Below are 55,387 nucleotides of genomic sequence, written 5' to 3'. Positions count from 1 at the left end.
GGCGATCTTCAGCGGGTCGAACAGCTGACCGCCCTCGGGGATCCACGGGCGGGCGTGCGCGGCCTTGGCGACCGGCTCGAAGGCGGCCACGACGGGCTGGGCCTTCACGTCGGCGTTCTCGTACGCGGTCTTGCGCGTCGGCAGGAGCCCCAGCTCCTTCGCGACCCGCACCTGGGCGTCGGTGGCGCTCATGCACTGGATGAACTTGATCGACGACGCCTTCGCCTTGGTGCCCTGGCGGATGACGTAGTCGTGGCCGCCGACGGGCGCGCTGCCCCCGCCCGCGGTGTCGCCGGGGACCGGGGCGATGCCGAGGTTCGCGGCGTCGGTGAACGCCGTGCCCTTGAGGTAGTCGGCGACCGACCACGGGCCGTTGACGACCATGGCGACCTCACCGGAGGAGAAGCCGGCCTGCATGTTGTTGTAGGAGTTGCTCGGGTCCAGCGCGGTGGACGCCGCCTTCGCGTCGAGCAGGCCCTTCGCGGTCTCCAGCGCCTTCACGTTCTCCGGCGAGTTGACCACGATCTTCTTCGCGTCGGCGTCGACCAGGTCGCCGCCCGCGCCGTAGATGAAGGGCAGCGCGTAGTAGGCGTCGTTGTTGAGGAAGAACGACTTCTCGCCGCCGAGCTTGGCCGCCGCGTCCTTCAGCTCAGCCCACGTCTTCGGCGGCGTGACGCCCGCCGCGGCGAGCAGCTTCTTGTTGTAGAACAGCGCGAGCGAGTCGGTGACCTGGGGGACGCCGTAGGACTTGCCCTCGAACTTCGTGGACCCGAGCGGGGTTTCCAGGAAGTCGCCGGTGTCCTTGGCCAGCTCGGTGTCGCTGAGGTCGAGGACCAGGGAGTTCTTCGCGAGCTGCGGCACCCAGGCGACCTCGGCGCGGAACACGTCCGGCCCCTGCCCGCCCTGGGCGGCGGTCTTGTAGTTGTTGAGCGCGGCGTCGAAGGCGACCGTCTCGGTCTTGACCTTGTAACCGCCCTTGGTCGCGCACTCCTCCGCGATCTTGGTGAACACCGGGCTCTCGTTGGGACCGCTGGTGTCCCAGAACGTGACCTCACCGGAGTCCGATCCCGCGTCCGTCGAGCCTCCACCGCCGCACGCGGTGAGGACGAGAGCGCCGGTCAGACAGGCCGCCGTGGCTGTCACGAGGGTTGTACGTCGCATCGTTGCTGTCGTTCCCTCCTGCTTGCCTCACCGACGTGTCGACGACGAGGATCTTGCAAGGATTTGCATCAAGGTTGACGCGGATTTCATACCCGTGAACCCCCACTGGTCAAGGGTTTCCCCGTAGTTGTGCCTTAACGGATGAGACCATGTGTGTTAATCCGAGGCTGTTCGGGTGTTTCGGTTGCAAGAACTTGCTGCCGCGAGCACTCTTGGCCCAACAGGAGGAGGCGCGGTGTCGGGTCTGTCGGAGATCGCCAGGGCGGCGGGGGTGAGCATCTCGACGGTCAGCCGGGTGCTGAACCGCAGGGCGGGCGTCAACGAGGAGACCCGCCAGCGGGTGCTGGCCGTGCTGACCGACATGCCGTACACCCCGCGCGGGCTCGGCGCCCTCCAGCGGACCGGCGTGATCGGCCTGCTCGTGCCGGAGCTGTCGAACCCGGTGTTCCCGGCCTTCGCCGAGGCCCTGGAGACGAGGGCGGCCCGCCTGGGCTACTCGTCGCTGCTGTGCAACACCCGCGGCACCGGGACGGCCGCGATGGGCGAGGAGGAGTACGTCCGGATGCTCCTCGCCAGGGGCGTCGAGGGCATGGTGTTCGTGTCGCCGGAGATCACCAACGTCGAGGTGCCGCTCGGCAGGGCGCCGCAGCCGAGCTACTACGCCAAGCTGCTGGCCGACGGGGTGCACATGGTGTTCCTCAACGGGGCCACGCCCTCGCTGGACGTGCCGGACGTCACGGTCGACGAGCAGCTGGCCGGGTACGCCGCGACCAAGCACCTGATCCAGCTCGGCCACCGGCGGATCGGCTTCGTGTCCGGCCCGTCGCGGTCGCTGCCGTCGCGGCTCAAGCGCGCGGGCTGGGCCGCCGCGCTGGAGGAGCGGTCGCTGCCCGCGGAGTCGGCGTTCGTCGCGCACGGCCCGTTCGGGCCGCACGGCGGGGCGTCCGCCGTGGCCGCGCTGCTGGACACCGTCCGGCCGACCGCGGTGATCTGCTCGTCGGACCACATGGCGCTCGGCGCGCTGCGGGAGGCCCACCAGCGTGGGCTCTCGGTGCCGGAGGACCTGTCGATCGTGGGGTTCGACGACATCCCGCTGGCGTCGTACTGCTCGCCCTCGCTGACGACGCTGGCGCAGCCGATCGAGGAGATGGCGGGCGCCGCCGTGGACGAACTCGTGAACCGGCTCGATCCGGACAGGAGGAGGCGCGGATCGGGCAACTACACGAGGGTGTTCCGCCCCAAGCTGGTGGTGAGGGAGTCGACGGCCCCTCCCCGACGGCCCTAAATTGGTCTGGACCAAATTCTGCGAACGCAAGACGGTCCGACCTGCGCATACGCAGTAACCTCGTGACGCGCGTCCCGACTTGCTTCAGTAATTGGTTCTGAACCGTTACGGTCACTCCATGGCGCGGTCGATGCATGTGCGACGTCCTGCGACGCTGGCCTCCTTGGCCGCTGAGCTGGGCGTTTCCCGGACAACGGTGTCCAACGCGTACAACCGGCCCGACCAGCTCTCGCCAGAGCTGCGTCGACGGGTGTTGGAGACAGCAAGGCGGCTCGGATATCCGGGCCCGGACCCCGTGGCCCGGTCACTCCGGACCCGAAAAGCGGGCGCGGTCGGGCTGCTGCTCACCGAGAACCTGTCCTACGCGTTCCGCGACCCGGCGGCGCTCGGTTTCCTGGAGGGCCTCGCGCTGGCGTGCGAGGACGCGGGGACCGGGCTGATGCTGATCCCGGCGAGCCCGGAGCGCGAGGACGTGGCGGCGGTGCACCGCGCGGGCGTGGACGGCTTCGTCGTCTACTCCGTGCCGGACGACGACCCCCACCTGGCGGCCGTCCTCGAACGGCCGGTGCCGACCGTCGTCTGCGACCAGCCGGACATCGGCAACGTCGACCGGGTCGGCATCGACGACCGGTCCGCGATGAACGAGCTGGCGCAGCACCTGATCGCGATGGGCCACCGGCGCGTCGGCGTCGTCTGCATGCGCCTGGCGCGCGACCGCAACGACGGCTACGTGTCCGTCGACCGGCAGCACGCGGCCCACTTCCACGTCCAGCGCGCCCGCCTCGCGGGCCTCGCGATGGCGTTCAGCGAAGCGGGCGTCGACTGGTCGCAGGTGCCGGTCGTCGAGCGGTTCGACCACAACACGGCGTCCGGCGAGGCCGCCGCGGCCCAGGTGCTCGACCGCGACCCGACCATCACGGCGCTGATCTGCACCTCGGACATCCTGGCGCTGGGCGCGATGAACGAGGCCAAGCGCCGCGGGCTGCGCGTGCCGGAGGACCTGACGATCACCGGGTTCGACGGCATCCAGGAGGCCGAGCGCGCGGGCCTCACCACGGTGCGCCAGCCGGTGCTGGAGAAGGGGCGCGCCGCGGGCAAGCTCCTGCTCGACGTCGGTGAGCGCACCCGGCCCCGGTCGGTGAACCTCAGCACCGAACTCATCGTCGGCACGACCGCCGCGGCTCCCCGGACGATCACCGAGGAGCGCTGGTTCGGTCCGTGATCAGCTCAGCCTGAACACCACGGGGTTGCCCGCCTTGCCCGCGACCTTCGCGGTCAGCAGGTAGTCGCCCGGCCCGACCCGGCTGTGGGTGCGGCAGCCCTCGTCCGAGGTGCTGCCCGCCCAGGTCAGGCCGTAGGTGAACTGCTCGTTCGGCTGCATCACCCGCACCTCGCTGCCCTCGGTCGCGAAGCAGTGGTTGCTCGACCACAGCTGCGTCGAACCGTCCGCGCTGGTCACGACCAGTTCGCGGAGGGAACGGCCGATGTCCTTCGTGCACGGCAGCTGGCCGACGTTCACGATCTGGATCTTGAACTCGGGCTGCTGGCCGACCTCGTAGCTCGGCTTGCCGACCTCCGCGACGACGTTGATCGCCGCGTCGTCGCACGGGGCGGGTGGGCCGGGCGGCGGGGTCGGCGACGCCACCACGGGCGGTGGCGGCGGAGGGGTCGTGCTGGAACTGCTGGACGCCGCCGTCGACGGCGGCGTTGACGGTGGCGTCGACGTCACGGCCTGGAGCTCCGGCTGCGGGTCGGAACGCCCCACGAGGCTCGCGACCAGCCAGATCGTGAGGAGCAGGGCGACGAGGGCCGCGCCGAGCGCTATCGCTCGACGACGCCGGTACACCGTGGCAGGCCGTGGCCCTGTGGGCTCGATCACGGAACAGACGGTAACCGGGCGGGCGTGCCGCGAGCGGGACGCTGGAGTAACCCGATGCGGTGAAAGGTGACGTTCACCGAAAGCTCTTGGCACCCGGAGCAGGAACGGTTGCAATGGACAGGAACAGTCCAGGACAGGGAGGTGTGCCGTGACCGCGATCGACGAGTTGCTGCGCCGCAACGACGAGTTGGGCAACGTCGTGCCAGGCGACCGCTCCACACCCAAACCCTCGATGCAGGTGGCGATCCTGACCTGCATGGACTCGCGCATCCGGGTCTTCGAGATCTTCGGCCTGAAGCAGGGCGAGGCGCACGTGCTGCGCAACGCGGGCGGCGTGGTCACCGACGACATGATCCGGTCGCTGGCGCTGTCGCAGCGGAAGTTGGGGACCAGGGAGGTGCTGTTGGTGCACCACACCAACTGCGGGTTGGAACTGGTCACCGAGGACGGGTTCAAGGACGAACTGGAATCGGATTCCGGAATGCGGCCGACGTGGGCGGTAGAGGCTTTCCGGGAGGTGAAGGACAGTGTGCGGGGGTCTATGAACCGGCTTCGGCACAGTGCGTTCTTGCCGTTCAAGGATGGTGTGCGGGGGTTTGTCTACGACGTGCGGACCGGAGCTTTGACCGAGGTGATCTAGGGGTCTGGTTGCGGCGAGGTCCTGAGTAGCTGCTGGTCCCGGTGCGTCCGGTAACCGCCGGTTCCAGTGCATGGGGTAACCGCTGGCCCCGGCGCATTGGATAGCCGCCGGTTCCGTCGGATCGGGTAGGTGCCGGTTGCAGCGCATTGGGTAGCTGCCCCGGTCCCAGCGGTGGTGGCCGATTTGACTCGGGGACCCCTCGATTCGCCCCTTGATCGGGCTTGCGGGCAGGGGCGGTGGCCTGCCCGATCCACCAGGGCAAGGGGCAAATCCCCCGAGTAAAATCGGCCACTGCTCTAGGGAAGGCGTGGCTCCCTGTTCGTTGGGTCTGGTATCGAGACCAGGCTGATGATGTGGCGGGTTCTTGCAACCTTTTGTTCGGACGTTTGTTTTGTTACTGTTTTTTCGATTTCTTCGATCATTTTTTTGAATTCTTCTTCTGTTAGCCACACTGCTGCTTGGCGGTAGACGACTCCGTCCGCGGTCGAGACCGCGCCCTCGTTCTTCAGGTAGCGGTCGAAGTCGCCCAGCAGTGATGCCGTGAAGGCCGTGAACGCGCGGCGGTGGTCTTCACTGGTCATGGTCGCCCTTGCCGCCGGGTCCACCAGTGCTTCTTCCTTGCGCACGCGGTAGCTGCGTTCGATCGTGCCGCGCACCCGCTTCTCGTCCACGACCTCCAGCACTCCGCCTTCCGCCAGCGTGGCGACGTGGCGGTACATGGTGGCCGGCGCGATGTCGGGCAGGCGCTCCCGCAGTTGTGCGGTGGTGAGCGGGTCGGCGTCGTAGAGGGCTTGCAGGATGCGCATGCGCACCGGGTGCAGGAGGAGGTCCGCTGTGGCCATGGACCAATGTTCTCATGTGCGATAACGTTCTCATAGTTGAGAATATTTGTGCTGGGAGTGATGGGAGATGGGTGTGCGGGACGTCGAGGTGTCTCTCGCCGCTGATGACGGTGTGGTGCTGGCCGGGACGTTGACCCTGCCCGCCGGTGAGGGGCCGCACCCCGCCGTTCTGCTGTTGCACGGGTCCGGGCGGCTCGATCGCGAGGGCAACGCGGGCAGGGTGCGCCTCGGGCTCGGGTCGTCGTTGGCCGCCGCGCTGGCGCGGGTCGGGGTCGCCACGCTGCGGTACGACCGGCGCGGGGTCGGTGGTACGCCCGGTGACTGGCGGTCGGTGGGGTTCGACGACAACCGGCGTGACGCCGAGGCCGCGTTGCGGGCCCTGGCCGCGCGGAGTGATGTCCGGACCGGTGCCGTGGGCGTGGTGGGGCACAGCGAGGGTGCCGTGCACGCCATGTCGCTCGGCGGGTTGCCCGGGGTCGCGGCGGTGGTGTTGTTGGCGGGCTTCGCGCGTCGGGGTGAGGACGCTCTGCGGTGGCAGGCGGAGAAGGTCGCCGGTGGGCTTCCCGCGCCGTTGCGGCCTGTGGCGCGGGCGCTGGTCGGGCGGCAGGTGGCGCGGGTCGAGGCGAGCGGTGCGGACGTGGTGCGGGTGTTCGGGATGCGGCTGAACGCGCGGTGGATGCGGGAGATGCTGGTCCACGACCCGCGTTCCGCACTGGCGGCCGTTCGGGTTCCCGTGCTGGCGGTCACGGGTGAGAAGGACGTGCAGGTGGACGCGGCCGATCTGGACGTGATCCGCGACCTGGTGCCCGGCGACGTCGAGGTCCACCGGGTTCCGGACCTCACGCACCTGCTGCGCCTCGACCACGGGGTGCCGTCGGTGCGCTCCTACCCCCGGTTGCTGCGCGGTCCCGTGGACGCCGACCTGCTCGCGCGGGTGGCGGGGTGGCTCGCGCACCGATTGGACGAGGCGTCCCCCCATCGCTGACGCTGGGGCCGTGAACTCCGGTCGGTCGTGGTGGGTCGGGCTGGTCGCGCTGGTGACCGGCGTGCAGTACCCCGTGCTCGAAGCGGTCGCGGCGTCCGCGTGGACCGGTCCCCCGTACCGCTACCCCGTCGACTACATCAGCGACCTCGGCGCCTCCGGTTCGCCGCTCGCGGTGGTGATGAACGCGGCGTTCGTGCTCCAGGGCCTCGGGTTCCTGGTCGTGGGGCTCGTGGTCGCGAGGCGGGCCGGTGGAGCGCGGCGTCACCTGCTGGTCGTCTTCACCGCCTGCCACGCCGTCGGCAACGTCCTGGTCGCGGGATTCCCCAGTTCCTCTGGCTCGGTGCTCCACGTGGTCGGCGCGGTGTTGGCGATCGTGGGCGGCAACCTGGCCGCGATCACCGCGTCGCACGTCCGCTGGTTGGCCCTTCCGCCGGCGCTGGGGCTGGTGAGCGCGCTGTTCATCAGCCGGAGCGAGTTCCACGGGCTGTGGGAGCGCGGCAGCGTCTACTCGATCACGCTGTGGGAGATCGCCTTCGGCGTCGTCCTGCTCCTGGCCCACCGGCGGGAGCGGGCCGGGCGCCGCCTGGGAGAATCGGCGGCGTTATGAGCCTGGATACGGAGTTGGTCCTCGACTGGTTCGCCGACACCGCCCGCGACCTGCCCTGGCGGCGGCCGGAGTGCACGGCGTGGGGCGTGCTGGTCAGCGAGATCATGTTGCAGCAGACGCCCGTGGCGCGGGTGGAGCCGATCTGGCGCGAGTGGTTGGAGCGGTGGCCGCTGCCGTCCACGATGGCCGCCGCGTCGCAGGGCGAGGTCGTGCGGGCGTGGGGGAAGCTCGGCTACCCCCGGCGGGCGCTGCGGTTGCACGCCGCCGCGGCGGTGATCGCGGCCGAGCACGACGACGTCGTTCCGTCCGATGTGGACACCCTGTTGGGGCTGCCGGGCATCGGCGCCTACACGGCGCGGGCGGTGGCGGCCTTCGCCTACGGGCAGAAGGTTCCGGTGGTGGACACGAACGTGCGGCGGGTCGTCGCGCGGGCGGTGCACGGGGCCGCGGACGCCGGTCCGCCGTCGACGACGCGGGACCTCGCGGACGTCGACGCGCTGCTGCCCGACGAGCGGGCTGCCGTCTACTCGGCCGCGCTGATGGAACTCGGGGCGTTGATCTGCACGGCGCGCGCGCCGAAGTGCGCCGACTGCCCGGTGTTCGGCGAGTGCGCGTGGCAGATCGCGGGCCGCCCGGCGTACGCGGGACCGGTGAAGGTGGCGCAGAAGTTCGCGGGCACGGACCGGCAGGTGCGCGGGCTGCTGCTGGACGTGCTGCGCGGCACCAGCGAAGCCGTGCCGAAGGCGAAGCTCGACGTCGTGTGGTCGGACGCGGGGCAGCGGGACAAGTGCCTGCACTCGCTGCTGGTCGACGGGCTGGTCGAGCAGACCGCGAGCGGCCTGTTCGCGCTCCCCGGCGAGCACCGCTGATGGCGCAGGCGGTCGTCGTCCTCTTCGACGACGAGGCCGACGCGGCCGTGCGGGCGCTGTGGCGGCGGCTGCGGGAGGTCGGCGTGCCGACCGACGAGAAGTTCCCCCCGCACCTCACCTACGCGCTGGCGGGGTCGATCCCGACCAGGGCGCGGGCCGCCCTGCGGGAGGAGCTGGGCAGGCTCTGGCTGCCCGGCATGGCGCTGGAGAACCTGTCGTCGTTCGCCACCAGCGAGAACGTGCTGATGCTGGCCGCCGTCGTGGACGCCGAACTGCTGGCGGTGCACTCGGCGGTCCACGACGTGCTGGCGCGCAAGGTGAAGCACCCGTCGGCGTACCACCTGCCGGGCCACTGGGTGCCGCACTGCACGCTCGCGGTGGGCCTGACCGACGAGCAGATGGTGGCCGGTTTCGCGGCGCTGCACCCGGTGCGGCCGATCAGGGCGAAGGTCGGGCGGGTGTGCGTGGTCGACTCGGCGACCGGCGAGGTCGACGACCTGGGTTAGCTCAGGAACGCCTCCACGGCGCCGCGGAACACCTCCGGGGCCTCGTCGTGGACGACGTGCCCCGACTCGGGCACGAGCAGGTGCCTGCCACCGGTCCGGCGGGCCATCTCGGCCATCTGGCCGGGCCGCATCCCGCCCCTGCCCGCCTCGATCGCCAGCAGGGGGCAGCGGACCGCGTCGACGTAGTGCCAGTAGTCGCGGACGCCCCACTCCGCGGCGATCTCGTACAGGTCCTCGATGCGCGCCAGCAGGTGGTAGCCGTCGTCGCGCTCCTCGAAGAACTCCTCCACCCTCGGCACGTCGATCACCGACCGCACGTGCGCCAGCGAGCGGAACGGGACGGGCCAGGCGTCGAAGTACCACTTCCAGTCGTCGACGGACTTGCCGGTGTTGTCCGGCACGACGTCCTCCACGACGATCGAGCTCACCAGGTCCGGGTGGGTGGCGGCCAGCCCGAGCGCGTGCAGGCCGCCCATCGAGTGGCCGATCACGACGGCGGGTCCGAGCCCCAGTCCGACCACGGCTTCCGCCGCGTCGGCGACGAAGTCCTCGGTGCGCCAAGGGCCGCCGCGCGCGTCGCGCCCGTGCCCGCGGGCGTCGACCGCGACCACCCGGCCGTAGCGGGTGAGCCACCGCGCGACCGTCCACCACGTGGTGGCGCGGCTCATCAGACCGTGCAGGAGGAGGATCCCTCGACCGGATCCGCCGAACTCGATGGTGCCCATGCGTGCATCATTGCGGCATGGCTATCAGCTCCAAGGCGCGCCCGTACCTGCTGATCGTCGCGCTCGTACTGGTGGTCGTCGGTGTGGTGGTCGCCAGGATCCCGGAGGGGACCGACCGGTCCACGGGGACGTCCTCGACGTCGGCGCCCCCGCCCGGTCCTCCCGGCGCGGGCGGTGACGGCGCCGGTGACCCGTACTACGCGACGGACGGCAACACGGGCTACGACGTGGACCGGTACGACATCGCCATCAGCTACGACCCGGCGACGAAGCGGCTGGACGGCGAGGCCACGATCACCGCGAAGGCCACCGCCGACCTCGACCGGTTCAACCTGGACCTGCACGAGTTGACGGTCAGCGACGTGCGGGTGGGGGACCAGGCCGCGAAGTTCGCGCAGGAGGGCGAGCACGAGCTGGTGATCACGCCCGCCTCGCCGCTGCCCGCGAACCAGCCGTTCACCGTGGTCGTGACCTACGGCGGTGAGCCGCGGACGTTCGACGACAAGGCGCTCGGCACCAGCGGGTGGCAGATCTCGTCCTCCGGCGGGGCGTTCGCCGCGGGCGAGCCGCACTCCGCGACGTCGTGGTTCCCGGCGAACGACACCCCCAGGGACAAGGCGAGGTTCACGCTCGCGGCACGGGTGCCCAACGGCTGGTCGGTCATCGCCAACGGCCGCGAGGACGCCTCGTCGACCGCGGACGGCTGGACGACGTTCCGGTGGACCGAGGACACGCCGCTGGCGACGTACCTCGCGACCGTGGCGATCGACCGGTGGCAGGTCGACCGGTCGCAACTGCCCGACGGCACGGAGGTCGTGAACGCCTACGCGCCCGGCGCGGAGGGCAAGCGGGCGCAGCAGAACCGGCTGCCGGAGATCCTCGCGTTCCTGTCGGAGAAGTTCGGGCCGTACCCGTTCGACGAGGCGGGCGGCATCTACCTGGCCGACAACATCGGGTTCTCGCTGGAGACGCAGACGCGGCCGATCTACGCGCAGTGGGCCGACCTGGAGACCGTGGTGCACGAGAACGCGCACCAGTGGTTCGGCGACTCGGTGTCGTTGGAGAACTGGGCGGACATCTGCCTGAACGAGTGCTTCGCCAGCTACTCGCAGTGGATGTGGGCCGAGGCCAAGGAGGGCGCGAACCTCGACGACCGCTTCCGCGCCGAGGTCGAGAAGCGCCGGGACAGCACCACGTACTGGTCCCGCAAGCTCTACGACATGGGGCGGGGCAACGAGTTCCGCGGCGTGTACGACAAGGGCGTCCTGGCGCTGCACGCGCTGCGCAGGCAGATCGGCGACCCGGCGTTCGACCAGGTCCTCAAGGGCTGGACGTCCCAGCACAAGGACGGGAACGCGTCGTGGCCGGAGTTCGAGGAGCACGTGGAGAAGATCGCCGGGCAGGACCTCGCCGGGTTCTTCGAGGCCTGGTTCCGGGGTGACCAGCGTCCCTCCGACGAGTACCTGATGCCGGGCGCGTTGCGCCGATAGGCTGGGAACCATGGCAGTCGTGAAGATCAACGCGATCAAGGTTCCCGAGGGCGCGGGCCCCGAGCTGGAGAAGCGGTTCGCCGCCCGGCTGGGCTCGGTGGACTCCTCCCCCGGCTTCCTCGGGTTCGAGCTCCTCCGGCCCGTCGCGGGTGACGACCGGTACTTCGTCTACACCAAGTGGGAGACGGACGAGGACTTCGAGAACTGGAAGAACGGCGGCGCCCGCGAGGCCCACGCGGGCGAGCGCGCGAAGCCGGTGGCCAGCGGCGCCGACCTGCTCGAGTTCGAGGTCGTCCTCGGCTCCACGCCGACGAAGGATGCTTGACCGAGCCGCCGAGCTGCTCGCCCGTGCCGACGCGGTCCTCGTCTGCGCCGGCGCGGGCATGGGCGTCGACTCCGGTCTGCCGGACTTCCGGGGCGACCGGGGGTTCTGGCAGGCCTACCCGCCGTACGAGCGGCTCGGCCTGAGCTTCGTCGGACTGGCCGACCCCGCGCACTTCGTCGACGACCCGGCCCTGGCCTGGGGCTTCTACGGGCACCGGATGCACCTCTACCGCGACACCGTGCCGCACACCGGGTTCGAGCTGCTGCGCCGGTGGGGTGCCGAGCAGCGGGTGTTCACCTCCAACGTGGACGGGCAGTTCCAGCGGGCCGGGTACGCCCACGTCGCCGAGGTGCACGGGTCGATCCACCACCTCCAGTGCGTGGAGCCGTGCACGGACGACGTCTGGTCCGCCGCCGACCTGTCCGTGGCGGTCGACCCGGAGACCATGCGCGCCCTCGACCCGTTGCCGACCTGCCGCAACTGCGGCGGGCTGGCCCGGCCGAACATCCTGATGTTCGGCGACCACGACTGGATCGGCGACCGGAGCCAGGCGGCGCTGGACGAGCTGACGACGTGGCGCCGGGGGCTGACCGGGAAGTCGCTGGTGGTCGTGGAGATCGGTGCGGGGAGCGCCGTCCCGACCGTGCGGCGGCAGGCCGAGCTGGCGAGCGCGGCCACCGGGGCGCTCATCCGGATCAACCCGCGCGAACCCGAGGTGCGGCACGGGCGCGGGGTGTCGCTGCCGATGGGTGCCGTGGAGGCGCTCACGGAGTTGGCACGACGAACTTCGTGACCACCGCTCGGTGGTCGGTGCCGGAGATGGTCAGCACGCCGTAGGTGTCGACCGGGCAGCGGCTGTCGACCAGCACGTGGTCGATGGTCACCGGCGGCGGCCAGAACGCGCCCGAGGGCCACGTCGGCTCCAACCCCGCGCCGACCTCGTCGGCCGCGTCCACGTAGCCGTTGGCGAGGAGCCTGCGCAGGCCGACGTGGTCGAGGGTCGCGTTGAAGTCGCCCGCGAGGACGCGCGGCGGGCCGTTGACGTTCCGGTTCGGCAGCCCGGCCAGCTCCCGCTGCCAGGCTTCCGGCCCGTCGGTCACGACCGGCGGCGTCGCGTGCACGGAGACGACCTCGATGTCCTGCCTGCCCGGCAGGTCGACGAGCGCGCCGGGCTGCCGCATGGTGCCGGGCGGCGTCAACGCCTTGGCGGTCAGCGGGTAGCGCGAGGCGATCCCGGACCCGAACGCGCTCGGCGCGTCCTCGAACACCCGGTGCGGCAGGACCGTGCGGAGCCCGGCCCGGTCCAGCGCGCCGACCGACTCCGTCGTCAGCTCCTGGAGGGTCAGCACGTCGACGCGGTTGTCCCGCACGGCCGCCACGACGTCGACCGCGTCGGCCCGGCCGAACAGCATGTTGATCGACATCACCCGGACCTCGGTGCCGATCCCGTTCGGCCGGGAGTCGGGGAACGCCCTCGGCGCCACGGCCGCGACCATCACGATGGCCACCAGCAGCACGACTGTGCCCGCCGCCCACCGCCGCAGCAGCAGCGCGAAGCAGCCCAGCAGCACCCCTGCGGCCGTCGTGTACGGCGTCAGGGCGGTCGTCGCGACCGTGTAGCGGGTGCCGTCGATCCCCAGCAGCCGCAGTCCGGCCGCGCCGAGGAAGGCGATGGTCAGCAGGACGACGAGGGCCGACAGCGCACCGCCGCCCACCCGCCGTCGCCTGGGCACTTCGGTGTCGACCACCGGACCAGTCTGCCCGAGCGGCCGTCCTCACCGGCCGGGATTGGGCGGATGCGCAGGTCAGCGGGTGTGTGTGCCTGCGCAGGCAGCTAAAATCCGGCGGATGGACACCCCGCGCGCCCTCACCCCGCCCGAAGAGGACCTGTGGCGCGCGTTCGCCAGGGTCCTGAACGTCCTGCCGCGCGTGATCGACGTCGAGCTCCAGACCAAGGCCAACATCACCGCGCCCGAGTACGTGGCGCTGTCGAACCTGGGCGACGCCCGCCCGGACGGCCTGCGGATCAGCGAGCTGGCGGCCCGCGTCGGCCTGTCGGCCAGCCGGGTCAGCAGGCTGGCCGACAGCCTCGTGCGGCGCGGTGAGGTCGACCGCCACCAGGACCCCGACGACGCCCGCGGCCACCGGCTCACGATCACCGACGCGGGCCTCACCAGGATCGAGGCGGCCTGGCCGCACCAGGTCGACAGCGTTCGCCGCAACGTGCTCGACCACGTCGACGAGGCCGACTACGAGGTCCTGACGCGGACGCTGCGGGCCATCGTCGAGTAGGCGGGGGTCACGACCGGAACAGCCGCGGCTGCCCGTCCGACGCCGTCAGCCCGCCGTCGACCGGCAGGTTGACCCCGGTGACGAACCGGGCGTCCTCGCTCGCCAGGAACACGATCACGTCCCCGACCTCCTCGGCCTCGGCCGCGCGCCCCATCGGGATGGCCGCGGCGAACGCCTCGGACACCCCGGCCGTGGCGCGGAACGCGTCCGTCATCGCGGTCACGGTCAGGCTGGGGCACACCGCGTTGACCCGCACCCCGTCCCGGCCGTGGTCCAGCGCCATCGCACGGGTCAGGTTCGACACCCCGCCCTTGGCCGCGTTGTAGGCGACGGCGGAGTAGTCCCCGCCGATCCCGGCCACCGACGAGACGTTGACGATGTTCCCGCGCGTCTCCCTGAGGTGCTTCACGGCGGCCCGCGAGGCGAAGAACACCGAGTCCAGGTTGGTGCCGACGATGTGCCGCCACATCTCCGTCGTGGTCTCCTCCGCGCTGGCCAGTCCCGCCGCGCCCGCGTTGTTGACCAGCACGTCGAGCCGTCCGTAGGTGCGGGCCACCTCCTCCACGAACTCGGTCACGGCCACCTCGTCGGACACGTCGACGACCCTGGTGTCGATCTCCCCGGCCCGCGCCGCCACGGCGTCGAGCGTCGCCCTGGTCCGCCCGGCCACGACCACCCGCGCCCCCTCCGCCGCGAACCGCAGCGCCGCGGCGGCACCGATCCCCGACCCACCGCCCGTGACGATGACGACCTTGCCCTCGAACCTGCTGCCCATCGCTGCTCCCTTGGTCGGACCTCTGACCAGAAAACATATGCGTGCGCACGCATATTCCCGGCCGGTGAAGTCCCCGGCCGTGATCCCCCCTGGACGCACCCCCCTGGACGTGCGAAGCGCCCCCGGCCGTGACCGGGGGCGCTTCGCGGTGGTGCTGTGCTGGTGGCGACTACTCGCCGACCGCCTCGTCACCGGCGGACTCACTGCCCGCGGACGCGGACAGCTCGACCGGCGGGGAGTCGGGGACGCGGTTGGGCTTGGGCTCGCCGCGGAAGACGAAGTGCGCCTTGTCGTCCGGGGTGCCTTCGCCGTCCCAGCCCTCGACGTCGGTGAGGACGATCTGACCGGCCGTGAGCTCGCCGAACAGGATCTTCTCCGACAGGGCGTCCTCGATCTCGCGCTGGATCGTGCGACGCAGCGGGCGAGCGCCGAGCACGGGGTCGAAGCCACGGGTGGCCAGGAGCTTCTTGGCCCTGTCCGTGAGCTCGATCGCCATGTCCTTGTTCTTCAACTGCGCCTCGACGCGGTTGATCATCAAGTCCACCATCTCGATGATCTGGTCCTGCGTGAGCTGGTGGAAGACGATGATGTCGTCGATGCGGTTGAGGAACTCCGGCCTGAAGTGCTTCTTCAGCTCGTCGTTGACCTTGTTCTTCATGCGCTCGTAGTTCGACGCGCCGTCCTGGCCGGTGGTGAAGCCGAGCCCCACGGCCTTGGAGATGTCCGACGTGCCCAGGTTGGACGTGAAGATGATGACGGTGTTCTTGAAGTCCACCGTCCGGCCCTGACCGTCGGTCAGACGCCCGTCCTCAAGCACCTGGAGCAGCGTGTTGTAGATCTCCTGGTGCGCCTTCTCGATCTCGTCGAAGAGCACGACGGAGAACGGCTTGCGGCGCACCTTCTCGGTGAGCTGGCCGCCCTCTTCGTACCCGACGTAGCCGGGAGGGGCACCGAACAGCCGCGACGCGGTGTACCGGTCGTGGAACTCACCCATGTCGATCTGGATGAGCGCGTCCTCTTCGCCGAACAGGAACTGCGCGAGCGCCTTGGACAGCTCGGTCTTACCCACACCGGACGGGCCGGCGAAGATGAACGAGCCGGACGGGCGCTTCGGGTCCTTCAGACCCGCACGCGTGCGGCGGATCGCCTTGGAGACGGCCTTGACGGCGTCGACCTGACCGATGATCCGCTTGTGGAGCTCTTCCTCCATGCGGAGCAGACGGGTGGTCTCCTCCTCGGTGAGCTTGAAGACGGGGATGCCGGTCCAGTTCGCCAGCACTTCGGCGATCTGCTCGTCATCGACCTCGGCGACGACGTCGAGGTCACCGTCCTTCCACTGCTTCTCGCGCTCGGCCTTCTGACCCAGCAGGGTCTTCTCGGCGTCCCGCAGCTTCGCGGCGCGCTCGAAGTCCTGCGCGTCGATGGCCGACTCCTTGTCCCTGCGGACGTCGGCGATCTTCTCGTCGAACTCGCGCAGGTCCGGCGGAGCGGTCATCCGGCGGATGCGCATCCGCGCGCCCGCCTCGTCGATGAGGTCGATCGCCTTGTCCGGCAGGAACCGGTCGTTGATGTACCGGTCGGCCAGCGTGGCGGCCGCGACCAGCGCGGAGTCGGTGATCGAGACGCGGTGGTGCGCCTCGTACCGGTCGCGGAGACCCTTGAGGATCTCGATCGTGTGCTCCAGCGACGGCTCGCCGACCTGGATCGGCTGGAACCGGCGCTCCAGGGCCGGGTCCTTCTCGACGTACTTGCGGTACTCGTCGAGCGTGGTCGCGCCGATGGTCTGGAGCTCACCGCGGGCCAGCATCGGCTTGAGGATGCTGGCGGCGTCGATCGCGCCCTCGGCGGCACCCGCACCCACGAGGGTGTGGATCTCGTCGATGAACAGGATGATGTCGCCGCGGGTGCGGATCTCCTTGAGCACCTTCTTCAGGCGCTCCTCGAAGTCACCGCGGTAGCGGGAACCGGCGACCAGCGAGCCGAGGTCAAGCGTGTAGAGCTGCTTGTCCTTGAGCGTCTCGGGCACCTCGCCCTTGACGACCATCTGCGCCAGGCCCTCGACGACGGCGGTCTTGCCGACGCCGGGCTCGCCGATGAGCACCGGGTTGTTCTTGGTGCGGCGGGACAGCACCTGCATGACCCGCTCGATCTCCTTGGAGCGACCGATGACCGGGTCGAGCTTGCCCTCGCGCGCGCTGGCGGTGAGGTTGCGCCCGAACTGGTCGAGCACCAGGGACGACGAGGGAGTGCCCTCACCGCGACCGCTGGACTCGGTCGGCTCCTTGCCACCGGAGTAGCCGGACAGGAGCTGGAGCACCTGCTGGCGGACCCGGTTGAGGTCGGCGCCGAGCTTCACCAGGACCTGCGCCGCGACGCCTTCGCCCTCGCGGATCAGGCCGAGCAGGATGTGCTCGGTGCCGATGTAGTTGTGGCCGAGCTGAAGCGCTTCGCGCAGGGACAGCTCGAGGACTTTTTTCGCTCGTGGGGTGAAGGGGATGTGACCGCTCGGGGCCTGCTGGCCCTGGCCGATGATTTCCTCGACCTGCTGGCGGACACCTTCGAGGGCGATCCCCAACGACTCCAGCGCCTTGGCGGCGACACCTTCACCCTCGTGGATCAACCCCAGGAGGATGTGCTCGGTGCCGATGTAGTTGTGGTTGAGCATCCGGGCCTCTTCTTGGGCCAGGACAACCACCCGCCTCGCGCGGTCGGTGAACCTTTCGAACATTCGCACTCCCTGACTGCTGCGCCGGCGGTCCTCGGGCTCACCACTGGCAGACCGTGGAGAGCGCGGCACCGTGCCGACCACTGTAGTCGGCGGGGCCATCGCTCTCAGTTCCCGTGCGCAGCTCGCCGCCCTCGGGGATCTATGACACCAGCTACAACGCACGTTGTGCCAGGCAGATTCCGCTTGGGACCCGGTGTCCGCTTACCGCGAACAGCCACCCGTTCGGAGGAGCCTCCCGTGACCGGCGTCACTCGTGAGGCCCAACTGCGGATCATCTAGGTAAGGTTAGGCAAACCTCAGCCGATAGCCGAACTGCGAGGGCCTTGCCGATGACGATACCGGCGAACGTGCGGACGCGACCAGCGTCCACGCCCGTTGCCGAGTCGATCACGCGGGTCTCAACCCGAAGTGACGACGTCGAGATCCGCTTCGGCCTGCCGGAGGACCGGGGCGACTGGCTGCTCTGCTCCGACCTGCTGGAAGACCCGCAGCTCTTCACCAGGTGGCGCAAGACCCTGGGCGCGTGGCTGGTGGACGAGTACGGCGAGTCGTCGGACCGCGCCACGGCCGGCTACGTGATGGGCTGGTACCTCGGCGTGGCGGGCGGCCTCGCGGGCCTCCTCTTCCACAGCGCCAGGCGAGTCCCCTCGCTCAAGCCCACCGACCTGGCCTTCCGCATCGCGAACGACGACCGCCCGCACGTGGCGGGCATCGCACTGCTGTCGGACGACTTCGCGTGCCTGCCGGACGACCCGTCGGGCAACCACCCGGCGGCGACGGTGGTGGCCGACGAACAGGCCTTGGCCGCGGTGCTCCGAGCCAGGTACACCGCCCACGCCGCGGCCTTCGTCGGTGCCTACGCCCCCACCGTGCGCCTGGGCCGCCGAATGCTCTGGGCAGCGGCCACGGACGCACTGGACAAGGGCGCCTGGCTGGCGGGCCGGATGTGCGGCGACGAGGCGACGGGCGTGGCCGACGCGGCCATGCTGCTCCCGGAGCGGCTGGAACCGCTGACCAGCGCCTCCACCCTGAGGATGGTGGACGGCGAGTGGACGAGGAAGCGCGAGAGCTGCTGCTTCACCTACGTCCTGCCGGGCGCGGAAGCCTGCGACACCTGCCCCCGAATCTGCCACTAGAGGCAGCCCTCAGGCCGCACACCTCCAGCCCCCGCCAGACGGAACCGACCCCAAGGCTTCAGACCTACGGACCCGGACCCTGAACAGGGAGTTCGGAGCCTCAGGACTTCGGGACTTCGGGACTTCGACACCGGGCCAGCAAACCCACCCACCTACGGATCCGGCACCCAACGGGGTCGACAGACCCCACCCTGCCCCCCGATCCGAAGCGCCCTCATCGTTGATCTTGGTTTGTCAAGGCATCTTTCCCGCCTTGACAAACCAAGATCAACGATCGAGACAATCACGCGAGCGGGGGGTAGACCCCCACCAGACGACCAACACCCTCACCGCACCCACCGCACCCACCGCACCCACCGCACCCGGCACCCGGCACCCGGCACCCGGCCCACGACACAGCACCCAGCACCCAGCACCCAGCACCCAGCACCCAGCCCACGACACAGCACCCAGCCCAAGCCCCAACAACCAAGCCCAACCTCACACCCGATGCCGATGCCCGATGGGCACGACCAGAGGCGTCCCGGACACCGGATCAGCGACAACCCGAGCGTCCAACCCGAACACCTCCAACAGCACCTCCTCGGTCAGCACCTCAGCAGGCGTCCCCTGCACCACGATCCGCCCAGCCTTCATGGCCACCAGGTGCTCCGCGTAGCGGGCGGCCAGGTTCAGGTCGTGCAGCACCATCACCACCGTCCGCCCCATCTCGGAGTGGAGCTTCTGCACCAGGTCCAGCACGTCGATCTGGTGGGCGAGGTCCAGGTAGGTGGTGGGCTCGTCCAGCAGCAGCAGATCGGTCCCCTGGGCCAGCGCCATCGAGATCCACGCCCGCTGCCGCTGCCCGCCGGACAGCTCGTCCACGGTCCGGTCGGCCAGCGCGTCCATGTTCGTCAGCTCCAGCGCCTCGGCCACGGCGGCCTCGTCGTCGGAGGACCACTGCCGGTACCAGGCCTGGTGGGGCTGCCGTCCGCGAGCCACGAGGTCGGCCACGGTGAGCCCCTCGGGAGCCTGCGGGGCCTGGGGCAGCATCCCCAGCACCTTCGCCACCTCGCGGGTGGGCACCTGGTCGATCCGCTTCCCGTCCAGCAGCACGGCGCCGCCGCGAGCGGGCAGCAGCCGCCCGAGGGCCCGGAGCAGGGTCGACTTGCCGCACCCGTTGGGCCCGATGACGCAGGTGACGGTGCCGCCGACGACGTCGAGGTCCAACCCGTCGACGATCATCCGCTCGCCGTACCCGACCCGGAGGTCGGCGGCCTGGAGTCGAACAGTCATACCCGTGCCTCCCGGCGGCCGCGGATGAGCAGGTACATGAGGTAGGGAGCGCCGAGGACCGCCGTGACGACCCCGACGGGCATCTCGAACCCGCCGAACGCCGTCCTGGCGACCAGGTCGGACCCGACGACCAGCAGGCCGCCGACCACGGCCGACCCCAGCAGCGGCGGTGTGGCGGTGGCGGCCAGCCGAACGGCCACCTGGGGCGCCGCGAGCGCCACGAACGCGATCGGCCCCGCCGCGGCCGTGGCCACGGAGGCCAGGGCGATCCCGATCAGCAGCAGCGCGCTCCTGGCGCCGTTCAACCGGACCCCGAGGCCGCGGACCGTGTCGTCGCCGAACTGGAGCGCGCCCAGCAGGTGGGCGCAGACGAACGCGACGGGCATCAGCACGACCAGTGCGATCCCGACGGGCACCACGTGCTCCCACCCGCGCCCGTTGAGCGAGCCGGTGATCCACACCATCGCCCGGGCGGCGTCGTTGACGTCCCCGACGGTCAGCAGGTAGGTGGTCAGGTTCCCGGCGATGGCCGCGATCCCCACCCCCACCAGCACCATCCGGAACCCCTCGATCCCCTTGCGCCACGCCAGCGCGTACACGAGGAGACCGAAGAACAGCCCGCCGCCGAGCGCGGCGACCGGGATCCCGATCTCGGCGACGGGCCCGGTCAGGGCACCCGCGAAGGTGATGACCGAGACGGCGCCGACGCTCGCGCCCCAGGTCACGCCGAGGATGTCCGGGCTCGCCAGCGGGTTGCGCGCGACGGCCTGGAAGATCGCCCCGGCCAGCGCGAGGGCCGCGCCCACGAACACCGCCGTCAACGACCGCGGCAGCCGGAGGTCCAGCACGATGAACCGGTGGCTGGTCTGCCCGCCGCCGAGCAGGACGTCGAACACCTGCCCCAGCGTGATCGGGAAGTCGCCCCGCCCGATGTTCACCGCCACCGCCAGCACGAGCAGGGCGGACCCGGCCACGACCAGCACCAGCGACCGCCACCGGACCGGCCACGAGAACGGCCCCACCCGTACGCCCCGACGGGCTCCCACGACGCTCACAGCTTCACCAGCTTCTTGCGCCGGACGAGCGCGATGAAGAACGGCGCGCCGAACACGGCCATCATGATCCCGACCTCCAGTTCGGCGGGCCGGGCGACGACCCGTCCGAGCACGTCGGCCACCAGCAGCAGTGCGGCGCCCAGCAGGCCGGAGTACGGGATCAGCCACCGGTGGTCCGGCCCGGTGACGGCACGGGCGGCGTGCGGCACGACCAGACCGAGGAACCCGATCGGCCCGCAGGCGGCGACCGCGCCGCCGATCAGCAGCGTGATCGCGGTGATCCCGGTGATCCGGGTCTGGACGATCCGCTGCCCGAGCGACCTGGCCACGTCCTCGCCGAGGGCCAGCGCGTTCACACCGGGGGCGTTGACCAGCGCGAGGACGAGGCCGACGAGCAGGAACGGCAGGACCTGGAAGAGCACGTCCAGCCCTCGACCGGAGACCGCGCCGACCTGCCAGAACCGGAACGCGTCCAGGCTCTGCCGGTCGAGCAGCACGAGCGCGGACACCAGCCCGTGCATCAGGGCGCTCACGGCGGCCCCGGCCAGCGCCAGCGTCACCGGGGTGGGCCCCGCCCGGCCCGACGAGCCGAGCAGGAACACGACCCCGCTGGCCACGAACGCCCCGAGGAACGCGAACCACACGTAGGCGTTCAGGCTCGTGATCCCGAGCGTGAAGATCGCCAGGACCACGGCGAACGCGGCCCCGTGGGTGACGCCGAGGATGCCGGGGTCGGCGAGCGGGTTGCGGGTGTGGCCCTGCATGAGCGCCCCGCCGACGCCGAGCGCGATCCCCACCGCGATCCCGAGCAGCGTCCGGGGGACGCGGAGTTCGCGGATGACGACGTCGTCCTCCAGCCCGGTGGGCGAGGTCAGCGCGTGCCACACGCCGTCGAACGCGATCTCCTTGGAGCCGATCGCGATGCTCGCGATGGTGGCGGCGGCCAGTCCGAGCACCAGCAGTGCCAGCCCGACGAGCCGCCGACGGCGCTGCCCTGGTGCCAAGTGCCGCTCCTCACCGCGCGTTCCGCTGGTGAGGGAAGCCTAACCGAAGTAGTGCGCGCTCCCGCACCCCCGCTCCCGAGGCGTCGCGCGGGGGACCCACTGGACCGTTCGGCCGCCATTTCGCGACGTTTTTCACAATGTTGATCAATGTTGTCGACTACTTACCGAAGTCGAGCAATCACTTTATATGCGCGAAGAGGCGTCGGGTCCCGAAACCGACGCCTCTTCGTTGCTCTACGTAATTGGGGCGGCTCAAGCCCCTTAAACCGCCGGTCAGCCCTGCTGGTGGTAAGCGTCCAGGACCTCGGCCGGGATACGGCCGCGATCGGACACCTTCATGCCCTGCTTGCGGGCCCACTCGCGAATGGCCTGGTTCTGCTCCCTATCCGCCGACGCCGGACGAGCAGCCGTCTTTACCCCCGCCGGACGGCCCGGCCCCCTCTTGCGACCACCGGCGCGGCGAGCGCTGGTGACGAAGTCGGCGAGCACGTCGCGGAGCTTGCCCGCATTGTCCGAAGAAAGGTCGATCTCATAGGCGACGCCGTCCAGGCCGAAGCCGACGGTCTCCTCTGCCCTGGAACCGTCCAGGTCATCGACCAGGGTCACGGTGACCTTCTGCGCCATGCGTATCCTCCTGGACTCGAATGCGCGGTACTGCTACCCCGACCGCGACCGAAAACAATGTCGTTGTGCAGGTTAGCGCATAACCGCAGATATGCACCTGCCGGCGTCCGAGACGTTACTTCATTCAGAGCACGCCAGACGTGAAACGCCTTCCGTGCGTGAGGGACGCCGAAGAGTAGTCGGCCGATACCATTCCCAACACCCACGCTGGGTGTCATTCCGCACAGCCGTGAACGGGGAAAGTCCCGACCGCCATCGCGGCCCTGGCCTGCACGTCCGGCGTTCCCACCAGGTCAGGACCACCCGTTCCCCGCGGTTCTCAAGGCGGCACAACGGGTACGCCTGCTGATGCAACGCATGTGCAAGAACTCCGCTGGAGTACCGCGGTTGATCTCCCCGTCGTCAGCTTCGGACAACGAAGCCGGACATCGGGGGAGTAGTCCACTCACCACCCCGGACTTGTCCGTACCACCGAACGTGCGAACGCCAAGACCTGGCCGTCCCGTTTGCGGGCAATCCGGTCACCGGAGAACCCGGCCAAGACACACGCGCGCAACGGCTTCCAGGTTGCAAGGAGCGCGACTTCCCCACCCACTTCGGGTGAATCCACGGTTGCGGATGGGGCTGGTGTGGCGAACGCCGCTCGCGCGGTCGCGATAACGGGAGGTCCAGCGCGCCGCTCAACATCGACGAATTCCGGTTTCCCGGCGGTCCGACCTCGCCGGATCCGTAAGCGGAGTGACGACCGCCACGACTCGCGGCGCCGAGCGAAGGCGCGAAAACACCATCGAGGACTCGACATCCGTGCCGGGAAACGGAAAGCGCTTGCAGTTCGGGAAGGCGGGCGCGCCGTTTCGCGAGAACGGCGGCAGTCGCGAACTGCCCGGTCTGCGGTGGGGCGCCGCCGCGCGGGCGCCCCGAGTTCCCGGCACCCCACCGGATACCGATACCCGGATTTCCCCCGTGGCCCCCGTCCGGGCCGGTGGGGAGGGACGCCGAACGGGTCGATGTGCGGGCTCCATTGAGACACGGGTGAATTCGAGCGGGGCTGTCGGGGACTCTCGGTAGGTTGAGCGGGTGACGAGCGCCGAAGATCGACCTCACCACGACATCACCCACCACGCCCGCCGCGCGAACTCCTTCGGCGTGCGGGCTTCCGACTACGCCGCGCACCGCCCGGACTACCCCGTGGCCGCGGTGCGCTGGGCTCTGGAACCGGTGTCCACCGGCGGGCCGCTGCGCGTGCTGGACCTCGCGGCGGGCACCGGGAAGCTGACCGGGGTCCTGTGCGCGGAGGGCCACGAGGTCACCGCGGTGGAGCCCGACGAGGCGATGCTGTCCGAGCTCGTGCGGCTGCACCACGGCGTCCGGGCCCTGCCCGGCACGGCGGAGCGCATCCCGCTGCCCGACGGCACGATGGACGCCGTCGTCGTGGGCCAGGCGTTCCACTGGTTCGACCCGGAACCCGCCCTGGTCGAGATCGCCCGCGTCCTGCGGCCCGGCGGCGTGGTCGCCGGGCTGTGGAACGGCGACGACCTCGACGTGGAGTGGGTGGCCGCATTCGGGGAGGTGAACGGGTCGAGGGTCAGTTCGAAGGACTTCGTGACCGAGCACCACCTCGCGCCGCACCGGCTGTTCACCGACGACACCGAGTCGACGTTCCCGCACTCGCAGCGGCGCACGGCGGAATCGCTGGTGGCCACCGTCAGCACCCACTCGCACGTCCTCGTCTCGTCGGACGAGGAGCGCGAGGAGCTGCTGGGGAAGATGCTGGCGTTCCTGAAGTCCCGCCCGGAAACCGCGGAGGGGGAGTTCGACCTGCCCATGCGCACCCTGGTGCGCCGCAAGGTCCGGATCTGACCGCCGGGGGGTCGCTCCCGGCCGGGAGCGACCCCGCGCGGGTCAGCGCATGTTGCGCTCGAAGACCAGCCGCAGGCCGAGCAGCGTCAGGTCCGGCACGTGGTGCTTGATCGTCGCGGACTCCGACACCACGAGCGGCGCCAGGCCGCCGGTGGCGATCACCGTGACCTCACCCGCCTCCGTCGCGCCGAGTTCCTCGATGATCCGCGTGACCAGCCCGTCGACCTGGCCGACGAACCCGTAGACGATGCCGGACTGGAGGCACTCCACGGTGTTCTTGCCGATGACCGCGCGCGGCCGGACCAGCTCGACCTTGCTGAGCTGGGCGGCGCGGGCGGCCAGCGCGTCCAGCGAGATCTCGATGCCCGGCGCCAGCGCGCCGCCGAGGAACTCGCCCTTCGCGGAGATCACGTCCAGGTTCGTGGACGTGCCGAAGTCCACCACCACGCAGGCGGTGCTGTGCAGGTGGTGCGCGGCCAGGGTGTTGATCACCCGGTCCGAGCCCACCTCCTTCGGGTTGTCCACCAGCAGCGGCACGCCGGTGCGGATGCCGGGCTCCACCACGACCTTCGGCACGGACGCGTAGTACCGGCCGAGCATCACCCGCAGCTCGCGCAGCACCGCGGGCACGGTGGACAGCGCGGAGATGCCGGTGATCCGGTCGGCGTACTCGCCGAGCAGGCCGCGCATGGTGAGCGCCAGCTCGTCGGCCGTCATCCGGGCGTCGGTGCGCATCCGCCAGTCGCGGACCAGCTCGGCCTGGTCACCCAGCCCGTCGTACAGGCCGAGCACGATGTTGGTGTTGCCGACGTCGATCGCGAGCAGCACGGGAGTCCCTCAGTTCTCGGCTTGGATCAGGGCGTCGAGCGCGGCGGCGTCCGCCGTCTCGGCGGCGGTGATCGCACCGCTGCTCAGACCGGAGCCCTCGGGGGCGTGCGCCAGGTCGGCGCCCAGCTCGACGACCTTGTTGTCCGCGTCCACGAAGACGACCTTCGGCTCGTACCTGCGGGCCTCGGCGTCGTCCATCGCGCCGTACGCGATGAGGATCACCAGGTCACCGGGCTGCACGAGGTGCGCGGCCGCGCCGTTGATGCCGATCACGCCGCTGCCGCGCTCGCCCGCGATGACGTAGGTCTCCAGGCGGGCGCCGTTGGTGACGTCGACGATCGCGACCTGCTCGCCCGCCAGCAGGTCGGCGGCCTCCATCAGGTCGAGGTCGACGGTGACCGAGCCGACGTAGTGCAGGTCGGCCTGGGTCACCGTCGCCCGGTGGATCTTGGACTTGAGCATGGTGCGGAACATGGCGGCCCTCCCCCTCACTCGTCGCCGTCGCCGAGCAGCACGGCGGCGTTGTCGATCAGACGTGTCTTGCCGACCCGCGCGGCCACGAGCAGCCGGGCGTCGCCCTTCTCCGGGGCGGGGCCGAGGTCGGGCGCGCGCAGTTCCAGGTAGTCCAGCTCGACCTCGGGAACGGCGGCCAGCGTCGCGCGGGCGGTGTCCAGCACGGCCTCCGCGCCCTGGGCGCTGACGTGCGCGCCCGCCACGAGCGCGGCGGACAGCGCCACGGCGGCCTGCCGCTGCTCGGCGTCCAGGAACCGGTTGCGCGAGGACAGCGCGAGGCCGTCGTGCTCGCGGACGGTCGGCACGCCGACGACGTCGAGCGGGAAGTTCAGCTCGCGCGCCATCCGGTGGACCAGGGTGAGCTGCTGGTAGTCCTTCTCGCCGAACACCGCGTAGGTGGGGCCGACGATGTTGAACAGCTTGGCCACGACGGTCAGCACGCCGTCGAAGTGGCCGGGGCGGGTCGCGCCCTCCAGCTCCTCGCCGAGCGGGCCGGGCGAGACCGTCACGTTGGTGCCCAGGGGGTACATGTCCTCGACGCCGGGTGCGAACACCAGTCCGACGCGCTCCTCACCGCAGATGTCCACATCGGACTCCAGCGTGCGCGGGTAGCGGTCGAGGTCCTCGTCGGGCCCGAACTGGAGCGGGTTCACGAAGATCGACACCACGACGACGGTGTTCTGCATGACCTGCGCTTCGCGGATCAGCTTGCGGTGACCCTCGTGCAGCGCGCCCATCGTCGGCACCAGCGCGATGTTGCGGCCCGCCGCGCGCAGGGTCCGCGTCACCCGCGCGAGCCGCGCCGGGTCGTGGTGGACGGTCACCCCCGTGGGGCTGTAGTCGGCCTTGGTCAGCGGCTTCGTCATGCGTCTTCCTCAAGGGTGGTTCGAACTTCCGTGGCGGCCTCGGGCCTGAGCAGGCCCGCGGCCTCCGCGCGGTCGGCGGTGCGCCGCGCCAGGACGCGGTACGGGGGCAGGACCTCCGGCGCTTCGCGCGCCAGGACGTCGAGGTGCTTGCGGACCGTGCCGACGTCGCCGCGCGACACCGGGCCGGTGAGCGCGCGGTCGCCGTGGCGCAGGGCGTTGTCCAGCGCGGCCGACAGCAGCGGGCCCAGCAGCCGCTCCCCGCCCGCGACACCGGCGGAGCGCAGCAGGTCCGCGCACTCGGCGACCAGCGTGACCAGGTGGTTCGCGCCGTGCGCGAGGGCCGCGTGGTAGAGCGGGCGGACGTGCTCGGGGATGCGGACCGGGTCCGCCTCCATCTCCACGACCAGCGCTTCGCCGACGCTCCAGGCGATCTCGTCGTCGTCCGCCGCCGTCACGCCGACGCTGGCGGCCGTCATGCGCAGCAGGTCCTCCGCGCGGCCGGTGAACGTCATCACGGGGTGCAGCGCCAGGCAGAGCGCGCCGACGTCGGCGGCGGGCGCGAGCGCGCCGACGCCGTGGGCGCCGCTCGTGTGCACGACGATCTGCCCGGCCCGCAGCGATCCCGTCGCGGCGAGCCCGCGCACCAGACCGGCCAGTTCGTCGTCCGGGACGGCGAGCAGCAGCAGGTCGGCCGACTCGGCGACCTGGGGAGGGTCGAGGACCGGGACCCCTGGCAGCAGTTCCTCGGCGCGGCGGAGCGAGGCCTGCGAGACGGCGCTGACGCCGACGGGGTGGTGGCCCGCACGCGCGAGTGCCGCGCCCAGCACCGAACCGACGCGGCCCGCGGAGATGACTCCGACGGCGAGTCTGGCCGGGCGGTTCACGGCGACGTGTCCGCTCGGGTGGTCGCGCTCATTGCGACTGGCTCCTCCTGGCGTTCCAGTCCCGACCTTTCCGCGGGTACCGGACGACGGCCGCGAGCGTAATCGGGGACGAAACGAAATGTCCGGTCCTGGTGACCACTTTCACCCCTGCTGACGACCGACCGCCTTCATCGCGCCCGGCGCCGCGACGGCGGCCTGGCGGGCGGACAGCAGCGTCGAGAGCAGCACCTCGTGGCGGTGGTCGGCGTCGTGGCCCGCCGTGCCCTGCGCGATGCGGTGGCGCAGGAACGCCAGCTCCGTGACGGCGTGCTGGTAGCCGCTGACGGCGCGGGCCGCCTGCTCGCCGACCTTGCGCCGCACCGCGCGCCGCCAGTTCCGGCGGCCGGGCAGGCTCGCCAGCAGCGCCACCTCGCTCGCCGCGATCCACCGGTTGGCCGCCATCTCCGGCAGCTGGGCGGCCACGATCCGCTGCTCGCGGCGGCGCTGCCAGATGACGAGCAAGACCATGCCGACGAAGATCGGCACCATGATCAGGAAGTACAGGTTGATGAACGTCGTGCCGTCGCCGACGGTCGTGGAGAAGTTCCACAGCGAGTGCAGGCCCGCGGCGCACAGGTAGCCGATGATCGGCGCGGCGATCCGCACCGCCTTCCTGCCGCTCAGCGCCGCGATGCCGATCCCGATGCCGGTCAACGACGTGAACAGCGGGTGCGCGAACGGCGCCAGGACCCCGCGCAGGATGAACAGGCCGACGATGCCGCTGCTCGCGGTGCCGAACCCGCCCTCGTTGAAGACCCTGGCGAAGTACCAGATGTTCTCGGTGAACGCGAAGCCCGCCGCGATGACGCCCGCGTACACGATGCCGTCCACCACGCCGTCGAACTCGCTGCGGCGCCGGAGGAACAGCACCACCAGGAACGCCGCCTTCGCGGCCTCCTCCGCCACCGGCGCGCCGATGACCGCCGCGAAGTCGGCCCCGAACCCCTGCCGGATCAGGTCGCCGATCTCGTGCGCCCGCGAGTTGAACGCGAGCGAGCAGATCGTCGCGCCGAACGCGCCCCAGGCGAACGCGAACAGCAGGATCTTCGCGGGCTCCGGCTCCCACCGGTCGACCCACAGGTAGGCCATGATCACCGGCCCGACCGGCACCAGGGCGGCCACGACGCCGACCAGGATCGGCAGCAGGCCCGCCGTGCTGGTGCCCAGCGCGAACAGCACCAGACCGGAGCAGGCCAGTGCGATGAGGCCCACGACCGGGAGCAGCACGGTCCAGCGGCGCTGTTCGATGCGCTTGCGGGCGGGAGGCGGCGTCGGCAGTGCGTCGGCGTCGGTCACGGTGAAACTGTAGGGCCAGGTACCGACAGCGGTGGACGCGGAACAGCGGTGCCGCCTCCCGCGAGCGGGTGAACGGTCCGTTCGGGTCGGTGGACGGGACACTGGACGGGTGGCCGACTCGGAATCGCGGTGGTGGGACGCGCTGTACGGACCCGGCGGCTTCTTCGCGCGCGGCGAGCTGCCCGCGCGGCACTTCCGCACGTCACCGCTGGTCGGTCCGGAGCTGGCCGAGGCGCTGCTGGTGCTGCTCGCCCGCGTCGACACGGCGCTCGGGGAACCGGCGGCGCTCGACTTCGTGGACGTGGGCGCGGGCGGCGGGGAGCTGGCCGGGGCGGTGCGGGCGCTGGCGACCGGCGACCTGGCGCGGCGGCTGCGCGTGACCGCCGTGGACCTCGGGCCCGCCCGGTCGGTGCCGGGCGTGCGGTGGCGGCGGGACCTGCCGGCGACCGCGGTCGGACTGCTGGTCGGGCACGAGTGGCTCGACGCGGTGCCGTGCCCGGTCGTGGAGGGCCCGTCCGAGGACCCGTGGCTGCGCTCCTGGTGGCCCGTGGAGGCCGGGGAGCGGGCGGAGGTGGGCTCCCCGAGGGACGAGGCCTGGGCGGACGCCGTGGGGCGGGTGCGGGGCGCGGCCCTCGCGGTCGACTACGGGCACCTGCGGGCCGACCGGGCCGCCGGGCGGTACCGCGCGGGCACGCTCGCCGGGTACCGCGACGGGCGGCGGGTGGAGCCGGTGCTGGACGGCAGCTGCGACGTGACGGCGCACGTGGCGCTGGACGCGTGCGCGGCGGCGGCCGGGGGCGACCACGTGCTGGTGTCGCAGCGGGACGCGCTGGGGGTGCTGCTGCCGGAGGTCGTGGCGGGCGGGAGCCCCCTCGACTGGCTGGACGCGACGGCGAGGAACGGACGGGTCGCGGAGCTGCGCGCCGTCGGCGGGCTCGGCGACTTCGGCTGGCTGCTGCACGCCACCGGGGGCGTGCGCACCGCCGACCTGCTGCCACCGCTGCCCGCGTGGCGGCCGTAGTGCGGTGACCACGCTCCTCCCCGGGTCTCGCGCGGCCAGGGTGGATCCCTCGCGGCACCGCCCTAGTCCTCCGAGCAGGGACCGCTCTCGCCCGGTGGGCGGACCCTCAGCAGGAGTTCCCTCAGCCGCTCGACGTCGGCGGGCGAGAGGTCGCTCAGCATCTCGCGCTCGATGGCGTCGATGGCGCCGTGCATCCCGTCCAGCGCGACGCGGCCCTTCTCGGACATCACCACGATGTGCCTGCGGCGGTCGTCGGGGTCGCGCTTGCGCTCGGCGAGCCCGGCCTTCTCCAGGTCGTTGAGGATCGCGACGAGGACGCTCGGGTCGACGTCGAGCACGTCCAGGAGGCTCTGCTGGCTCGTCGGGCCGTTCTCGCAGAGGTGGGAGAGCGTGAAGCCGTGCCGGGGTGTGAGGCCGATCGCGTTCAGCTGCCTGCGCAAGCGGGCGTCGACGTCCCTGCCCAGGTGCATCAGCACCAGTCCGAACCGTTCCTCGTCCACGGGGCAACTGTACCCGTCCTCAAACGATTGAACTGATTCAACGATCTGCTACCGTCAATCCTATGTTCATCGCAACGCTTGTTCTCAGCGCACTGCTCGCCGTCGCCTTCGTCGGGGCGGGCGCCTCGAAGGTCGCGGGCACCAAGGCGATGGTCGAGGCCGCCGAGTCGCACGGCTTCACCAAGGGCCACTACCAGGTCATCGGCCTGCTGGAGGTCGCGGGCGCGGCCGGGCTGGTCATCGGCCTCTGGTGGGCGCCGCTCGGCATCGCGGCGGCCGTCGGGCTCACGCTGCTGATGATCGGCGCCGTGGTCGTCCACGTCCGGGCGAAGGAGAAGTTCGCGATGGCCGCCCCCGCGCTGGTGCTCGCGATCCTGTCGGCCGTCGCGCTCGTCCTGCGGATCACGACCGCCTGAGAACCCGGTGTCGGATACCCGCCGGCACCGCGGGACCGCGGCGGCGACGCTGGGGCGCATGAGGATCCACGCGCTCCCCGCCGACGTCGTCGCCCGCGCCCGCCGGACCACCGACGAGCACCACGAGCACCGGGCCGAGGCGCCCGGCTCACCGCTGCGCTGCTGCCTCAGGCGCGCGGGCGACGGCGAACCCGTCGTGCTGTTCCGCTACTCCCCCGCGGCGGGGCGCGGACCGTACGAGGAGGTGGGCCCGGTGTTCGTGCACGCCGAGCCGTGCGACGGCCCCGACCGGACCGACGCGCTACCGGACGAGCTGCGTCGCGCGCCCAGGGTGCTGCGGGCCTACGACGCCCACGGCCGCATCCACACCGGTGAGCTCGCCCGGCCCGACGAGCTGGAGGCCGCGCTGGCGCGGCTGCTCGCCGACGAGCACGTCGCGGAGGTCCAGGTGCGCAGCCCGTCGCACGGGTGCTTCCTGTTCGCGGTCACGCGGGACTGACGTGCGAGCATGACGCGGTGTCCGAACACCTCACCGTCGGCGTCGGAGCCGGGGCGCGCCACCTCGGCGTGGACCGCGTGGTCGACCTCGGTCCCCTCCACCCCTCGGCGCACGGCGCGTACCGGCTGCGGCTGACCGTCCGCGGACCCGCCGACGACCCGGTGATCGTGGAGGCCGAGCCGCTCGTCGGCCACCTGCACCGGGGCGCGGAGAAGCTGTTCGAGGTCAGGGACTACCGGCAGGTGCTCACGCTGGCCAACCGGCACGACTGGCTGGCCGCGTTCTGCAACGAGCTGGCGGTCGCGCTGGCCGTGGAGCGCATGACCGGCATGGACGTCCCGGTGCGCGCGCAGTGGCTCAGGACCCTGCTGTGCGAGCTGAACCGGCTGATGGCGCACCTGGTGTTCCTCGCGCCGCTGACGCGCGCCGGGACCGACGGGACCGAGGGCACCGCGGCGGCGCTGCGCGGTCGCGAAGCCGTGCAGGCGGTCATGGAGGAGGCGTCCGGCGGGCGCATCCACTTCATGGCCAACCGGATCGGCGGCCTGCGCGAGGACGTGCCCGCGGGGTGGACCGACCGGGTCGCGACCGCTCTGTCCACTGTGGACGTGGACGCCATCGAGGCGCACGCGGTGACCGACCGGCTCGCCGGGATCGGCGTCCTGCCGAGGGGTTCCGCGCTCGCGCTCGGCGTGACCGGACCGATCGGACGGGCGTCCGGCGTCGACCTGGACCTGCGGCGCGACGACCCGTCGGCGCCCTACCGCGACCTCGACGTGCGACCGGTCGTGCGGACCGGGGGCGACGCGCTGGCACGGGTCCGCTGCCTGGTGGACGAGGCGCGGCTGTCGATCGACCTCGCCACCCGGTGCCTGGAGCGGCTGCCGAGCGGGCCGGTGAACGTGCGGCTCCCCAAGGCCGTCAAGGCACCGGAGGGGTCGGTCTACACGTGGGTCGAGGCGCCGCTGGGCACCTCGGGCGTGCACCTGGCGTCCCGCGGCGAGAAGACCCCGTGGCGGCTGAAGCTGCGCACGCCGTCGTTCAACAACGTCCAGGCGCTGTCGGCGCTCCTGCCGGGGACGCGGGTCGCCGACCTCGCCGCGGTGCTGGGGTCGTTCGCGGTCGTGGTCGGCGACATCGACAAGTAGGCGGTCAGTCCTCTTCGCGCCGCCGACGGCGGCGGGGCGAGTCGGAGTTGCCCAGCGCGGCCAGGAGTTCGCTGACGGACTTGCCGTCGGCGTGCGCGCCCGCGGGGTCGTCCGGGTCGGGTGCGCTGCGGCGTCCCGGCTTCACGGGCTCGCCGCGACCCGTGCCGTACGCGCCGACGCCGTCCCACGGCGGGCGTTCCTTCACGGGCTCGCCGCGACCGGTCGAGTACACGCCGGTGCCCTCCCACTTGGGCGCGGGCCGCTCGTCGGCGCGCCTGCGGCCACCGGACTTCGGCTCGGCGGCGGGCGCGGCCCTCGGCGGCTCGGGGGTCTCGCGGTCGAACATGTCCGTGCGCTCCACCGGCGGGCGCGTGGCGCGGACGGGCTGCTTCGGCTTCGGCGGCACGGGCGTCTGCGCCACGGGCATCTGCGGCGCCTCGGGCCTGCGCGGCTCCTGGACCGGCTGGCCGAGGCGCACCTCCATCGAGTCGAACAGGTCGGACGGGTTCGCGCGCACGGTCGGCTGGTCGCGGCGGACCGGCGGCGGCGCGGGGGTGCGTTCCGGCTTGCGCTCGGGCTTCGGGGGCTTCGGCGGGTCCCGGCGGACCACGATCGGCGGCTGCTGGCGCTGCGGCTGGCGGGTCGGCTCGCGGCGCACGGGCTCGGTGTAGTTCGCGGCCGGGCGGACCGGTTCCTGGCGGGTGGGCTTGCGCTGGTCCGACACGACGCGCTCGATCAGCTCCGTGCGCTCGACGGCGGCTTCCGGAACGACCTTCTTGACGGTGGGCTTGCTGACGGTGGGCTTGCTCGGTCCGGCCGTGATGCCGCGGACCCGCTCGTTGCCCTCGGTGCTGATGATCTGCCGGTCGCCGATCGCCATGAGCCTCGACTGGTCGGACAGCGACCGCATCCGCGTCGACTCCGCCCGCAGCGCGACCCGCTCGACCAGCACCTCGCCACCCAGCAGCGCCTGGAGGTTCTCCCGCAGCGCCCGGAGTTCGTCCCTGAGCGCGTCCAGGTCGTCGCGCGACTCCTCCTGGATGCGCTTGCGCGACTCGGCCTCGATCTCCAGCTCGTACTCGCGGCGGGCGGCGACCTCGCGCTCCAGCTCCAACTCGTACACCGACTGGAGATCGGCCACCTCGTCCTCGCGGTCGGCCACCTGCCGCCGGTACCTCGCGGCCAGGAAGGCGCCCACGAGAGCCGCCCACAGCGCGGACACCACCGCCAGCCGCAGCCCGCGGGCGTCGTCGCTCAGCACCAGCAGGGCGGCGGCGGCCAGTGCCAGCGCCATCGCCGCTACGAGGAGGAGTCGCCCGGTGCCACGCCCGCGATCTTGTTGCTCGTCGCTCGGCGACGCGCCTCGGCCGGTCATGGGCCATACGGTACCTGGGAGTTATGCGACTGAGACCAATCTTGTCGTACCTAACTGTCCGTGCGGGTGGAGTGCGGCGTCTTGCAGCAGTGCTCCAGCCACAGCGCGGAGGCGATCAGCAGGGCCGCGCACACGACACCCACGATGGCGCTGACCATGTCGTTAGCGGCCGCGTCGAACTCCTCGCGCACCGGCAGGACGTAGATGAGGACACCGGCCCAACCGCCGAGCATGATCGCTCCCAAAAGTGAGGAAGCTTTCGCCAGTGCGACCGCGCGGGCCGCCGTGAGCGGCTCCACCGGCTTCGCGCCGGGCTTGCGGAGGATCCGGGCCCGCAGGGTGAAACCGAGGACCAGGTCGACCACGGCGATCACGAGCAGCGTCAGCCCGGCGAGCTTGGGCAGCGCCGCCAACGAGCTGTAGGCGAGACGGAGCAGCAGGTGCGCCAACAGGCCTGCGATGAGCCCGGCTGCCAGCAGATCACGGGCCTTGGTGAACCTCACCGCACCATCCTGGCACTTCGACGGCGATCGGGACGCTCGGCAACGGGCTGGAGGGGCGTCTCAGCTCCTCGGCTCACCGGGTGCCGCCGTTCGGCGCTCGGCGCGACTCACCCACGGGCACCCGCGGCGGCCAGCAGCGACCCCAGCGAGGCCACCGGGAACACGAGCACCGGGCCGTCGGGGTTCTTCGAGTCCCGGACCGCCACCCCCGCGGTCGGGAAGGCGAGTTCCACGCACTCGCTCCCACCTCCCCCGCTGTAGCTCGACTTCCGCCACACGAGCTCGGACATCCGCGCCTCCCCCTCGCTACATGCCGTCGGCCACCTCCGCGATCAGCTCGGCCGATTGGGAGTGGCTCAGCGCCACCCGTTGAAGGGCGGCGAAGTTCAGCGTATAGGGCTCCCGCCCCTTCGGAGACTCGATATATCGACCCCCGTTCAGGTGATCGAGGTAGACGACATCCTCGAAGTGCTCCTCGGCGAACGACAAGATGTTGAACGGGAAACCATGCGCCGGATAGGCGCCTGCCGACGCGGGGATCACCTGGAGCGCCACATGGCCCAACTCCCCCATCTTCAACAGATGAAGCAACTGGTCCTTCATGACCATCGGACCGCCGACCGGCTGCCGCAACATGGCTTCACCGATGATTGCATGCACACCCAAAGGACTCTTGTCGTCGAACAACCTTTTTTGGCGCTTGATTCGTGCTTCAACCTGGCGCAACGCCTTGTCCTCCGTCGGCCGGGGCACAAATGCCGTCGCCAGCGCGAACGCGTACTGCCGGGTCTGCAGGAGACCGGGCACGAGGTCCGTCTTGAACGTCCTGACCAGGATCGCCCCCGATTCGAGGGCCAGGTAGTCCCGCACGGCGTCCATCACCACGTCCGGCGGCAGCTCTTCCCACCAACCGGGGACGAGTGCGCGTTCCGCGGCCTCGTAGACGAGCGTGCGCTCCTTCTCCGGGACCTCGTAGATGAGACCGAGCGCCATCACGTCCGCGGGCTTGATCGGGTGGTGCGCGTTCTCGATCTTGCTCAGCTTCGCCTGCGAGAAGCCCGCCACCTTGCAGACGTCGGCACCGCTGCGACCCGTTTCCCAGCGCCACGCCGCAAGACTGCGGGCCACAAGTCTTTCCCGCACATTCGGCTTGTACGTGCTCATGGCGGAAATTGTAGGGAGGAATAGCCTTATTCGCCAATTTTTGTTTCGCGAATATCCAACGAAAGGTCCGTGCGCTTGCGTACACCTTCCACGCTGTAGCGGAGGTCGGCGATCGGCCCGAATCCCGGCAATACCGCATCGGGTGACACATCAAGCCAGGGAATCAACACCGTTGCTCGTTCGTGCGCGCCCGGATGGGGCAATAGCAACTCCGGATCACTCGAAAGGACGCCGTCGACCGTGACCACGTCGACGTCCAGCGTCCGAGGACCCCAGTGCTGATCGCGAACGCGGTGCGCGGCCCGTTCGAGCGATTGGCCGCGGCGCAGCCAGCCCCACTCGTCGACGCCGGGGGAATCGACGACCAGGACGGCGTTGAGGAAATCGGCCTGGTCCAGCACGCCCCACGGCGCCGTCTCGTACACCGGGGAGACGGCGACCAGGACGTCGGCGAACCCGTCGACGGCCGACTGGAGGTGCGCCAGGCGGTCGCCCAGGTTCGAGCCGATGGACAGGACCGCCCTAGTCATCCGCACCCCGGCGGGAGCGGCGGATCGTCACCGAGACGTCGGCGAAGGTCAGCGGGATCGGGGCGGACGGCTTGTGGACGGTGACCTCGACCGCGTGCAGCCGCTGGTCGGTCATCACCTCGTCGGCGATCCGGCCCGCGACGGACTCGATGAGGTCGTACGGCTCGCCCGCGACGATGGCGGCTGCGCTCTCGGCCAGCTCGCCGTAGTGCAGCGTCTCCGCCAGGTCGTCCGTGGCGGCCGCCCGGCCGAGGTCGAGCCACGCGGTGATGTCGACCAGGAAGTCCTGGCCGTCGCGCTTCTCGTGCTCGAACACGCCGTGGTGGCCCCGGACGCGAAGGCCGGTCAACGTGATCCGGTCGCTCATCCCCGCCTCCACGCGCGGGCCACGGCGACGGCGTCCAGCGACTTCTCCACGTCGTGCACGCGCACGCCCCAGACCCCGGCGAAGGCCGAGAGGGTCGAGACGGCGGCGGTGGCGTCCTCGCGGCCGTCCGGCTCGCGGCCACCCAGCAGCGAGCCCAGGAAGCGCTTGCGGGACGCGCCGATCAGGACCGGGAAGCCCAGCGCCAGCAACTCGTCCAGGCCGTGCAGCAACCGCCAGTTGTGCTCGGCCCGCTTCGCGAAGCCGAGACCGGGGTCGAGGATGATGTTGTCCTCCCGCACACCGGCCGCCAGCGCGGCGTCCACGCGGGCCAGCAGCTCGTCGCGGACCTCCCGCACCACGTCGGCGTAGGTGGCCAGCGAGTCCATCTCGCGGCTCAGGCCGCGCCAGTGCATGAGGATCCACGGCACGCCGCTCTCGGCGGCCACCTTGGCCATGTTCGGGTCGGCCAGGCCGCCGGAGACGTCGTTGATGATCGTCGCGCCCGCCTCGACCGCCGCGAGGGCGACCTCGGCGCGGCTCGTGTCCACGCTCACCGGCACGCCCTCCGCGACCAGCGAGCTGATCACCGGGGTCACGCGGGCCGACTCGACGGCCGCGGCGACGCGCTCGGCGCCGGGACGGGTCGACTCGCCGCCGACGTCCACCAGGTCCGCGCCCCTGCGGTGCATGGCCACGCCGTGCGAGACGGCGTGGCTGTGGTCGAGGTAGCGGCCCCCGTCGGAGAAGGAGTCCGGCGTGACGTTGAGGACGCCCATCACGACGCAGTGGCCGGGGTCGGGCACGCTCACCTGAGGCGCCCGTTGATCAGGCTGATCGCCTCGGAACGCGAGGACGCGGAGCTGCGCAGAATCCCCCGCACGGCCGAGGTCGTGGTGCGCGAACCGGGCTTGCGAACGCCCCTCATGCCCATGCACAGGTGCTCGGCCTCCACGACGACGATCACGCCGCGCGGTTCCAGCCTGCGCACCAGCGCGTCGGCGACCTGCGAGGTCAGGCGTTCCTGGACCTGCGGGCGCTTGGCGTACAGGTCGACCAGCCTGGCCAGCTTCGACAGGCCGGTCACCCGCCCGTGCTCGTTCGGGATGTAGCCGACGTGGGCCACGCCGTGGAACGGCAGGAGGTGGTGCTCGCAGAAGCTGTACATGGGGATGTCCGTGACCAGGACGAGTTCCTCGTGGCTCTCGTCGAAGGTCTTCGCGAGCACGCTGTCCGGCTCGGTGTACAGGCCGGCGAACAGCTCCCGGTACGCACGGGCCACGCGGCCGGGCGTGTCGCGCAGGCCCTCGCGCTCCGGGTCCTCACCGCAGGCGATCAGCAGCTCGCGGACGGCGTTCTCGGCGCGGGCGAAGTCGAACACGCGCCGCGCGACGCCGGCCTCCCCATTGCTGGAGAGGCCGGCGTCGTCGTCGAGGTCGATCTCGGTCACTTGCGGTTGTCCGGGTCCGTGTCGAACGACCTCTTGCCCGCCTCGGCCTCGGTCTGCTGCTCCTGCGGAGCGGGGGACCACGAACCGGACGGCTGGCCGCCGGGGACCGTGGCCGGGGTCCAGCCGGGGGGCGCGCCGTAGTTCGGCGGACCCGCCTGGTTGACCGGCTGCGGCTGGTAGCCGTTCGGGGCACCGCCGTTGGGCACCGCCGGGGGCGGGTCCTGCGGACGGTCGCCGCCGAGCGGCGGCGGCTCCTCGTCGAGGGTGTCCTCGACGACGGGCGGCCACGGCTCGCCGCGCTCCTTGGCCAGCTCACCGGGGGTCTTGACCGGCGGGATGTCCGAGGGCGTGCGGTCGCCGAAGTCGTTGAACTGGGTGATCCTCGGCCGCTTCTCGACCCGCGCGAAGACCCGCTCCAGGTCCTTCTGGTGCAGGGTCTCCTTCTCGATCAGTTCGAGCGTGAGGTCGTCCAGCACGTCGCGGTAGGTGTTGAGCACCTCGTACGCCTCGGTGTGGGCGGCCTCGATGAGCTTGCGGACCTCCTCGTCGATCTCGTGCGCGACCTCGAGCGAGTAGTCGGACTGGCGGCCCGCGGTGCGGCCGAGGAAGGGCTCGCCCTGCTCCTGGCCGTACTTCACGGCGCCGAGCTTGGCGCTCATGCCGTACTCGGTGACCATCGCGCGGGCGATCTTGGTCGCCTGCTCGATGTCGTTGCTCGCACCCGTGGTCGGCTCGTGGAAGACCAGCTCCTCGGCGGACCGGCCGCCGAGCGCGAACACCAGCCTGGCGATCATCTCGGACCTGGTCATCAGGTCCTTGTCCTCCTCGGGCACGGAGAGGGTGTGACCACCCGTCCGGCCGCGGGCGAGGATCGTGACCTTGTAGACCGGGTCGATGTCCGGCATGGCCCACGCGGCCAGGGCGTGCCCGGCCTCGTGGTACGCGGTGATCTTCTTCTCCTTCTCGGAGATGATCCGGCTCTTGCGGGCCGGACCGCCGATCACGCGGTCGACCGACTCCTCCAGCTCGATGCTGCTGATGACCGTGCCGTTCTTGCGCGCGGTCAGCAGGGCGGCCTCGTTGATGACGTTGGCCAGGTCGGCGCCGGAGAACCCGACGGTCCGCTTGGCGAGGCCGTCGAGGTCGGCGTCCTCCGTCAACGGCTTGCCCTTGGCGTGCACGCGAAGGATCTGCTTGCGGCCCTTCAGGTCCGGTGCGGACACCGGGATCTGCCGGTCGAAGCGACCGGGGCGCAGCAGCGCGGGGTCGAGGATGTCCGGCCGGTTCGTCGCCGCGATCAGGATGATCCCGCCGCGCGAGTCGAAGCCGTCCATCTCCACCAGCAGCTGGTTGAGGGTCTGCTCGCGCTCGTCGTGGCCGCCGCCCATGCCCGCGCCGCGGTGCCTGCCGACGGCGTCGATCTCGTCCACGAAGATGATGCAGGGCGCGTTGGCCTTGGCCTGCTCGAAGAGGTCGCGGACGCGCGAGGCGCCGACGCCGACGAACATCTCGACGAAGTCCGAGCCCGAGATGGAGTAGAACGGCACGCCCGCCTCACCCGCGACGGCGCGGGCGAGCAGGGTCTTGCCGGTTCCGGGAGGGCCGTAGAGCAGGACGCCCTTCGGGATCTTCGCGCCGAGTGCCTGGTAGCGGCCGGGGTTCTGGAGGAAGTCCTTGATCTCCTCTAGTTCCTCGACGGCCTCTTCGGCTCCGGCGACGTCACCGAACGTCGTCTTGGGCATGTCCTTGGACAACTGCTTGGCCTTGGACTTGCCGAAGTTCATGACGCGGTTGCCGCCACCCTGGGCGTTGTTCATCATCCACATCAGCAGCAGCAACAAGAGCCCGAGCGGCACCAGGTAGATCAGCACCTGCATCAGGAACGACTCCTGGCTGACCTTCGTCTCCAGGACGGGCTTGTTCGGCGCCGTGTCCAGGATCGTGAAGATCTCGTCCGTGGACGAGGCCGGGAACTGCGTGATCAGCCGGTCGTGGCCTGCGAAGTTCGTGCCGGGGTTCAAGGTCAGCTTGAGGCGCTGCTCCTTGTCCTCCAGCGTGACTTCCTTGACCTTCCCGTCACGCACTTGTTGCAGCGCTTCGGACGTCTTGACCGGGGTATACCCCCTGGTGTCGTCGAAGAGCATGGTGAAGATGAAATAGAACATCAACACCGCCGCGATCCACAGCAGCGGGTTGCGAAGCAGGCGCTTGCGGTCCATTCACTTACGGCCGTCGGGCGGCCTCGACCCTCCCTGACTTGCATGTCGGGTGATGGGGGCCCCACCTCTCCCGTCGACGGGCACTGACGGGTACACCCGTCGGGCCAGCCTACCGCCCGTCGGCCCGCACCGGCCGATCCACGGGGGATGCGGGCCGGAACGGGGGGACGGACGGCACTGAGCGGACAACGGACGAACCGGGTGACGGGTTCCCCGCCGTGACAGCCGACACGGATTCCGGCCGCCTCCGGTTCACCGAACGCGGAAACATGAGGAATACTCAGGCATCTTGCGCGGCAATCCACTGGGCCGAACGGACCAATCTTGTGGCCTTCGGACCCGGATGGTCGAAACTGGTCGTGAACTTCGGGGACCCGCAGCCCGTAACACTCGATAGAGGTACCGCGCTACTTACAGGTAGCTACCTGCATCGGTCCACACGAGTGACGGGAACTACGGGTCTCCACCCTGCCAGCAGAACACGTGCCACCCTCAGACCACGGAGAGTTTTCTCATCGCCCCAACGGGTGAATACTGAACCGAAGGTACCCACGGTATGTCATCGCGCAACCAGCCCACCACCAGCCTGCTCCGCCGGATCGCCCTCCCCGCGGGGGCGTTGATCGGCGTGGTGGCGGCAGTCAGCGTCACCGTGGTCGCGTTGAAGGCCACCAGCGGACCCGACTGCCAGGGCGCCCTCCCGCTCAAGGTCGCCGTCACGCCCGCGGCCGAGGAGGTCGTCCGGCAGACCGCCGCCGAGTACCAGTCGACCCAGCCGATCGTGGACGGCCGCTGCGTCCAGGTCCAGGTCGAGTCGCGCGGCGCCGCGGACGTCGCCACGGAGCTGCCGACCGCCCAGATCAACCCGCCCGCCCTGTGGATCCCGGACTCGTCGATGTGGGCGGCCGAGACGCAGAAGGAAGCGGGCGAGGTCGGCCAGGACGCGCCGCGCCTGGACGTGAAGAGCTCCCTGGCCAGCTCGCCGATGGTGATCGCGGGCTCCGAGCAGTCGATGTCGAAGCTCGGCTGGCCCGTCACGCCCATCAGCTGGTCCCGCGTGGTCGACCCGAACGTGCCGGTGACCCTGAGCGACCCGACGCAGTCCACCGAGGGCCTCGCCACGCTGGCCGTCGTCCGCGGCCTGCTCGGCAACCCCGACGGCTCCCCCAAGCCGGAGCTGGTCAGCGCGCTGCTGCGCGTCGGCCGCGAGGCGCTGCCGTCGGTGCGCGACGCGTTCAACAAGGTCACGCAGGGCGCCGAGAACGCGCCGATCTTCACGGCCAGCGAGCAGAACGTGATGGCGAACAACCGCACGGCCGGTGAACGCCGGGTCGTGGCCTCCTACCCCAAGGAGGGGACGCTCGGCTTCGACTTCCCGCTGGTGCGGGTCAGCCGGGCGGGCGAGCACTCGGGCACCGAGGCCGCCGCGGCGGGCTTCGAGAAGGCGCTGCGCTCCCCCGAGGCCGCGAAGCGGTTCGCCGACGCGGGCTTCCGCAACCCGCAGGGCCGCGCGCCCGACGGCTGGACGACGGAGGAGGACGGCGTCAACGGCGACCAGGTCAACCTGCTGAAGGCGCCGACGACGGACCAGGTGTCCGAGCTGCTGCGCACGTGGGGCGCCATCGCCCTGGACTCGCGGATGCTCGCGGTGCTGGACGTGTCCGGCTCGATGGCCGAGAAGATGAGCAACGGCCAGACCCGGATCGAGGCCGCCACCCAGGCGGCGCTGACCGCGTTGAGCCTCATGCCCGACACCTCGGACATCGGCCTGTGGGCGTTCTCGACGGACAAGAAGCCGCCGAACGACTGGATCTCGCTGGTCCCGATCGGCCCGCTCGGCGAGCCCCTCGGCGGCAAGCCCCGGCGTGACGTGCTGGTCACGGGCGCGCAGGGCCTGGCCTCGATCGTCGGCGGCGGCACGGCGCTCAACGACACCGCGCTGGCGGCGTGGCGCTTCATGCAGTCGACGTACGACCCGGCGAAGATCAACTCGGTCACGCTGATCACCGACGGCCGCAACGACGACATCTCCAGCATCGACCTGGCCGAACTGGTGAAGACCTTCCAGTCCGAGGGCGACCCGGCGAGGCCCGTCCCGATGATCATGGTCGGCCTGGGCCAGGAGGCCGACATGGACGCCCTGCGCCAGATCTCCGCGGCCACCGGCGGCAAGGCCTACCAGGCCCTCCAGCCCGCGGACATCCAAGGCGTGCTGCTGGACGCCATCAGCCAGCGCAGGTGCAGGCCCAACTGCTGACGAACGAACGAGAGGGCCCCCCGCACGGTGTGCGGGAGGCCCTTTCACACGACGGCACGACCACCGCGGTGACCACCGCGCGAGGACGCGTCGGCAGGTCGGGCCGGAGCCCGCGGAGCAGCGACCTCCTACACCGAGTAGACCTTCGGGTCGAGCTTCCCGATGTACGGGAGGTCGCGGTAGCGCTCGGCGTAGTCGAGGCCGTAGCCCACGACGAACTCGTTCGGGATGTCGAAGCCGACGTACTTCACCGGCACCTCGACCTTCACCGCGTCGGGCTTGCGCAGCAGCGTGCAGACCTCCAGCGAGCGCGGTTTGCGCGACGCCAGGTTCTTCAGCAGCCACGAGAGCGTGAGTCCGGAGTCGATGATGTCCTCGACGATGACGACGTCGCGGTCCGCGATGTCGCGGTCGAGGTCCTTGAGGATGCGGACGACGCCCGAGGAGGACGTCGAGGAGCCGTACGAGCTGACCGCCATGAACTCCAACTGGACCGGCACGGGTAGTGCCCTCGCCAGGTCGGTCATGAACATCACCGCGCCCTTGAGCACCGTGATCAGCACGAGATCGGATCCACCGTCGTCGGGGTAGTCGGCCGCGACTTTGTTCGCGAGTTCGGTGACCTTGTCGCTGATCTCCTGTTCGGTGATCAGCGTTGAGGCGATGTCGCCGTCGTACACGGTGTCCCCTCTGTCATGACTGCCTTGGGTCTAGCTTGAGCCTGCCATGCGCGCGCCGCGCCACCAACCCGCCGGACAGCCACACGCCACCCTGGCCCCGCCACCCGGACACCAGCGCGTCCACCGCCCTCACGTGCGAATCGGACAACTCCGGCGTGCCCGACGCGAGCAGCCAGCGGCGGATGACGCGGCGGCGCAGCGCGGGCGGCAGCGGCTCCAGGGCCGAGACGTCGGCAGGATCACCCTCGAAGGCCGCCGCCAGGTCGTCCAGCGCGTCGTTGTCGTCGCGCAGCTGGGCCGCGGTGCGGGCGAGGGCGGCCGCGACGCCGCCCTGGAGCACGTCCTCCAGCAGCGGCAGCACCTCGGTGCGCAGCCGCACCCTGGTGAACGCCGGGTCGGTGTTGTGCGGGTCGTGCCACGGCTCCAGCCCGAGCGCGGCGCACGCGGCGGTCGTGGTCGTCCTGGACACGCCGAGCAGCGGCCGTCCCCACGGGGCGTCGAGCGGCTTCATGCCCGCGATCGACCGCGGTCCCGAACCGCGGCCCAGGCCGAGCAGCACGGTCTCGGCCTGGTCGTCCCTGGTGTGCCCGAGCAGCACGAGCCCCCGCGACGGTCTCAGCGCGGCGTAGCGGGCCCTCCTGGCGGCCGCTTCGGGGCCCCCGCCGCCGTCCACCACGACGGGCAGCACCGCCGCGTCCAGCCCCAGCCCCCGGCACAGCGCCGCGGCCCGGTCGGCGACCTCGGCCGACCCGGCCTGGAGGCCGTGGTCCACGACGAGCGCCCGCGCGCCCTGGACGACGTGCGCGGTCGCGGCGGCCAGCGCGAGCGAGTCGGCGCCGCCCGACACCGCGACGGCGACCCCGCCGCGTTCCACGTGCCCGGCGACGGCGGGCTCGGCGAGGAACCTCCGGACCGCGGTCCGCACCTCGGAGACGGCGGGGTCGGGCCGGTTCACGGTGCGACGCGGCGCAGCCACTCCGCCGGGTCGGTGATCTCCGCGCGGGTCGGCAGGGTCTCCGGCGAGGTCCAGACGACGTTGAAGCGCTCCATGCCCACCGCGTCCACGACGTGCCCGGTGAACGCGGCGCCCTCCGCGTACTGGCGGACCTTGGCCTCGACGCCCAGCAGCGTGCGCAGGACCCGGTCCAGCACGCCACCGCCCTTGCGGCGCTCGGTGAACCGGTCGCGGATCGTGGCCACCGACGGCACCACGGACGGGCCGACGGCGTCCATCACGTGGTCGGCGTGGCCTTCGAGGAGCGTCGACAGCGCGACCAGCCGGTCGATGGCGGCCTTCTGCTCGGCCGACTGGAAGAGGTCGATCAGCCCCATCGGACCGTCGGTGTCGCGCAGGCGCTTGCGGAACTCGCGCACCACCTCGGGCAGCTTGGTGATCGAACCCGACGGCGCGTCCATGGCGGCGAGCAGGTCGGACACCTGCCCGCCGAAGTACTCGCGCAGCCACGGCACGCCGGTGAACTGGAGCCGGTGCGTGCACTCGTGCAGGCAGACCCACAGGCTGAAGTCCTCGGCGGGCACGTCGAGCGCCCGCTGGGCGGCGACGATGTTCGGCGCCACCAGCAGCAGCCTGCCCGCGCCGTCCCCGCCGAACGGGTCGTACTGGCCGAGCACGCGGGAGCTGAGGAACGACAGCACGATCCCCGCCTGCACCCCGGCCGTGCTCGCCATGACCCCGCCGAACGCGCCGCTCTGCCGGGGCATCGCGGAGTCGGTCAGCGCGGCCAGCCCCTGCACCGCGGCGCGCGCCCACGCGGGCCGGTCCACGACCTCGCCGGGCAGCAGCGGGAGGCCGTGGCCCAGTCCGGTCAGCTCGCGGACGTGCACCTCGGCCTCGGGGGCCAGCTCCCGCAGCCGGTGGACGGCCACGTCCGCCTCGGCCCTCGGGATGATCGGACCCTGCCGGACGAGGCGCGCGGCCGTCGACGCGGCCAACTCCCAGTCGACGGGGGTGGTCGTCGTCGTGTCGCCCGGTCGTGCCACACGGGCTTGCGGTGCCGCGTTCACCCTTCCGACGCTACCTGTGGGATACGGCTACGCACAGCCGCAGCCACGCAGCGTGGCAGCCAGGACGTCCAGCGCCTCGCGCACCTCGTCGGTGTTGCCGGGGCTGTTCGACATGAACGCGAACACCAGCAGCTTGCCGTCGGTGTCCACGACGACGCCCGCGAGCGAGTTCACGCCGGTCAGCGTGCCGGTCTTGCCCCGCACCCAGCCCTTCCCGCTCGCGGCCTGCTGCTGGTAGCGGTTCGCCAGGGTGCCGCTGCCGCCCGCGACCGGCAGCGCGGTCAGCAGCGGGCGCAGCTTCGCGGTGCGCGGGTCGCTCGCGTCCGGCTTGGCCGCGACCTCCAGGATCTGGCCGAGCAGCTTCGCCGGGATCTTGTTCTGCGGCGACATGCCGCTGGCGTCCACGACCGTGGCCCCGCCGACGTCGAACTGGTTCTTCGTCAGCACGTCCTCGACGGCCTTGGCCGCGCCGTCGAACGAGGGCTGCTGGCCGGTGACCTTGGCGACCTCGCGGGCGAGCGCCTCGGCCAGGATGTTGTCCGAGATCTGCATGGCGTTCTCGACGAGCTGGTCGACCGGCGCGGACTTCACCTCGCCCAGCACCTTCTGGTTGGTGCCGGACGGCGCGGGGCCGGGGGTCGCGGTCGCCACGCCGAGCCGCTGCGCCAGCGCGGTGGCGGCGTCCAGCGCTGGCGCGGCGGTGCGGGGGCTGTTCGGGTTCTTCGGGTCCAGCCTGCCGCCGTCGAGCATGAACGGCACGATCGGCGTGATCGAGCCGCCCGCGATGTCGGCCGGGTCCCAGCCGGGTGCGGTGCCCTCGCCCGCGTACCGGCCGAGGTCGAACCTGACCTCCGTGATCGGGCCCGTCGCGTTGGCCTTGACCTGCGCGGCGAGGTCGTCGAGGGTCGCGGCGCCGGGGTAGACCGTGGTCGTGCCCTCCGGTAGCGAGGACAGCGTCGGGTCGCCACCGCCGACGACCACGACGGTGCCGGGCGCGTCTCCCTGGACGACCTTGGTGGACAGCTGGGCGGTGTGGTCGATCGACAGCAGCGCCGCGGCGGACGCCAGGATCTTGATCGTGGACGCCGGGATCAGCGGCGTCGTGTCGCCCTGCTGCCAGAGCGCGGTGCCGGTCGCCGGGTCGATCACGACCCCGGTCAGCGGGCTGAGCACCCCGGCCGCGGCGGGCCCGGCCAGCGCGGCGCTGACGCCGGACGCGCTCGGCGTCGGCGCGTCACCGGCGACGCCCTTCACGGAGAGCGACACCTTCGCGGGCGGAGCGGGCGGCGCCGTGGTGAGCGCGACCTCGCCGCCGAACCAGTCGAGCTTCGCCGAGGCGAACACCGCGCCACCGGCGAGCGCCACCACGAGCACGATCGCGCCGACGAGCAGCAGGGGCTTGCGGCGGTTCGGCCCGGCCTCGGCGGTCTCCCGTTCGGCGGGCGGCACGGGCGGGTCCGGCTCGGCGTCGGGCGCGGGTTCGTTGTGCGGGGTGATCCGCTCGGGCATCGCGCGGCGCGTGGGCGGCTCGGGCTGCACGGGCGGTCGCTGCGGCGGCGAGAGCTGCGGCAACGTGGGCTGGGGCCGCGGGACCTGGATGCGCATGGTCGGCGGATCGGCGGGCCGCGGTGTCGGCGGGGGCTGCGCCGCCGCCGGCCTGGGGCGCTGCACCTGCACCGTCGGCGGCTCGGGGAGAGCCACCGTCGGCTGCTCGGGTGCGATCTCGAACACACCCGAGTCGTCGTCCTCGGTGGGCCACGAAAGCTCGTCCGGCACACCGGGATCGGGGTCGCCAGGTCCGGGCACGCGATCCTCCGTAGATCTTCATAAGGGCAATCTCACACCCGCAGGCACCCACCACGATGCGGGTCGGGTGGTCGTCGTAGTCCACACTAGTGGCGCAACGGCAGAGGGTGTCGCACACGCGGCGTCACCTCAGCATGACGAGGCGAGACGAAGCAGAGGACGCGCAGTGGAGTTCGACGTCACCATCGAGATCCCCAAGGGTGTGCGCAACAAGTACGAGATGGACCACAAGACAGGTCGCATCCGCTTGGACCGCACCCTGTTCACGGCCACCCAGTACCCGGCGGACTACGGGTTCGTGGACAACACCCTGGGCGAGGACGGCGACCCGCTCGACGCGCTGGTGATCGTCCAGGAGCCCACGTTCCCCGGCTGCCTGATCAAGTCGCGCGCCATCGGCATGTTCCGCATGACCGACGAGAAGGGCGGCGACGACAAGCTGCTCTGCGTGCCCGCCGACGACCCGCGGTCGGAGCACCTGCGCGACATCCACCACCTGAACGAGTTCTACCGGCTGGAGATCCAGCACTTCTTCGAGGTCTACAAGGACCTGGAGCCCGGCAAGAGCGTCGAGGGCGCCAGCTGGGTCGGTCGCGTCGAGGCCGAGGCCGAGGTCATCCGGTCCTACCAGCGCCTCAAGGACGCCATCGCACGCGGCGAGGACCACTAGGGCTTGACCACGAGAAGGAGCCCCGCACCTCAGTGAGGTGCGGGGCTCCTTTTCTTACACGATCTAGTGAATCGGGAGCGGGGGAACCGCTTCCTTGGCCTCGTTCTCGTCGTTCATGCGCTCCAGGCCGGAGCGCATGGACAGCGGGGTCTCCTTGATGAACCACACGAGCACGAAGCCGATCAGCACCACGATGCCGCCGACCAGGAACACCGTGTCGATCGCGCCGGAGAAGCCGTCCAGGAACGGACGCGCCAGCACCGGGTCGAGCGTCTTGAGGAACTCGGTGTTGTTCAGGTCGACACCGGCGCCGCTCTGGAGCCCCTGGGCGAACTGCGCGTTCTCCGGCCTCGCCAGCGCGGCCTGGAAGTCCGGGTTGCCGAACGCCGTGGTCAGCGCGTTGCCGATCTTGTCGCCGACGCTGCTGAACAGGATCGACAGGAAGACGGCGGTGCCGACCGTGCCACCGATCTGGCGGAAGAACGTGGCCGACGACGTCGCGACGCCCATGTCCCTCGGTTCGGCGTCGTTCTGGATCGCCAGCAGCAGGGTCTGCATGCACAGCCCCAGTCCGGCGCCCATCACGAACATCAGGCTGAGCGTGAACGCGTTCGACGTGTCCGTGCCGATCGTGCTGAACGCGAAGAGCGCGACGGCCATCAGCGCGAACCCGATGATCGGGAACACCTTGTAGCGCCCCGTCTTCGAGGTGATCTGACCGCTGATCCCGGCCGCCGACATGATGCCGAACGTCAGCGGGAGCAGCATCAGACCGGCTTCGGTCGCCGAGGCGCCCTTGACGATCTGGAGGTACAGCGGCAGCGAGACCATGCCGCCGAACATGCCGATGCCCATCACGAAGTTGATCGTGTTGCCGAGCGAGAACGTCCCGCTGCGGAACAGCCTCAGCGGCAGCAGCGCCTCGTCGCCCATGCGCTTCTCGTTGAACACGAAGCCGATGACGCCGAGCACGCCGAGCGCGTACATCGCGATCGAGGTGCCGGACGCCCAGCCCCACTCGCGCCCCTGCTCTGCGACGATCAGCAGCGGCACCAGGCCGACGCTGAGCAGCGCGGCGCCCCAGAAGTCGATGCGGTGGTCGACCCGCTTGTGCGGGACGTTGAGCACCTTGGCGACGACGACGAGCGCGATCAGCGCGATCGGGACGTTGATCAGGAACACCCAGCGCCAGCCCGTGACGCCCGCGAACGTGTCCAGGCCCGCGAACAGGCCGCCGACGACCGGGCCGGCGACGCTCGACACGCCGAACACGGCCATGAAGTACGCGGAGTACTTGCTGCGCTCCCGCGGCGACGTGATGTCCGCCAGGATCGCCATGCCGAGCGACATCAGGCCGCCCGCGCCGAGGCCCTGCACCGCGCGGAACGCGGCCAGCTCGTACATCGAGGTCGCGATGCCCGAGAGCAGCGACCCGATCAGGAACAGCGTGATCGCGGACAGGTACATCGGCTTGCGGCCGTAGATGTCCGAGAGCTTGCCGTACAGCGGCGTCGTGATCGTGGCGGTGATCAGGTACGCCGTGGTGGCCCACGCCTGCAAGGTCTGGCCCTGGAGCTCGTCGGCGATGGTCTTCATCGCGGACGAGACGATCGTCTGGTCGAGCGCCGCGAGGAACATCCCCAGCAGCAGACCGGACAGGATCGTCAGGATCTGACGGTGGGTGAGCAGCACCTCGCCCCTCGGCGAAGCCTCCGCTCTCTCAACCGTTTCCGACATCACTTCTCCCCTCCTGAGCGCGGCCCCGGTCCGCCCTCAGCCAAAAAATCCGGAAGCGCGTTCTCGTAGTCGCCCACGAAGCGCTCTAACAAGTCGGTGAAGGTGCGCCAGTCCGGTTCGGACCAGCTCCCGAACATCCGCGCGATGGCGGCGTTGCGCATGCTGCGGCGTTCGGCCAGCAACCGGTGGCCCGCCTCGGTGGCGACGAGCACGCTGGCCCGTCCGTCCTCCGGGTCGGCCCGCCGTTCCACAAGCCCGTCCTTGACCAGGCCGGCGACCTGGCGGCTGACGGTCGAGGGGTCGGAGAAGACCGCCTCGGCCAGCGCGCTGGATCGGGAGGGACCCATGTGCGCGAGGTTCGCGAGCAGCACGAAGGCGGCCTTGTCCATACCGGCCTTGTTCATCTGCGCGGCGACGCACGCGTGCATCTTGTTGAGGCGGATCATCGCGGTACCGACCCTCTCGGCCAGCTCCAGCTCCGGCTCCGGCCTCGCCTCGGTCGAACCCACCGTGTCACTCACCGGGTCCACCATGGAACACTCCGTTGCTTGCATCATCCAACTAGTTGCTGAGTACAAGCATGAACTCGGATGGCCTAGCAGGGCAACTGAATTAACGGTGAGTCGCGTCTCAGCAGGCGGTTACCAACGGGTAGGCAACGGGGTTACCGACCGGTAGCATTCGTCGCCATGAGCCAGGACTACACGTTCGTCGCGGACGCCCTGAAGCAGGGCGTGCCGTGGGTCGGGACCACCGGCATCGACTTCATCGAGGTCGAGGGCGACCGCGTGCTCGTCGAACTGCCCGACGGCGAGGAGAACCGCAACCACGTCGGCGGCCCGCACGCGGCCGTCGTGTTCGGTGCGGGCGAGACCGCGTCCGGAGCCGTCGTGCTCGCGGCGTTCTCGCAGCACATGGACAAGGCCACGCCGCTGGTCGCGCGCGCGGAGATCGCCTACCGGAAGGTCGCGACCGGCGTGCTGCGCGCGGAGGCCGTCCTCGGCCGCCCGGCCGCCGAGGTGGTCGCCGAACTGGCGTCCGGCACGCGGCCCGAGTTCCCGGTGCACGTCACGATCACCAACGCCGCCGGGGCCACCACGGCGGAGATGACCGTCACCTGGACCCTGCGCCCGAACCGCTGACCGCCGTCCACCGAGGACCCCTCCACACCGGACCTCGGGCATAACACCGTTGCGGTGGGGCGATCCCGGCCGCGGGTCCCACCCGGACCACCGCGGGGCCGGAATCGCTTGCGAGTAAACCGATTCAGGGACCAGGCTCACCCGATCGACGGGTCGAGCCTGGTCCTTTCGGGGAGTCGACTTGGTAACGTCCTGTGACCCGCGTAACACGCGGCACGTCCCGTTGCGATGACCCGGACACAGGTGCGACCGCCGCGCCCTTGGAGGATCGCGTGCCCAGTACTCCCCCCGCGCCTGCCCGGTGGCGACGTGGAGCTCTCCCGTTCCTGCTCGCCCTCCTCTGCGCAGGCGGTTGTGCGTCCAAGACGGACCTGTCGGCGGCGATCCGGGTGACCACCCCCAGTTCGACGCCGAGCCCGACGCCGATGCTCACGACGACGACGGGCGCGCCCGAGCAGCCGACGATGCAGGTGGCGGACGTCGTGGACGGTCGCACGATCGTCAGTTCGGACGGCAAGACCGTGCAGATCGCCGGACTGGCCCCGCCCGGCGAGTGCTGGGCGGGCGCGGCGACCGAGTTCACCCGCAGGACGTTGAACGGCAAGACCGTCAAGTACACCAAGACCTTCGGCTCGTCGGCCACCGTGCTGATGCCGGACGGGTCCGACTTCGCGGTGGAGGCGGTGCGCCGCGGCATGGGACGCGCCGAACCCGGCTCGACGACCGCGCTCAAGTCCGCCCAGTCCGCGGCCGAGCAGGCCGGGGTCGGCCTGTGGGGTGAGTGCGGCGGCAAGGACACCGTCGGCCAGGCGGACGCGCAGGACCGCGAGCCGTCCGGTTCGGACGACGTGTACTTCGCGAACTGCGAGGCGGCCAGGAGGGCGGGCGTCGGCCCGATCGTCGTCAACCAACCCGGCTACGGCAAGCACCTCGACCCGGACGGGGACGGGATCGCCTGCGACCGCTAGGCGCTGGTACAACCACCCCATGAAGGTGGACAGCGTCGAGGTCGCGTTCGACCCCCGCGAGATCGGCGACACCGCCCGGCAGGCCGAGGCCGCGGGCTACGACGGGTTCTGGGTGGCCGAGGCCCAGCACGACCCGTTCGTCGCACTGGGCGTCGCGGCGGGGACGACGTCGCGGGTCGAGCTGGGCACGTCGATCGCGGTCGCGTTCGCGCGCAACCCGATGAGCACCGCGGTGCTGGCGAACGACCTGCAACTGCTGTCCGGCGGGCGCTTCAACCTCGGGCTCGGGTCGCAGGTCGAACCGCACATCACCAAGCGGTTCTCGATGCCGTGGTCGAAACCCGCCGCCCGGATGCGCGAGTACGTCCTGGCGATGCGGGCGATCTGGCGGAGCTGGGAGACCGGCGAACGGCCGAGGTTCCGCGGCGAGTTCTTCACCCACACCCTGATGACACCCTTCTTCGACCCCGGCCCGAACCCGTACGGACCGCCGAAGGTGTACCTCGCGGGCGTCGGCGAGCTGATGACCGAGGTCGCGGGCGAGGTCGCCGACGGCTTCCTGTGCCACAGCTTCACCACCGAGCGGTACCTGCGCGAGGTGACGATCCCGGCGCTCGAACGCGGGCGCGCCAAAGCCGGAAAACCGTTGGCGGGACTGGAGATCAGCGGCCCGTCGTTCGTCGCGACCGGCGGCACGGCCGAGGAGCTGGCCGCCTCCGTCGCCGACACCAGGAAGCAGATCGCCTTCTACGGCTCGACCCCCGCCTACCGCCGGGTCCTCGACCTGCACGGGTGGGGCGACCTGCACGAGGAGCTGCACGCGATGTCCCGGCGGCAGCGGTGGGACGACATGACGGCGGCGGTCGACGACGAGGTGCTGACCGCGTTCGCCGTGGTCGGCGAGCCCGAGCAGGTGGCGGCGGAACTGCTGGCCCGCTACGGCGACGTCACCACCCGCTCGTCCTGCCACGCGCCCTACCGCGGCGACCCCGAGCGGTGGGGCCGCGTGTTCGCCGCGCTCAGGAACGGGTGAGCCGGTGCCGACCGCTCGGTGTGTCCCGCAGACCGTGGTGGAAGAAGGCCAGTTCGGCCCGCACCCGCAGCACGGTCCTGCGTCTCGTCCAGTGCCTCCTGCCCACGCGCGCGGCGCACAGGGCGAGGGGTAGGAAGAGCAGGGTCATCAGGATCGTCGGGATCATGGTCATCGCCTCCTCCGCCAGGGCGACGACCGAACCCGACCCCTCTGACGGAGATCGCGCGAAGGCCACCCCGATGGAGCAACCACCGGGCGGACGTTCCGGGACCGGTGTCGACCGCTCTCCCGAAGTGTCGCCGAGGTCGGGAACGAGCGGAAGAACTCCGGGTCACATCACCGCGTCGTGCACCGCACGTCAGAGGTCGGGCAGCGGGTCCGGCGGGAAGGAGTCCCTCGTCGTCTCCGCGTCCGCGGCCGCGATCACCGACACGTACTCGTCCCAGGTCTGGAACGGCGAGCCGTCGACGGTGAAGACCGGGTCCGACGTCGTGTCCACCGGTCCGAGCCGCAGGCTCCGCTCGTACGTCCAGTGCACCGACTTCGGCCGGTCGTGGCTCAGCCAGCTGCACGCCAGCATCACGATGTTCCGGTCCGTCACCACGAAGATGAACGGCTTCGAGACGAGCGACGGCCCGACCGCCGTGCTGGCGACCGCGGGGAAGAGGTAGCGGATCTCGGTGCCCGGCGGCAGCAGCGCCCGGCAGCGCTCCCGAACCTTCGCGCTCAACGGCACAGCCCCCACGCCCTCCCTCCGAGCCGACAGTCCGTCAACGCGCGCGGTCGCGGTCGGGTTCCGCGATCAGCTCGTCCGGTACCCGCAGGTCGGGGTGGAGGTAGAGCGCGGCGACGGCGTCCAGGTCGTCCCCGGCGCACACGACGGCCAGCTCGTCCAGCAGCTCGTCGTAGTCCTCACCCGTCCGCCCCTGGTAGGCCTCCTCCATCCGCCCCCACTCGTCCCACGGCAGCACCTCGACGTTGTTGAGCGCGGCCAGGTCCCGCACGGCGTTGCCGCGGATCTCCGACGGTCCCCAGTTCTCCGTGCCGGGCACCCCGAACTTCGAGCCGTCGACCTCACCACGCCGGTAGGCGCTCCACGCCTCACCACCGGTCAGGAACTCACCGGGCCGCAGATCACGCGGGTCGACGGGCCGCTCCTGCCCGAAGACCTCCGTGTCGACCCGCACCCACCGCCCACCGTCGAAGAACTCCGTCACCCAGTGGTCCAACCCCAGCCCGGCCTCGAAGTACATCCCGAACCCGCACCGCACCCGCGCGGCGATCCCCCGATCCCGCAGCAGCGCGCAGCTCATCACCGCGAAGTGCCTGCACGTCCCCACGAGCCGCTTGTCCGGCGCCCGCGGCGACGTCAACGGCATCGGGTCGAGCGCCAACAACAGCCGCGCCAACTCGGCGGCGGGGCGAACGTCCTTCTCCACCTGCCGCTCAGCGGGCAGATCCCGCCCCGGCTGCGCGTCGGGGTGGAGGAACAGCCCGTGGACGGGCTCGCAGATCTCCAGCGGATCGTCGGCGACCACGGAACCGGCGGCCTCGCCGAGTGAGGTGAACAGCCCCGGAGCCACGTAGTCGATCTTCACCATCGAACGATGGTAGGCGAGGCGCACCGAAATGCGTCAGGCCCGGTTGCGTACCGCCGGGCATCGCGCCGATGCCCGGCATGCCCGGTACCGAACTGGGGCGACCAAACGGCGACTCGTCATGCGGCGTCTTCGGGCGCCTGCGCCAGCTCCTGAAATTACGATGCCTCTGAAGTGATTCCATGCGTGGCGCTTGTCCACTCTGAGGAGCGGACAAGGCGTCAACCCGCACTAATCGTAGCAAGCAGGCTTTAGATCACTGGCGCATTCGGGTGCACCTTGGATGACGACGGCTCCCGTCGTCATTAGCGTCTGTACGGTGACACCTGCCAATGGGTCGATGCCGTTTACTGCTTCGACCGCCGGGAGACTCCATGCCCACGTCGACAACTCCTCCAGCGACAGCGCCAGGAAGCAGAGTTTCTCAAATGCTGGCGCCTGTCGGCATCATCGCCGACATCACCGCAGTGGCCTTGATACCACTTGGACAACCCAGACAGATCATTTATCTGGTTAGCGTATTGGCGTTTGCGATCGGGGTGACCATCATCTTCTACCGTCGCAATTGCACGGTAGACAAGTTGATGGTTTTAGAAATTTCCATTGCGCTTGTGAGCACCGGCGTTGCCGCCCACACGTTTCGGAGGTTGTCAGCACCAGAGACAGAGAGCAGCTGCGAGAAAACGAGGACAACGATCGACTCTCCTGCCGACAACACGACCCTGAGCGCAACCCAAAAGGCCAACTTCTCCGTCAAGGGCAGCACGAACAGCGCATCCACTTGCGGCACACTCTGGATATTTCTCCGAATTCGAAATAGCACTGAAGCAGTCTATTACCAGCAGTACGGGTACTGCGTCGTCGACAGCGCGGCCGAGAAATGGGAATGCGGCGGCGCCGGAACGAAAGCGAGCCCAGGAACCAAAGTTGACATTCTTGCCTACCTCATGGACAGCGCAGATGGCCGAGCACTCGTCGACAAGGCCGCCATTGCCAAATGCTCCACGGGAGAAGACAATGGTCTAGCCTCCAACAGGCCACCTACCAATGATGCCCCCGTTGCCTCGGTCTCGGTCGTGGTCGAGTGACCATCTTCCATGCTTCCCCCTGTCAGCACGTTCTCCCGACTACCCCACCACGATTCCTCATGGTTGTTGATCCGCGCTGCCGCGAGGTCGCACACCGGATAGGACGCAGCAAACACACCTTGCACCTGGCCAACCTCGATGACAGGGGTAACGGGACTTGGAAGATCGAGGTTCCGCTTGATCTCCACCGCGGTCTCGGATCCTCGGCGGTGTCGTGGGAGTCCCGGAAGCCACCGGCGCTCCCCAGCGCTGCGAGGAGGCGCTGGGGAGCGAACGGCCAGGCAGGCGAAGCCGAGGGAGGACGCGGGCACAGGGTGGCAGAAGCACGACCTCGTGCTCACTACCAAGTAGGGCACCGGGCTGGATGACACCGATGTCCGGCGCGACTTCCGACAGGCCGCCAAGGCGGCCGAACTGGCCTACCGGAAGCAGATCCGTCCGGGGGTGCAGGACGGGGCTACCGCGATGGACCGGATCTTCCCCGCGGCGGAAGCGTAGTCACGCAGTTGGTCACGCAGGAGGACCCTGAAGACCAGTCAGCCCCGGTGCGCTGTGTGCGCACCGGGGCTGACCTGCATCTCACCAGAGCCGCCTATCGGAATCGAACCGATGACCTGTTCATTACGAGTGAACCGCTCTAGCCGACTGAGCTAAGGCGGCGAGACGCGATAACTATAGCCGACTCCAAGACCGTCACCGACAGGG

Annotated in this window: 58 protein-coding genes and 1 tRNA gene (1 of these 59 cut by a window edge); 23 read left to right on the top strand and 36 right to left on the bottom strand. The window is 70.6% G+C overall.

Annotated features, from left to right (window positions below):
* Positions 1 to 1,161, bottom strand: the 5' portion of a protein-coding gene (locus tag VFZ92_RS07145) for an extracellular solute-binding protein (protein ID WP_330874991.1). 102 nt of this gene lie to the left of the window's left edge; the window shows 1,161 of its 1,263 coding nt (coding positions 1–1,161); the start codon lies at positions 1,159 to 1,161; its stop codon lies beyond the left edge, outside the window.
* 235 nt (positions 1,162 to 1,396) lie between these two features.
* On the opposite strand from VFZ92_RS07145, the gene VFZ92_RS07140 reads away from it, so the two are divergent.
* Complete coding sequence (locus tag VFZ92_RS07140) at positions 1,397 to 2,446, top strand: LacI family DNA-binding transcriptional regulator (protein ID WP_330874990.1); 1,050 nt, start codon at positions 1,397 to 1,399, stop codon at positions 2,444 to 2,446.
* Positions 2,447 to 2,564: 118 nt separating this feature from the next.
* Positions 2,565 to 3,668: a LacI family DNA-binding transcriptional regulator gene (locus VFZ92_RS07135; RefSeq protein ID WP_330874989.1), complete on the top strand. Its 1,104-nt coding sequence runs from the start codon at positions 2,565 to 2,567 to the stop codon at positions 3,666 to 3,668.
* Here the strand turns inward: VFZ92_RS07135 and VFZ92_RS07130 are convergent, their stop codons facing one another.
* The gene (locus VFZ92_RS07130; protein WP_330874988.1) at positions 3,669 to 4,325 is read right to left on the bottom strand and encodes a BsuPI-related putative proteinase inhibitor; all 657 of its coding nucleotides are present in this window, start codon (positions 4,323 to 4,325) and stop codon (positions 3,669 to 3,671) included.
* 148 nt (positions 4,326 to 4,473) lie between these two features.
* Between VFZ92_RS07130 and VFZ92_RS07125 the strand changes: the two genes are divergently transcribed.
* Entirely contained in the window at positions 4,474 to 4,965 is a 492-nt protein-coding gene (locus tag VFZ92_RS07125) for a carbonic anhydrase (protein WP_330874987.1), read from the top strand.
* 296 nt (positions 4,966 to 5,261) lie between these two features.
* Here VFZ92_RS07125 and VFZ92_RS07120 read toward each other — a convergent pair whose 3' ends face one another.
* Complete coding sequence (locus VFZ92_RS07120; RefSeq protein WP_330874986.1) at positions 5,262 to 5,807, bottom strand: helix-turn-helix domain-containing protein; 546 nt, start codon at positions 5,805 to 5,807, stop codon at positions 5,262 to 5,264.
* A 67-nt stretch (positions 5,808 to 5,874) separates the two neighbouring features.
* Here VFZ92_RS07120 and VFZ92_RS07115 point away from each other — a divergent pair, with 67 nt between their 5' ends.
* Genes VFZ92_RS07115 through VFZ92_RS07100 form a run of 4 tightly spaced genes read left to right on the top strand, consistent with a single transcriptional unit; the run spans position 5,875 to position 8,774 of the window.
* Positions 5,875 to 6,792 carry an alpha/beta hydrolase gene (locus VFZ92_RS07115; protein WP_330874985.1) on the top strand — a complete coding sequence of 306 codons (918 nt, stop codon included), beginning with the start codon at positions 5,875 to 5,877 and terminating at the stop codon, positions 6,790 to 6,792.
* Between the two features lie 10 nt (positions 6,793 to 6,802).
* Positions 6,803 to 7,399, top strand: a complete 597-nt coding sequence (locus VFZ92_RS07110; RefSeq protein ID WP_330874984.1) for a DUF998 domain-containing protein — start codon at positions 6,803 to 6,805, stop codon at positions 7,397 to 7,399.
* Positions 7,396 to 8,268, top strand: coding sequence for an A/G-specific adenine glycosylase (locus VFZ92_RS07105; protein WP_330874983.1), 873 nt, complete (start codon positions 7,396 to 7,398; stop codon positions 8,266 to 8,268). The genes VFZ92_RS07110 and VFZ92_RS07105 overlap by 4 nt, the downstream gene beginning before the upstream one ends.
* A complete protein-coding gene (locus VFZ92_RS07100; protein WP_330874982.1) occupies positions 8,268 to 8,774 on the top strand; it encodes a 2'-5' RNA ligase family protein in 507 nt (168 codons plus the stop codon). The genes VFZ92_RS07105 and VFZ92_RS07100 overlap by 1 nt, the downstream gene beginning before the upstream one ends.
* Here the strand turns inward: VFZ92_RS07100 and VFZ92_RS07095 are convergent.
* Positions 8,771 to 9,499 (bottom strand): alpha/beta hydrolase, encoded by a 729-nt coding sequence (locus tag VFZ92_RS07095; protein ID WP_330874981.1) that lies wholly within the window; start codon positions 9,497 to 9,499, stop codon positions 8,771 to 8,773. The two genes, VFZ92_RS07100 and VFZ92_RS07095, sit on opposite strands and share 4 nt — an antisense overlap.
* A 17-nt stretch (positions 9,500 to 9,516) precedes the next feature.
* On the opposite strand from VFZ92_RS07095, the gene VFZ92_RS07090 reads away from it, so the two are divergent.
* Genes VFZ92_RS07090 through VFZ92_RS07080 form a run of 3 tightly spaced genes read left to right on the top strand, consistent with a single transcriptional unit; the run spans position 9,517 to position 12,107 of the window.
* On the top strand, positions 9,517 to 10,989 hold the full coding sequence (locus tag VFZ92_RS07090; protein WP_330874980.1) for a M1 family metallopeptidase: 1,473 nt from the start codon (positions 9,517 to 9,519) through the stop codon (positions 10,987 to 10,989).
* Positions 10,990 to 10,999: 10 nt separating this feature from the next.
* Entirely contained in the window at positions 11,000 to 11,314 is a 315-nt protein-coding gene (locus VFZ92_RS07085) for an antibiotic biosynthesis monooxygenase (RefSeq protein ID WP_330874979.1), read from the top strand.
* Positions 11,307 to 12,107: an SIR2 family NAD-dependent protein deacylase gene (locus tag VFZ92_RS07080; protein ID WP_330874978.1), complete on the top strand. Its 801-nt coding sequence runs from the start codon at positions 11,307 to 11,309 to the stop codon at positions 12,105 to 12,107. Before VFZ92_RS07085 ends, VFZ92_RS07080 begins: the two co-directional genes overlap by 8 nt.
* Here the strand turns inward: VFZ92_RS07080 and VFZ92_RS07075 are convergent.
* The gene (locus VFZ92_RS07075; RefSeq protein WP_330874977.1) at positions 12,079 to 13,062 is read right to left on the bottom strand and encodes an endonuclease/exonuclease/phosphatase family protein; all 984 of its coding nucleotides are present in this window, start codon (positions 13,060 to 13,062) and stop codon (positions 12,079 to 12,081) included. The genes VFZ92_RS07080 and VFZ92_RS07075 overlap by 29 nt on opposite strands.
* A gap of 100 nt (positions 13,063 to 13,162) precedes the next feature.
* Here VFZ92_RS07075 and VFZ92_RS07070 point away from each other — a divergent pair, with 100 nt between their 5' ends.
* On the top strand, positions 13,163 to 13,606 hold the full coding sequence (locus VFZ92_RS07070) for a MarR family winged helix-turn-helix transcriptional regulator (RefSeq protein ID WP_330874976.1): 444 nt from the start codon (positions 13,163 to 13,165) through the stop codon (positions 13,604 to 13,606).
* 7 nt (positions 13,607 to 13,613) lie between these two features.
* Here the strand turns inward: VFZ92_RS07070 and VFZ92_RS07065 are convergent, their stop codons facing one another.
* Complete coding sequence (locus VFZ92_RS07065; RefSeq protein WP_330874975.1) at positions 13,614 to 14,381, bottom strand: SDR family oxidoreductase; 768 nt, start codon at positions 14,379 to 14,381, stop codon at positions 13,614 to 13,616.
* Between the two features lie 169 nt (positions 14,382 to 14,550).
* Positions 14,551 to 17,109, bottom strand: coding sequence for an ATP-dependent Clp protease ATP-binding subunit (locus VFZ92_RS07060; protein WP_330874974.1), 2,559 nt, complete (start codon positions 17,107 to 17,109; stop codon positions 14,551 to 14,553).
* A gap of 329 nt (positions 17,110 to 17,438) precedes the next feature.
* Here VFZ92_RS07060 and VFZ92_RS07055 point away from each other — a divergent pair, with 329 nt between their 5' ends.
* Entirely contained in the window at positions 17,439 to 18,245 is an 807-nt protein-coding gene (locus tag VFZ92_RS07055) for a (2Fe-2S)-binding protein (RefSeq protein WP_330874973.1), read from the top strand.
* Positions 18,246 to 18,725: 480 nt separating this feature from the next.
* Here VFZ92_RS07055 and VFZ92_RS07050 read toward each other — a convergent pair whose 3' ends face one another.
* The 4 genes from VFZ92_RS07050 to VFZ92_RS07035 form a co-directional block, all read right to left on the bottom strand.
* Positions 18,726 to 19,520 carry an ABC transporter ATP-binding protein gene (locus VFZ92_RS07050; protein ID WP_330874972.1) on the bottom strand — a complete coding sequence of 265 codons (795 nt, stop codon included), beginning with the start codon at positions 19,518 to 19,520 and terminating at the stop codon, positions 18,726 to 18,728.
* Complete coding sequence (locus VFZ92_RS07045) at positions 19,517 to 20,575, bottom strand: FecCD family ABC transporter permease (RefSeq protein WP_330874971.1); 1,059 nt, start codon at positions 20,573 to 20,575, stop codon at positions 19,517 to 19,519. Before VFZ92_RS07045 ends, VFZ92_RS07050 begins: the two co-directional genes overlap by 4 nt.
* Positions 20,572 to 21,579 (bottom strand): iron ABC transporter permease, encoded by a 1,008-nt coding sequence (locus VFZ92_RS07040; protein ID WP_330874970.1) that lies wholly within the window; start codon positions 21,577 to 21,579, stop codon positions 20,572 to 20,574. The genes VFZ92_RS07045 and VFZ92_RS07040 overlap by 4 nt, the downstream gene beginning before the upstream one ends.
* Positions 21,580 to 21,852: 273 nt before the next feature.
* Positions 21,853 to 22,203: an Lsr2 family protein gene (locus VFZ92_RS07035; RefSeq protein WP_330874969.1), complete on the bottom strand. Its 351-nt coding sequence runs from the start codon at positions 22,201 to 22,203 to the stop codon at positions 21,853 to 21,855.
* A gap of 1,077 nt (positions 22,204 to 23,280) precedes the next feature.
* Here VFZ92_RS07035 and VFZ92_RS07030 point away from each other — a divergent pair.
* Positions 23,281 to 24,063 carry a class I SAM-dependent methyltransferase gene (locus tag VFZ92_RS07030; protein WP_330874968.1) on the top strand — a complete coding sequence of 261 codons (783 nt, stop codon included), beginning with the start codon at positions 23,281 to 23,283 and terminating at the stop codon, positions 24,061 to 24,063.
* 42 nt (positions 24,064 to 24,105) lie between these two features.
* On the opposite strand, the gene VFZ92_RS07025 is transcribed toward VFZ92_RS07030, so the two are convergent.
* The 5 genes from VFZ92_RS07025 to VFZ92_RS07005 all read right to left on the bottom strand — a co-directional run bounded on the left by VFZ92_RS07025 (position 24,106) and on the right by VFZ92_RS07005 (position 28,420).
* Positions 24,106 to 24,891 carry a type III pantothenate kinase gene (locus VFZ92_RS07025; RefSeq protein WP_330874967.1) on the bottom strand — a complete coding sequence of 262 codons (786 nt, stop codon included), beginning with the start codon at positions 24,889 to 24,891 and terminating at the stop codon, positions 24,106 to 24,108.
* A 9-nt stretch (positions 24,892 to 24,900) separates the two neighbouring features.
* Positions 24,901 to 25,365, bottom strand: a complete 465-nt coding sequence (gene panD, locus VFZ92_RS07020; protein ID WP_330874966.1) for an aspartate 1-decarboxylase — start codon at positions 25,363 to 25,365, stop codon at positions 24,901 to 24,903.
* A gap of 14 nt (positions 25,366 to 25,379) precedes the next feature.
* The gene (gene panC, locus VFZ92_RS07015) at positions 25,380 to 26,270 is read right to left on the bottom strand and encodes a pantoate--beta-alanine ligase (RefSeq protein ID WP_330874965.1); all 891 of its coding nucleotides are present in this window, start codon (positions 26,268 to 26,270) and stop codon (positions 25,380 to 25,382) included.
* Positions 26,267 to 27,154, bottom strand: a complete 888-nt coding sequence (locus VFZ92_RS07010; RefSeq protein WP_330874964.1) for a Rossmann-like and DUF2520 domain-containing protein — start codon at positions 27,152 to 27,154, stop codon at positions 26,267 to 26,269. The genes panC and VFZ92_RS07010 overlap by 4 nt, the downstream gene beginning before the upstream one ends.
* 141 nt (positions 27,155 to 27,295) lie before the next feature.
* Positions 27,296 to 28,420: a PrsW family intramembrane metalloprotease gene (locus VFZ92_RS07005; protein ID WP_330875004.1), complete on the bottom strand. Its 1,125-nt coding sequence runs from the start codon at positions 28,418 to 28,420 to the stop codon at positions 27,296 to 27,298.
* Between the two features lie 178 nt (positions 28,421 to 28,598).
* Between VFZ92_RS07005 and VFZ92_RS07000 the strand changes: the two genes are divergently transcribed.
* Positions 28,599 to 29,510, top strand: coding sequence for an SAM-dependent methyltransferase (locus VFZ92_RS07000; protein WP_330874963.1), 912 nt, complete (start codon positions 28,599 to 28,601; stop codon positions 29,508 to 29,510).
* Between the two features lie 62 nt (positions 29,511 to 29,572).
* Here VFZ92_RS07000 and VFZ92_RS06995 read toward each other — a convergent pair whose 3' ends face one another.
* Entirely contained in the window at positions 29,573 to 30,010 is a 438-nt protein-coding gene (locus VFZ92_RS06995) for a MarR family winged helix-turn-helix transcriptional regulator (protein WP_330874962.1), read from the bottom strand.
* A gap of 62 nt (positions 30,011 to 30,072) precedes the next feature.
* Between VFZ92_RS06995 and VFZ92_RS06990 the strand changes: the two genes are divergently transcribed.
* The 3 genes from VFZ92_RS06990 to VFZ92_RS06980 are packed head-to-tail and all read left to right on the top strand — an operon-like array spanning position 30,073 to position 32,073.
* Entirely contained in the window at positions 30,073 to 30,426 is a 354-nt protein-coding gene (locus VFZ92_RS06990) for a DoxX family protein (RefSeq protein ID WP_330874961.1), read from the top strand.
* 58 nt (positions 30,427 to 30,484) lie between these two features.
* The gene (locus VFZ92_RS06985; RefSeq protein WP_330874960.1) at positions 30,485 to 30,925 is read left to right on the top strand and encodes a DUF1203 domain-containing protein; all 441 of its coding nucleotides are present in this window, start codon (positions 30,485 to 30,487) and stop codon (positions 30,923 to 30,925) included.
* A 17-nt stretch (positions 30,926 to 30,942) separates the two neighbouring features.
* Complete coding sequence (locus VFZ92_RS06980; RefSeq protein ID WP_330874959.1) at positions 30,943 to 32,073, top strand: NADH-quinone oxidoreductase subunit D; 1,131 nt, start codon at positions 30,943 to 30,945, stop codon at positions 32,071 to 32,073.
* Between the two features lie 4 nt (positions 32,074 to 32,077).
* Here VFZ92_RS06980 and VFZ92_RS06975 read toward each other — a convergent pair whose 3' ends face one another.
* From VFZ92_RS06975 to ftsH, 9 genes are all read right to left on the bottom strand, one after another.
* Entirely contained in the window at positions 32,078 to 33,448 is a 1,371-nt protein-coding gene (locus VFZ92_RS06975) for a DUF6779 domain-containing protein (RefSeq protein WP_330874958.1), read from the bottom strand.
* 50 nt (positions 33,449 to 33,498) lie between these two features.
* On the bottom strand, positions 33,499 to 33,951 hold the full coding sequence (locus VFZ92_RS06970) for a DUF3180 domain-containing protein (RefSeq protein WP_330874957.1): 453 nt from the start codon (positions 33,949 to 33,951) through the stop codon (positions 33,499 to 33,501).
* 107 nt (positions 33,952 to 34,058) lie between these two features.
* Entirely contained in the window at positions 34,059 to 34,241 is a 183-nt protein-coding gene (locus tag VFZ92_RS06965) for a DUF397 domain-containing protein (RefSeq protein ID WP_330874956.1), read from the bottom strand.
* Positions 34,242 to 34,257: 16 nt separating this feature from the next.
* On the bottom strand, positions 34,258 to 35,115 hold the full coding sequence (locus tag VFZ92_RS06960) for a helix-turn-helix transcriptional regulator (protein ID WP_330874955.1): 858 nt from the start codon (positions 35,113 to 35,115) through the stop codon (positions 34,258 to 34,260).
* 26 nt (positions 35,116 to 35,141) lie between these two features.
* The gene (folK, locus tag VFZ92_RS06955; RefSeq protein WP_330874954.1) at positions 35,142 to 35,645 is read right to left on the bottom strand and encodes a 2-amino-4-hydroxy-6-hydroxymethyldihydropteridine diphosphokinase; all 504 of its coding nucleotides are present in this window, start codon (positions 35,643 to 35,645) and stop codon (positions 35,142 to 35,144) included.
* Entirely contained in the window at positions 35,638 to 36,012 is a 375-nt protein-coding gene (folB, locus tag VFZ92_RS06950) for a dihydroneopterin aldolase (RefSeq protein WP_330874953.1), read from the bottom strand. Before folB ends, folK begins: the two co-directional genes overlap by 8 nt.
* Entirely contained in the window at positions 36,009 to 36,788 is a 780-nt protein-coding gene (gene folP, locus VFZ92_RS06945; RefSeq protein WP_330875003.1) for a dihydropteroate synthase, read from the bottom strand. Before folP ends, folB begins: the two co-directional genes overlap by 4 nt.
* A gap of 29 nt (positions 36,789 to 36,817) precedes the next feature.
* A complete protein-coding gene (gene folE, locus VFZ92_RS06940) occupies positions 36,818 to 37,450 on the bottom strand; it encodes a GTP cyclohydrolase I FolE (protein ID WP_330875002.1) in 633 nt (210 codons plus the stop codon).
* Between the two features lie 5 nt (positions 37,451 to 37,455).
* Positions 37,456 to 39,678, bottom strand: a complete 2,223-nt coding sequence (ftsH, locus tag VFZ92_RS06935; RefSeq protein WP_330874952.1) for an ATP-dependent zinc metalloprotease FtsH — start codon at positions 39,676 to 39,678, stop codon at positions 37,456 to 37,458.
* Between the two features lie 556 nt (positions 39,679 to 40,234).
* Here ftsH and VFZ92_RS06930 point away from each other — a divergent pair.
* Positions 40,235 to 41,935: a substrate-binding and VWA domain-containing protein gene (locus VFZ92_RS06930; protein WP_330874951.1), complete on the top strand. Its 1,701-nt coding sequence runs from the start codon at positions 40,235 to 40,237 to the stop codon at positions 41,933 to 41,935.
* 128 nt (positions 41,936 to 42,063) lie between these two features.
* On the opposite strand, the gene hpt is transcribed toward VFZ92_RS06930, so the two are convergent.
* Genes hpt through dacB form a run of 4 tightly spaced genes read right to left on the bottom strand, consistent with a single transcriptional unit; the run spans position 42,064 to position 46,446 of the window.
* Positions 42,064 to 42,615 (bottom strand): hypoxanthine phosphoribosyltransferase, encoded by a 552-nt coding sequence (hpt, locus tag VFZ92_RS06925; RefSeq protein WP_330874950.1) that lies wholly within the window; start codon positions 42,613 to 42,615, stop codon positions 42,064 to 42,066.
* Between the two features lie 13 nt (positions 42,616 to 42,628).
* Positions 42,629 to 43,570 carry a tRNA lysidine(34) synthetase TilS gene (tilS, locus tag VFZ92_RS06920; protein ID WP_330874949.1) on the bottom strand — a complete coding sequence of 314 codons (942 nt, stop codon included), beginning with the start codon at positions 43,568 to 43,570 and terminating at the stop codon, positions 42,629 to 42,631.
* Positions 43,567 to 44,640 carry a zinc-dependent metalloprotease gene (locus tag VFZ92_RS06915; RefSeq protein ID WP_330874948.1) on the bottom strand — a complete coding sequence of 358 codons (1,074 nt, stop codon included), beginning with the start codon at positions 44,638 to 44,640 and terminating at the stop codon, positions 43,567 to 43,569. The genes tilS and VFZ92_RS06915 overlap by 4 nt, the downstream gene beginning before the upstream one ends.
* Positions 44,641 to 44,667: 27 nt before the next feature.
* On the bottom strand, positions 44,668 to 46,446 hold the full coding sequence (gene dacB / locus VFZ92_RS06910; protein WP_330874947.1) for a D-alanyl-D-alanine carboxypeptidase/D-alanyl-D-alanine endopeptidase: 1,779 nt from the start codon (positions 46,444 to 46,446) through the stop codon (positions 44,668 to 44,670).
* A 166-nt stretch (positions 46,447 to 46,612) separates the two neighbouring features.
* Between dacB and VFZ92_RS06905 the strand changes: the two genes are divergently transcribed.
* Complete coding sequence (locus VFZ92_RS06905) at positions 46,613 to 47,116, top strand: inorganic diphosphatase (protein WP_259629710.1); 504 nt, start codon at positions 46,613 to 46,615, stop codon at positions 47,114 to 47,116.
* A gap of 63 nt (positions 47,117 to 47,179) precedes the next feature.
* On the opposite strand, the gene VFZ92_RS06900 is transcribed toward VFZ92_RS06905, so the two are convergent.
* Positions 47,180 to 48,853: an MDR family MFS transporter gene (locus VFZ92_RS06900; protein ID WP_330874946.1), complete on the bottom strand. Its 1,674-nt coding sequence runs from the start codon at positions 48,851 to 48,853 to the stop codon at positions 47,180 to 47,182.
* Positions 48,853 to 49,374 (bottom strand): MarR family winged helix-turn-helix transcriptional regulator, encoded by a 522-nt coding sequence (locus tag VFZ92_RS06895; protein ID WP_330874945.1) that lies wholly within the window; start codon positions 49,372 to 49,374, stop codon positions 48,853 to 48,855. Before VFZ92_RS06895 ends, VFZ92_RS06900 begins: the two co-directional genes overlap by 1 nt.
* 168 nt (positions 49,375 to 49,542) lie before the next feature.
* Here VFZ92_RS06895 and VFZ92_RS06890 point away from each other — a divergent pair, with 168 nt between their 5' ends.
* The 3 genes from VFZ92_RS06890 to VFZ92_RS06880 all read left to right on the top strand — a co-directional run bounded on the left by VFZ92_RS06890 (position 49,543) and on the right by VFZ92_RS06880 (position 51,996).
* Complete coding sequence (locus VFZ92_RS06890) at positions 49,543 to 49,995, top strand: DUF4442 domain-containing protein (RefSeq protein ID WP_330874944.1); 453 nt, start codon at positions 49,543 to 49,545, stop codon at positions 49,993 to 49,995.
* A 389-nt stretch (positions 49,996 to 50,384) separates the two neighbouring features.
* Positions 50,385 to 50,963 carry an excalibur calcium-binding domain-containing protein gene (locus tag VFZ92_RS06885; protein WP_330874943.1) on the top strand — a complete coding sequence of 193 codons (579 nt, stop codon included), beginning with the start codon at positions 50,385 to 50,387 and terminating at the stop codon, positions 50,961 to 50,963.
* 19 nt (positions 50,964 to 50,982) lie between these two features.
* Positions 50,983 to 51,996: an LLM class F420-dependent oxidoreductase gene (locus VFZ92_RS06880; RefSeq protein WP_330874942.1), complete on the top strand. Its 1,014-nt coding sequence runs from the start codon at positions 50,983 to 50,985 to the stop codon at positions 51,994 to 51,996.
* Here VFZ92_RS06880 and VFZ92_RS06875 read toward each other — a convergent pair.
* From VFZ92_RS06875 to VFZ92_RS06865, 3 genes are all read right to left on the bottom strand, one after another.
* A complete protein-coding gene (locus VFZ92_RS06875) occupies positions 51,983 to 52,162 on the bottom strand; it encodes a hypothetical protein (RefSeq protein ID WP_330874941.1) in 180 nt (59 codons plus the stop codon). The genes VFZ92_RS06880 and VFZ92_RS06875 overlap by 14 nt on opposite strands.
* Before the next feature lie 192 nt (positions 52,163 to 52,354).
* Positions 52,355 to 52,732, bottom strand: a complete 378-nt coding sequence (locus VFZ92_RS06870; protein ID WP_330875001.1) for a hypothetical protein — start codon at positions 52,730 to 52,732, stop codon at positions 52,355 to 52,357.
* 34 nt (positions 52,733 to 52,766) lie between these two features.
* Positions 52,767 to 53,597, bottom strand: a complete 831-nt coding sequence (locus VFZ92_RS06865; protein WP_330874940.1) for a transglutaminase-like domain-containing protein — start codon at positions 53,595 to 53,597, stop codon at positions 52,767 to 52,769.
* 425 nt (positions 53,598 to 54,022) lie between these two features.
* Between VFZ92_RS06865 and VFZ92_RS06860 the strand changes: the two genes are divergently transcribed.
* Entirely contained in the window at positions 54,023 to 54,682 is a 660-nt protein-coding gene (locus VFZ92_RS06860) for a hypothetical protein (protein WP_330874939.1), read from the top strand.
* Positions 54,683 to 55,268: 586 nt separating this feature from the next.
* Here the strand turns inward: VFZ92_RS06860 and VFZ92_RS06855 are convergent.
* Positions 55,269 to 55,342: transfer RNA gene (locus VFZ92_RS06855), tRNA-Thr, on the bottom strand.
* Positions 55,343 to 55,387 lie beyond the last annotated feature (45 nt).

Source organism: Umezawaea sp., assembly GCF_036375055.1.
Classification (GTDB): domain Bacteria; phylum Actinomycetota; class Actinomycetes; order Mycobacteriales; family Pseudonocardiaceae; genus Umezawaea.
The sequence above is the reverse complement of the archived record's forward strand: the minus strand, read 5'-3'. Positions and strand labels throughout refer to the sequence as shown.

Coding starts and splice junctions, on each gene's coding strand:
- VFZ92_RS07135 (WP_330874989.1), top strand. CDS start 2,565: ATGGCGCGGTCGATGCATGTGCGACGTCCTGCGACGCTGGCCTCCTTG.
- VFZ92_RS07120 (WP_330874986.1), bottom strand. CDS start 5,807: ATGGCCACAGCGGACCTCCTCCTGCACCCGGTGCGCATGCGCATCCTG.
- VFZ92_RS07115 (WP_330874985.1), top strand. CDS start 5,875: ATGGGTGTGCGGGACGTCGAGGTGTCTCTCGCCGCTGATGACGGTGTG.
- VFZ92_RS07105 (WP_330874983.1), top strand. CDS start 7,396: ATGAGCCTGGATACGGAGTTGGTCCTCGACTGGTTCGCCGACACCGCC.
- VFZ92_RS07100 (WP_330874982.1), top strand. CDS start 8,268: ATGGCGCAGGCGGTCGTCGTCCTCTTCGACGACGAGGCCGACGCGGCC.
- VFZ92_RS07095 (WP_330874981.1), bottom strand. CDS start 9,499: ATGGGCACCATCGAGTTCGGCGGATCCGGTCGAGGGATCCTCCTCCTG.
- VFZ92_RS07090 (WP_330874980.1), top strand. CDS start 9,517: ATGGCTATCAGCTCCAAGGCGCGCCCGTACCTGCTGATCGTCGCGCTC.
- VFZ92_RS07085 (WP_330874979.1), top strand. CDS start 11,000: ATGGCAGTCGTGAAGATCAACGCGATCAAGGTTCCCGAGGGCGCGGGC.
- VFZ92_RS07080 (WP_330874978.1), top strand. CDS start 11,307: ATGCTTGACCGAGCCGCCGAGCTGCTCGCCCGTGCCGACGCGGTCCTC.
- VFZ92_RS07070 (WP_330874976.1), top strand. CDS start 13,163: ATGGACACCCCGCGCGCCCTCACCCCGCCCGAAGAGGACCTGTGGCGC.
- VFZ92_RS07065 (WP_330874975.1), bottom strand. CDS start 14,381: ATGGGCAGCAGGTTCGAGGGCAAGGTCGTCATCGTCACGGGCGGTGGG.
- VFZ92_RS07060 (WP_330874974.1), bottom strand. CDS start 17,109: ATGTTCGAAAGGTTCACCGACCGCGCGAGGCGGGTGGTTGTCCTGGCC.
- VFZ92_RS07055 (WP_330874973.1), top strand. CDS start 17,439: ATGACGATACCGGCGAACGTGCGGACGCGACCAGCGTCCACGCCCGTT.
- VFZ92_RS07050 (WP_330874972.1), bottom strand. CDS start 19,520: ATGACTGTTCGACTCCAGGCCGCCGACCTCCGGGTCGGGTACGGCGAG.
- VFZ92_RS07035 (WP_330874969.1), bottom strand. CDS start 22,203: ATGGCGCAGAAGGTCACCGTGACCCTGGTCGATGACCTGGACGGTTCC.
- panD (WP_330874966.1), bottom strand. CDS start 25,365: ATGTTCCGCACCATGCTCAAGTCCAAGATCCACCGGGCGACGGTGACC.
- panC (WP_330874965.1), bottom strand. CDS start 26,270: ATGACGAAGCCGCTGACCAAGGCCGACTACAGCCCCACGGGGGTGACC.
- VFZ92_RS06990 (WP_330874961.1), top strand. CDS start 30,073: ATGTTCATCGCAACGCTTGTTCTCAGCGCACTGCTCGCCGTCGCCTTC.
- VFZ92_RS06985 (WP_330874960.1), top strand. CDS start 30,485: ATGAGGATCCACGCGCTCCCCGCCGACGTCGTCGCCCGCGCCCGCCGG.
- VFZ92_RS06975 (WP_330874958.1), bottom strand. CDS start 33,448: ATGACCGGCCGAGGCGCGTCGCCGAGCGACGAGCAACAAGATCGCGGG.
- VFZ92_RS06965 (WP_330874956.1), bottom strand. CDS start 34,241: ATGTCCGAGCTCGTGTGGCGGAAGTCGAGCTACAGCGGGGGAGGTGGG.
- VFZ92_RS06960 (WP_330874955.1), bottom strand. CDS start 35,115: ATGAGCACGTACAAGCCGAATGTGCGGGAAAGACTTGTGGCCCGCAGT.
- folK (WP_330874954.1), bottom strand. CDS start 35,645: ATGACTAGGGCGGTCCTGTCCATCGGCTCGAACCTGGGCGACCGCCTG.
- folB (WP_330874953.1), bottom strand. CDS start 36,012: ATGAGCGACCGGATCACGTTGACCGGCCTTCGCGTCCGGGGCCACCAC.
- folP (WP_330875003.1), bottom strand. CDS start 36,788: ATGGGCGTCCTCAACGTCACGCCGGACTCCTTCTCCGACGGGGGCCGC.
- ftsH (WP_330874952.1), bottom strand. CDS start 39,678: ATGGACCGCAAGCGCCTGCTTCGCAACCCGCTGCTGTGGATCGCGGCG.
- VFZ92_RS06930 (WP_330874951.1), top strand. CDS start 40,235: ATGTCATCGCGCAACCAGCCCACCACCAGCCTGCTCCGCCGGATCGCC.
- VFZ92_RS06900 (WP_330874946.1), bottom strand. CDS start 48,853: ATGTCGGAAACGGTTGAGAGAGCGGAGGCTTCGCCGAGGGGCGAGGTG.
- VFZ92_RS06890 (WP_330874944.1), top strand. CDS start 49,543: ATGAGCCAGGACTACACGTTCGTCGCGGACGCCCTGAAGCAGGGCGTG.
- VFZ92_RS06880 (WP_330874942.1), top strand. CDS start 50,983: ATGAAGGTGGACAGCGTCGAGGTCGCGTTCGACCCCCGCGAGATCGGC.
- VFZ92_RS06875 (WP_330874941.1), bottom strand. CDS start 52,162: ATGATCCCGACGATCCTGATGACCCTGCTCTTCCTACCCCTCGCCCTG.
- VFZ92_RS06865 (WP_330874940.1), bottom strand. CDS start 53,597: ATGGTGAAGATCGACTACGTGGCTCCGGGGCTGTTCACCTCACTCGGC.
- VFZ92_RS06860 (WP_330874939.1), top strand. CDS start 54,023: ATGCTGGCGCCTGTCGGCATCATCGCCGACATCACCGCAGTGGCCTTG.